The 57,671-nt window shown below is 45.4% G+C and carries 47 protein-coding genes and 1 pseudogene (2 of these 48 running past the window's edge); 15 read left to right on the forward strand and 33 right to left on the reverse strand.

The window, feature by feature from the left end:
* Positions 1-130, reverse strand: partial view of an o-succinylbenzoate synthase gene (gene menC / locus F6X55_RS12100; RefSeq protein WP_153464043.1) — the 5' portion only. Its footprint begins 947 nt before the window's first position; 130 of the gene's 1,077 nt are visible here — the first part of the coding sequence; it begins with the start codon at positions 128-130; its stop codon lies off the left edge, out of view.
* 858 nt (positions 131-988) lie between these two features.
* On the reverse strand, positions 989-1,960 hold the full coding sequence (pta, locus tag F6X55_RS12105) for a phosphate acetyltransferase (protein ID WP_026570820.1): 972 nt from the start codon (positions 1,958-1,960) through the stop codon (positions 989-991).
* Between the two features lie 295 nt (positions 1,961-2,255).
* Between pta and hemQ the strand changes: the two genes are divergently transcribed.
* From hemQ to F6X55_RS12120, 3 genes are all read left to right on the forward strand, one after another.
* Positions 2,256-3,005, forward strand: a complete 750-nt coding sequence (gene hemQ, locus F6X55_RS12110) for a hydrogen peroxide-dependent heme synthase (RefSeq protein WP_026570821.1) — start codon at positions 2,256-2,258, stop codon at positions 3,003-3,005.
* 1,625 nt (positions 3,006-4,630) lie between these two features.
* Positions 4,631-5,191 (forward strand): spore coat protein GerQ, encoded by a 561-nt coding sequence (gene gerQ / locus F6X55_RS12115; RefSeq protein WP_237648655.1) that lies wholly within the window; start codon positions 4,631-4,633, stop codon positions 5,189-5,191.
* Between the two features lie 156 nt (positions 5,192-5,347).
* The gene (locus tag F6X55_RS12120) at positions 5,348-5,602 is read left to right on the forward strand and encodes a hypothetical protein (protein WP_153463583.1); all 255 of its coding nucleotides are present in this window, start codon (positions 5,348-5,350) and stop codon (positions 5,600-5,602) included.
* Here F6X55_RS12120 and F6X55_RS12125 read toward each other — a convergent pair.
* The 3 genes from F6X55_RS12125 to F6X55_RS12135 form a co-directional block, all read right to left on the reverse strand.
* On the reverse strand, positions 5,589-5,957 hold the full coding sequence (locus tag F6X55_RS12125) for a DUF423 domain-containing protein (protein WP_026570825.1): 369 nt from the start codon (positions 5,955-5,957) through the stop codon (positions 5,589-5,591). The two genes, F6X55_RS12120 and F6X55_RS12125, sit on opposite strands and share 14 nt — an antisense overlap.
* A 14-nt stretch (positions 5,958-5,971) precedes the next feature.
* Entirely contained in the window at positions 5,972-6,259 is a 288-nt protein-coding gene (locus tag F6X55_RS12130) for a YwdI family protein (RefSeq protein ID WP_153463586.1), read from the reverse strand.
* 142 nt (positions 6,260-6,401) lie between these two features.
* Entirely contained in the window at positions 6,402-7,745 is a 1,344-nt protein-coding gene (locus F6X55_RS12135) for a sodium-dependent transporter (protein ID WP_153463589.1), read from the reverse strand.
* Between the two features lie 237 nt (positions 7,746-7,982).
* Between F6X55_RS12135 and F6X55_RS12140 the strand changes: the two genes are divergently transcribed.
* Positions 7,983-8,699 (forward strand): YwaF family protein, encoded by a 717-nt coding sequence (locus tag F6X55_RS12140; RefSeq protein WP_153463592.1) that lies wholly within the window; start codon positions 7,983-7,985, stop codon positions 8,697-8,699.
* A 189-nt stretch (positions 8,700-8,888) separates the two neighbouring features.
* On the opposite strand, the gene F6X55_RS12145 is transcribed toward F6X55_RS12140, so the two are convergent.
* The 4 genes from F6X55_RS12145 to coxB all read right to left on the reverse strand — a co-directional run bounded on the left by F6X55_RS12145 (position 8,889) and on the right by coxB (position 12,455).
* Positions 8,889-9,026, reverse strand: a complete 138-nt coding sequence (locus tag F6X55_RS12145) for a hypothetical protein (protein WP_153463595.1) — start codon at positions 9,024-9,026, stop codon at positions 8,889-8,891.
* Between the two features lie 216 nt (positions 9,027-9,242).
* Positions 9,243-9,815 (reverse strand): cytochrome c oxidase subunit 3, encoded by a 573-nt coding sequence (locus F6X55_RS12150; protein ID WP_153463598.1) that lies wholly within the window; start codon positions 9,813-9,815, stop codon positions 9,243-9,245.
* Positions 9,808-11,730, reverse strand: coding sequence for a cytochrome c oxidase subunit I (locus F6X55_RS12155; protein WP_153463600.1), 1,923 nt, complete (start codon positions 11,728-11,730; stop codon positions 9,808-9,810). Before F6X55_RS12155 ends, F6X55_RS12150 begins: the two co-directional genes overlap by 8 nt.
* Before the next feature lie 29 nt (positions 11,731-11,759).
* Positions 11,760-12,455, reverse strand: coding sequence for a cytochrome c oxidase subunit II (coxB, locus tag F6X55_RS12160; RefSeq protein ID WP_051382150.1), 696 nt, complete (start codon positions 12,453-12,455; stop codon positions 11,760-11,762).
* Between the two features lie 153 nt (positions 12,456-12,608).
* On the opposite strand from coxB, the gene F6X55_RS12165 reads away from it, so the two are divergent.
* Positions 12,609-13,448: an STAS domain-containing protein gene (locus F6X55_RS12165; protein ID WP_026570831.1), complete on the forward strand. Its 840-nt coding sequence runs from the start codon at positions 12,609-12,611 to the stop codon at positions 13,446-13,448.
* A gap of 80 nt (positions 13,449-13,528) precedes the next feature.
* On the opposite strand, the gene F6X55_RS12170 is transcribed toward F6X55_RS12165, so the two are convergent.
* On the reverse strand, positions 13,529-13,834 hold the full coding sequence (locus F6X55_RS12170; protein ID WP_153463602.1) for a phasin family protein: 306 nt from the start codon (positions 13,832-13,834) through the stop codon (positions 13,529-13,531).
* Entirely contained in the window at positions 13,835-15,484 is a 1,650-nt protein-coding gene (locus tag F6X55_RS12175; RefSeq protein ID WP_026570833.1) for an ABC1 kinase family protein, read from the reverse strand.
* A gap of 873 nt (positions 15,485-16,357) precedes the next feature.
* On the opposite strand from F6X55_RS12175, the pseudogene F6X55_RS20355 reads away from it, so the two are divergent.
* Together F6X55_RS20355 and F6X55_RS20230 are read left to right on the forward strand one after the other, a co-directional pair.
* Positions 16,358-17,560, forward strand: a pseudogene (locus tag F6X55_RS20355) (peptidase M6); the annotation flags it as partial.
* Between the two features lie 45 nt (positions 17,561-17,605).
* A complete protein-coding gene (locus tag F6X55_RS20230) occupies positions 17,606-17,890 on the forward strand; it encodes a hypothetical protein (RefSeq protein WP_237648657.1) in 285 nt (94 codons plus the stop codon).
* 584 nt (positions 17,891-18,474) lie between these two features.
* Here the strand turns inward: F6X55_RS20230 and F6X55_RS12185 are convergent.
* The 4 genes from F6X55_RS12185 to F6X55_RS12200 all read right to left on the reverse strand — a co-directional run bounded on the left by F6X55_RS12185 (position 18,475) and on the right by F6X55_RS12200 (position 24,366).
* A complete protein-coding gene (locus F6X55_RS12185) occupies positions 18,475-20,793 on the reverse strand; it encodes a glycoside hydrolase family 65 protein (protein ID WP_153463604.1) in 2,319 nt (772 codons plus the stop codon).
* A gap of 96 nt (positions 20,794-20,889) precedes the next feature.
* Positions 20,890-21,681 carry a carbohydrate ABC transporter permease gene (locus F6X55_RS12190; RefSeq protein WP_035426988.1) on the reverse strand — a complete coding sequence of 264 codons (792 nt, stop codon included), beginning with the start codon at positions 21,679-21,681 and terminating at the stop codon, positions 20,890-20,892.
* Between the two features lie 67 nt (positions 21,682-21,748).
* Positions 21,749-22,963: a carbohydrate ABC transporter permease gene (locus tag F6X55_RS12195; protein WP_153463607.1), complete on the reverse strand. Its 1,215-nt coding sequence runs from the start codon at positions 22,961-22,963 to the stop codon at positions 21,749-21,751.
* A 116-nt stretch (positions 22,964-23,079) separates the two neighbouring features.
* Entirely contained in the window at positions 23,080-24,366 is a 1,287-nt protein-coding gene (locus tag F6X55_RS12200) for an extracellular solute-binding protein (protein ID WP_153463610.1), read from the reverse strand.
* A gap of 126 nt (positions 24,367-24,492) precedes the next feature.
* Between F6X55_RS12200 and F6X55_RS12205 the strand changes: the two genes are divergently transcribed.
* The 3 genes from F6X55_RS12205 to F6X55_RS12215 all read left to right on the forward strand — a co-directional run bounded on the left by F6X55_RS12205 (position 24,493) and on the right by F6X55_RS12215 (position 27,679).
* On the forward strand, positions 24,493-25,230 hold the full coding sequence (locus F6X55_RS12205) for a helix-turn-helix domain-containing protein (RefSeq protein WP_153463613.1): 738 nt from the start codon (positions 24,493-24,495) through the stop codon (positions 25,228-25,230).
* Positions 25,231-25,312: 82 nt separating this feature from the next.
* Positions 25,313-26,182, forward strand: a complete 870-nt coding sequence (locus F6X55_RS12210) for a fructosamine kinase family protein (RefSeq protein WP_337189837.1) — start codon at positions 25,313-25,315, stop codon at positions 26,180-26,182.
* 147 nt (positions 26,183-26,329) lie between these two features.
* Positions 26,330-27,679 (forward strand): YjiH family protein, encoded by a 1,350-nt coding sequence (locus tag F6X55_RS12215; protein ID WP_153463618.1) that lies wholly within the window; start codon positions 26,330-26,332, stop codon positions 27,677-27,679.
* Between the two features lie 256 nt (positions 27,680-27,935).
* Here F6X55_RS12215 and F6X55_RS12220 read toward each other — a convergent pair whose 3' ends face one another.
* Together F6X55_RS12220 and ku are read right to left on the reverse strand one after the other, a co-directional pair.
* Positions 27,936-28,937 (reverse strand): acyltransferase family protein, encoded by a 1,002-nt coding sequence (locus F6X55_RS12220; RefSeq protein ID WP_026570841.1) that lies wholly within the window; start codon positions 28,935-28,937, stop codon positions 27,936-27,938.
* A gap of 208 nt (positions 28,938-29,145) precedes the next feature.
* Positions 29,146-30,000 (reverse strand): non-homologous end joining protein Ku, encoded by an 855-nt coding sequence (gene ku / locus F6X55_RS12225; RefSeq protein ID WP_026570842.1) that lies wholly within the window; start codon positions 29,998-30,000, stop codon positions 29,146-29,148.
* A gap of 145 nt (positions 30,001-30,145) precedes the next feature.
* Between ku and F6X55_RS12230 the strand changes: the two genes are divergently transcribed.
* Complete coding sequence (locus F6X55_RS12230; protein ID WP_153463621.1) at positions 30,146-31,969, forward strand: DNA ligase D; 1,824 nt, start codon at positions 30,146-30,148, stop codon at positions 31,967-31,969.
* 2 nt (positions 31,970-31,971) lie between these two features.
* On the opposite strand, the gene F6X55_RS12235 is transcribed toward F6X55_RS12230, so the two are convergent.
* The 5 genes from F6X55_RS12235 to F6X55_RS12255 all read right to left on the reverse strand — a co-directional run bounded on the left by F6X55_RS12235 (position 31,972) and on the right by F6X55_RS12255 (position 38,813).
* Complete coding sequence (locus F6X55_RS12235) at positions 31,972-33,213, reverse strand: aminopeptidase (protein WP_026771913.1); 1,242 nt, start codon at positions 33,211-33,213, stop codon at positions 31,972-31,974.
* Positions 33,214-33,757: 544 nt separating this feature from the next.
* Positions 33,758-34,789 carry a metal ABC transporter solute-binding protein, Zn/Mn family gene (locus tag F6X55_RS12240; RefSeq protein WP_237648658.1) on the reverse strand — a complete coding sequence of 344 codons (1,032 nt, stop codon included), beginning with the start codon at positions 34,787-34,789 and terminating at the stop codon, positions 33,758-33,760.
* A gap of 277 nt (positions 34,790-35,066) precedes the next feature.
* The gene (locus F6X55_RS12245) at positions 35,067-35,516 is read right to left on the reverse strand and encodes an OsmC family protein (protein WP_026570846.1); all 450 of its coding nucleotides are present in this window, start codon (positions 35,514-35,516) and stop codon (positions 35,067-35,069) included.
* Between the two features lie 477 nt (positions 35,517-35,993).
* Positions 35,994-36,761 (reverse strand): TerC family protein, encoded by a 768-nt coding sequence (locus F6X55_RS12250; RefSeq protein ID WP_153463627.1) that lies wholly within the window; start codon positions 36,759-36,761, stop codon positions 35,994-35,996.
* A 318-nt stretch (positions 36,762-37,079) separates the two neighbouring features.
* The gene (locus tag F6X55_RS12255) at positions 37,080-38,813 is read right to left on the reverse strand and encodes a phospho-sugar mutase (RefSeq protein WP_026570848.1); all 1,734 of its coding nucleotides are present in this window, start codon (positions 38,811-38,813) and stop codon (positions 37,080-37,082) included.
* 290 nt (positions 38,814-39,103) lie between these two features.
* Between F6X55_RS12255 and F6X55_RS12260 the strand changes: the two genes are divergently transcribed.
* The gene (locus F6X55_RS12260; RefSeq protein WP_321172285.1) at positions 39,104-40,192 is read left to right on the forward strand and encodes an AI-2E family transporter; all 1,089 of its coding nucleotides are present in this window, start codon (positions 39,104-39,106) and stop codon (positions 40,190-40,192) included.
* Positions 40,193-40,356: 164 nt separating this feature from the next.
* On the opposite strand, the gene ehuA is transcribed toward F6X55_RS12260, so the two are convergent.
* From ehuA to F6X55_RS12285, 5 genes are all read right to left on the reverse strand, one after another.
* Entirely contained in the window at positions 40,357-41,127 is a 771-nt protein-coding gene (gene ehuA, locus F6X55_RS12265) for an ectoine/hydroxyectoine ABC transporter ATP-binding protein EhuA (RefSeq protein WP_026771916.1), read from the reverse strand.
* On the reverse strand, positions 41,127-41,837 hold the full coding sequence (ehuD, locus tag F6X55_RS12270) for an ectoine/hydroxyectoine ABC transporter permease subunit EhuD (protein ID WP_026570851.1): 711 nt from the start codon (positions 41,835-41,837) through the stop codon (positions 41,127-41,129). Before ehuD ends, ehuA begins: the two co-directional genes overlap by 1 nt.
* Positions 41,834-42,463, reverse strand: a complete 630-nt coding sequence (gene ehuC, locus F6X55_RS12275) for an ectoine/hydroxyectoine ABC transporter permease subunit EhuC (RefSeq protein ID WP_035426956.1) — start codon at positions 42,461-42,463, stop codon at positions 41,834-41,836. Before ehuC ends, ehuD begins: the two co-directional genes overlap by 4 nt.
* Positions 42,464-42,576: 113 nt before the next feature.
* A complete protein-coding gene (gene ehuB / locus F6X55_RS12280; protein ID WP_026570853.1) occupies positions 42,577-43,467 on the reverse strand; it encodes an ectoine/hydroxyectoine ABC transporter substrate-binding protein EhuB in 891 nt (296 codons plus the stop codon).
* A 704-nt stretch (positions 43,468-44,171) separates the two neighbouring features.
* Positions 44,172-45,020 (reverse strand): GNAT family N-acetyltransferase, encoded by an 849-nt coding sequence (locus F6X55_RS12285; RefSeq protein ID WP_026570854.1) that lies wholly within the window; start codon positions 45,018-45,020, stop codon positions 44,172-44,174.
* Between the two features lie 130 nt (positions 45,021-45,150).
* On the opposite strand from F6X55_RS12285, the gene F6X55_RS12290 reads away from it, so the two are divergent.
* Positions 45,151-45,333 (forward strand): SE1832 family protein, encoded by a 183-nt coding sequence (locus tag F6X55_RS12290; protein WP_026570855.1) that lies wholly within the window; start codon positions 45,151-45,153, stop codon positions 45,331-45,333.
* Positions 45,334-45,565: 232 nt separating this feature from the next.
* Here F6X55_RS12290 and F6X55_RS12295 read toward each other — a convergent pair whose 3' ends face one another.
* Entirely contained in the window at positions 45,566-47,428 is a 1,863-nt protein-coding gene (locus F6X55_RS12295) for a cation:proton antiporter (protein WP_153463630.1), read from the reverse strand.
* A 287-nt stretch (positions 47,429-47,715) separates the two neighbouring features.
* Between F6X55_RS12295 and brnQ the strand changes: the two genes are divergently transcribed.
* Positions 47,716-48,999, forward strand: coding sequence for a branched-chain amino acid transport system II carrier protein (brnQ, locus tag F6X55_RS12300; RefSeq protein ID WP_153463633.1), 1,284 nt, complete (start codon positions 47,716-47,718; stop codon positions 48,997-48,999).
* 356 nt (positions 49,000-49,355) lie between these two features.
* The gene (recQ, locus tag F6X55_RS12305; RefSeq protein WP_026771920.1) at positions 49,356-51,515 is read left to right on the forward strand and encodes a DNA helicase RecQ; all 2,160 of its coding nucleotides are present in this window, start codon (positions 49,356-49,358) and stop codon (positions 51,513-51,515) included.
* 167 nt (positions 51,516-51,682) lie between these two features.
* On the opposite strand, the gene F6X55_RS20075 is transcribed toward recQ, so the two are convergent.
* The 5 genes from F6X55_RS20075 to F6X55_RS12325 form a co-directional block, all read right to left on the reverse strand.
* The gene (locus F6X55_RS20075; protein WP_162832892.1) at positions 51,683-51,850 is read right to left on the reverse strand and encodes a hypothetical protein; all 168 of its coding nucleotides are present in this window, start codon (positions 51,848-51,850) and stop codon (positions 51,683-51,685) included.
* An 87-nt stretch (positions 51,851-51,937) separates the two neighbouring features.
* Entirely contained in the window at positions 51,938-53,179 is a 1,242-nt protein-coding gene (locus F6X55_RS12310; protein WP_153463637.1) for an aminopeptidase, read from the reverse strand.
* Positions 53,180-53,530: 351 nt separating this feature from the next.
* A complete protein-coding gene (locus F6X55_RS12315; protein WP_153463639.1) occupies positions 53,531-55,414 on the reverse strand; it encodes an ABC-F family ATP-binding cassette domain-containing protein in 1,884 nt (627 codons plus the stop codon).
* Positions 55,415-55,601: 187 nt separating this feature from the next.
* Positions 55,602-57,020, reverse strand: a complete 1,419-nt coding sequence (locus tag F6X55_RS12320) for an alanine/glycine:cation symporter family protein (protein ID WP_026570860.1) — start codon at positions 57,018-57,020, stop codon at positions 55,602-55,604.
* A 184-nt stretch (positions 57,021-57,204) separates the two neighbouring features.
* Positions 57,205-57,671, reverse strand: partial view of a type 1 glutamine amidotransferase domain-containing protein gene (locus tag F6X55_RS12325; RefSeq protein ID WP_026570861.1) — the 3' portion only. The gene runs 190 nt beyond the window's last position; the window shows 467 of its 657 coding nt (coding positions 191-657); its start codon lies beyond the right edge, outside the window; its stop codon occupies positions 57,205-57,207.

Raw genomic sequence — 57,671 nt, forward strand, 5'->3', positions numbered from 1 at the left:
ACCAAGGGACCGGAAAGGCGACCGACTCGCCGAACCCGCTATTCCCATTTCCGTCGACAGCTTCCACGATAAAAAAATCTTTCGTCGAAAACGTTCCGAAACTGGTTTGGAACGGATTCTTCAAATCCATGACCAGCCGGTGCAAGATGACTTTTTCTATGTAAAAAGGTTCGTTTTCCAAGCAGAATGCCTCCTTCCCTTAGAGAGAATGTTCGTTGGTTTCCAGTTGGTTTTTATCGTAATACTTTGCACGCACTTTGTCTATCGACGTACCACTTCTTTCGGTCGCGAAAAAAGTGTGCTCGAAAAGTGAGCAGTGTGAATCCTGCGCTGCGGAAACACATTGCGCTATGTTTTCTATTCTTCTTTTGGAACAATGGGTTACTCTTGCCAGCAATAATGTTGATAGAGAACGTCTCTTTCCCTACAGTATGGAAACAGCACACATGAAAAACTTGCAGGAAGGACGAGGCCACTGAAAAAGTCCTTTCTAATCTAAAAGAGCTGTTCAAGTTTGTTGTTGATGCTCACGACGCTTATCGATGGATGCTTGCCGCGGGCACGGCCTCAGCTAACTTGGTAAAGAAAATCACTTGACCAAGTGGATCTTCGGCTCGCGCTGTTCCCGCAGGCGTCACCATCGAACGCTCCTCGTGGAATCAACAGAGGTAAACCGAAGAAGCGTGATTTTCTTTGATTTATTAAAAGAAAGTCACCCTTTTTTCTTGTACCCTGAGATGGCACCAGAAGATGACGTCCTTGAACCCAGCTTGTTAGCTTACTTCCGTCGTAGTGAAACGAATCGTTAAACGAATGAAGGAATAGAGGGCACAAATCACTTGAAATTAGATAAAAAGCGGCCGGTATGGAAATTAAATTCATACCGACCGCTTTTTTAAAATTCTACTTTTCAAAGGCCTTCAGTTTATCACTGGCTTCAAAAGAACCGAGGTTCCTCTACAAGCTCTGCCATCCTATCTGTATTCTTTTACAGGGACTGTGCAGCCGTGATGATTGCCAGTTTGTACACATCATCCGCAACACAGCCGCGTGATAAATCGTTAACCGGCTGATTCAAACCCTGCAGGATTGGACCGACAGCATCGTAATTTCCCAGACGCTGTGCAATTTTGTATCCAATGTTTCCGGCTTCTAATCCTGGAAAGATAAAGACATTGGCATCACCGTTCAGTACGGAGTCCGGTGCCTTCTTTTCGGCTACTGCCGGAACAAAAGCCGCATCGAACTGAAATTCCCCGTCCAGTGGTAAATTAGGATTTTGTTCCTTGGCGATTTTGACCGCCTCAGCGACCTTCTCTGTTTCTTCCGACTTAGCAGACCCTTTCGTGGAAAAGCTCAACATCGCGACTCGCGGATCGATGTCGAAAAGCTCGGCAGTGTCGGCGCTGGCTGCAGCAATCTCCGCCAAGTCCTGGCTGTCCGGCGCAATGTTGATAGCGCAGTCCGCGAAAATATACTTTTCTTCTTCTTTCACCATGATAAATACGCCAGAAGTTTTCTTGATTCCCGGCTTCGTTTTAATGATTTGCAAAGCAGGGCGAACAGTGTCTGCAGTTGAATGGGCCGCTCCGCTGACCAGTCCGTCAGCTTTCCCCATATATACAAGCATCGTACCGAAGTAGTTTTCATCGAGGAGCATTTCCCTCGCCTGCTCTTCCGTGTTTTTCCCTTTACGACGTTCGACGAAGCTTGCCACCATTTCATCAAATGCAGCATAACTTTGCGGGTCGATTATTTCAGAACCCGATACGTCCACTTGAAGCTCTTGTGCTTTCTGTACTACTTTTTCTTCATTTCCAATTAATACAGGTTTCAAGATACCTTCAGCTCCAAGTTGACTGGCAGCAGTCAAGATGCGTTCGTCCAAGCCTTCAGGAAATACAATCCGCTTGCTATCCGACTTCACTTTATCTTTTAAACCTACAAATAAATCACTCATTCAAAAACCTCCAACATTCATTCTGTTATACATGATACGCTTTTTCCTGTATAAATGAAAGCCTTCTGTTTCGAAAATTACCATGCAAACCTTATCATGTCCCCATTTATGTCCAAATGATGACACTTGCGCCCGATAATCTTTTCGAAGCCTTGGAATGACACCCCAAATCTTTTGCGAGACAAGGGGTTTGTCTGATTTTGCCAATGAAAGCTGTCCGGGTTTCCGTTAATGATTATCTTTCCCTAATTATGTTATATTAAAAACATACTTTACCTTGAAGGAGTGACCTACTATGCCAGAAGCAGTTGAGACAATGGACGGCTGGTATTGTTTACATGATTTACGTACTATTGACTGGACTTCGTGGAAGCTTGCCACAAGTGACGAACGACAAGCTGCCATCCACGAATTTCAGCAGCTCCTAGAAAAGTGGGAGCAAGTCGAACAAAATCGCAACGGCAGCCATGCCTTATATACAATAGTCGGCCAAAAAGCTGATTTTCTGTTAATGCTGTTACGCCCGACTTTGGAGGAATTGAATCAAATCGAAACGGAATTCAATAAAAGCAAGCTAGCTGAATTCACAAAGCCTGCTTATTCTTATGTATCAGTCGTCGAGCTTTCCAAGTACAGACCAAGCAAGGACGGCGAAGATCCCGAACAAAAGCCGGAAACCCAGGCCAGGCTGAAACCGACGCTTCCAAAATGGCAGTACATCTGCTTCTATCCAATGGACAAGCGCCGGCAGGGCGACGACAACTGGTATATGCTTCCGTTTGAAGATCGCGGCAAGCTGATGTACGAGCATAGTAAAACCGGCAGAAAGTATGCGGGGAAAATCCGGCAAATCATCACAGGATCCATGGGATTGGATGATTGGGAATGGGGCGTTACTTTATTCGCCCACGATTCACTGGAAATCAAAAAGCTCGTGTATGAAATGCGCTTTGACGAAGTAAGCGCCCGCTACGGCGAATTCGGCGCCTTCTACGTCGGCAGCATTTTGACTCCTGAACAAATACCATCTTTCCTGCAAGTGTAAAATAATCCCGAAAGCCCTAGTCAACCTATCCTTGTGATAAAAAAGACTAGCAGCCGGGATAAAAGCATAGTGCCATTACAATAACCGAACGATATTCAAAATCGTTCGGTTTTTTATTTAGAAAAAAGCAAACCGTTCTCTACCCTTCTCTTATACATTGTGAAACGCTCCACTCCGCCAAGGTGCTTCGCTTTCCGCGGGCACGGCTTCAGCTAACTTGGCAAAGAATAACGCTTTGCCAAGTGGATCTTCAGCTCGTGCTCATCCCGCTGGAGTCTACGCACCTTGCCTCCGTTGATAGAGATACTTTTTATTCTGGTGAGCTTTCCGTTTTGTCTTTGCTGTTACGAAAGCGAAGTATCTGGCCCAACAACAGTGTGACCATGCTTTTTCTCGGTCTTTTATTAAAAATGGTTAATTTCGCATGAGTTGATTCTTACTCCATCTTATCGCATAACATATATCGCTCAAAACATTGGTTAGAGCTTTTCAATTGTTGATCTCGCTATTAAATGTCTAAATTTCTTGATTCATGTTCGAAAAAAGAATGATAGACGAGTCAAGCAAATGCTTATTTCAGCGTATAAAGTCTAGTTACCCAAGGCGAGAAATTTAAAGCTATCAAATTACTTTTCTGTCGTAATATATCCATCGTCTTTAAGTCTTGTGATTTTACAATTTTCAAGGGTTTCAAATTCGTTCAGTCTTTCTTCAATTGTCTTGTTATTACTATCCTTGAATAAGTCTTCTCTGTCATAGTGCTGAAAAGTTTAGTGTTTAGTCTATCCATTTCTGGAGTGAAGAAATGCACTACCTTAATGTGAGGGCCGAGTAAAAGAGCTCCAGCGCTAACGCCTAATAAAGTCATTGTAAAAACCGTTGGATGTTAATAATAATTTCAATGCACTCAATCCTGTTCTCAATTAAATTCTTGGTACATCCTTATTTTAACAAAAAATGACGGGAGCCCTTTTTAATTTAATTATGTTTTCACCAATCTTTGAAAACTCCTTTGTTAAAACGGCATCTTTCCATTCTAAAGTCAGGACACTGTAACTAAGCGAAGGCAAGATGCGGAGACTCCTACGGGAACAGCACGAGCTGAAAATCCCGCAAGAAAGCGCCTTTTGCTTTCTGAGGAAGTTGAAGCCGTGCCCGTGGAAAGCGCAGTATCTTGCCGTAGCGTTGACAAGCACTCATTAAACAAAAGAAGGAAAGGAAGTCTAAGCTTTCTTTCGCTGTTTCTTCTATTATGTAAACAACAAATTTATTATTCCGTTTTGGAAACATTCTAACTCGTTGTTTTTTGCCCGCATTATTCTCCCCCTTCTCCTTTTCACCTTTCCTTTCTTTTTGGTCATATAGATTTTGTCCACGACATACGTATATCTATTAGAGAGCATTGGCAGTGACGAAAATTCTCTCGTTCGCATCAAGAAAGAGGTGACATCTTATAGCCATCACTGAGCATAACGAGAAAGACACGGATTTCATGCGGGAGGTATAGTTTTTATACGCTGCTCTGTCGGAGTATGGCGGGAAGTGCACGGGAACATAGAATGGTTTTCTTACAGGCCTGGGCCTGAATAAATATCGAGTGGATGATGAAGGGAGAGGTTCGCAAGATGAGTAAAGATAAAAGACAAATGCCTTCTGGAGCACAAGGAAGCAGCAGTGCCGGTTATCCATCACAAGGACAGCAAAGCTATGGATACGGGCAGACACCCGGCGGCTATTATTATCCGCAGCAAATGATGCAAGGTGCCCAACAGGGGTATTATCCGGGGATGCAGGGGATGCAGGGGATGCAGGGAATGCCGCAGCAGCAAATGCAGCCACCGCAGCAAGCGCCTCAGCAGCAGCAAACTGCAGGCGTTTCGGATATTCCCGGCATGCTGCCGACCGAGCAGTCCTATATTGAAAATATATTACGGCTCAACCGCGGCAAACGGGCTACCGTCTACATGACATTCGAAAACAATGATCGCTGGAATGCCATGATATTCAAAGGCATCATCGAAGCTGCGGGAAGGGATCATTTAATACTTAGCGATCCGGAAACGAACCGCCGGTATCTGCTTCTCATGGTTTACTTGGATTACATCACCTTTCCGGAGGAAATCAATTATACCTATCCATACGGCGGTGGTTCCGGTCAGGCAGCCACTTACCAGCCACGGCGCTGACAGTTCGATGTCACAAGTGGAACGTGACTGTTCATTCTTTATCCTCACTATAAAACCCTTGCAGGTTTTTAGCATGCAAGGGTTTCTTCTGCTGACGAAAGCCAGCAACACGTATTGTCGATATTCAATCACACGGAAAAAAGGAGGCCTTGCCTAGTGAAGCATCCCTATAAAAAATTCTTTCAATTGCAGCTGCTCATGATGGGACTTGCCTTGATTCTAGGGGTGATCGCACTTGTCAAAGCAAGCCTGTTCATGATAATCGCAGCGTTCTATTTCCTGGCTTTCAGCTTTATTTTTGAAGGACTTGCCGAGCATAAAAAACAACATACCCTTCCATTCGCTCAACAAATGGCCAGGGCTTTTTTCATCCTTGTGCTTATCAGTTATTTGGCGATCATATTAATTTAATCGCAGCATATCCGAGGACGATCCAGCCAGCCAGGAAAGCCAACCCGCCCAACGGAGTGACCATGGCAAAAAACTTGACGCTTGTCGTCGCGTAAACATATAAACTTCCCGAGAACAGGACGATGCCCACAAAGAACAACCATCCAGCCGTGGACAGACTGGCCGCTTGAAAGCGGCTGGCCAGCAGTCCGGTAACGAGCAACGCCATTGTATGGAACATTTGATAATTTACGGCCTTCTCCCATGTGGACAAAGCTTTTTCGGAAATCTTCCCTTCCAGCCCATGAGTCCCGAACGCTCCCAGGGCTACTGCCAGAAAACCATTGATAACGCCAAAAATCAGAAACAATTTCATTATTTTCACCTCTGTTAAAAGTCAAAAATCGAATTGCCGTTTGCTTCTCCATGATCTGCCGTTTGCTTTCCGGCAGATTGGATTCCTGATGACCCAGTCTTTCCAGTGTGCATACCGCCCATCATTTTCGCCAATTCCTGTTCCGGTCCGGCTTCAGCATTGCCTTCTTCCAGCATTAAGTCGCATAACATACGCACCGCACGGACATGCTCTCTCACAGCTGCAGTTTGATCGTTATTCGCCAGAGCTTCCTGCAATTCACTCATCATTTTCGTCAAAACGGACTGATTGGAAATTGCCATGGAATCCCTCCTTCTATTTCCCAAGTAGACTAGCCGTATCAACGAACTGCCGATAGCTACTTCTTTATTATTGCTTCAACCAACTAAGTATAACATGGAAGGAGGCTTCGCTTCACTTCCCCCGTCCTTCCATGACCATTCCCTACAAAACACCAAGGGCATTCAAGAAGATCAGCAAAATGATCACAGGTGCAAAGTATTTTACAATCACATACCACCAATGGCCCACCGTAGCATGCTGCAAATCCGCGGCAGTCAATGCGTCCATTTTATTGAAATACCATCCGATGAACATCGCCATCACCAGACCGCCGATCGGAAGAAAAATGTTGGAAGCTACATAATCCATGGAATCCATGATGTTAAGCTGACCGATTGGCGTGAAGCCTGACCAAGCTCCCATTCCCAGGGAAGCGCCGATTCCCAAGACAAAGATCACTATCCCGGTAATGATGGCGGCCAGTTTACGGCTCCATTTAAAGGAACGCATCAGATAGGCTACCGGCACCTCCAGCAAAGAAACAGATGAAGAGACTGCAGCAAGGGTCAACGACAAGAAAAACAGGATTCCTACAATCCCGCCAAATGGAATTTGGCTGAATATATCCGGGAGGGTGATAAACACAAGCACAGGACCAGAGTCTGGTTCAATACCAAAGGCAAATACCGCCGGGAAGATGACGACCCCGGAGATAACAGCGAAGAAGGTATCCATCAAACCGATACCGACAGTTGCTCCCGGGAGCTTGTGGTGATCTCCAAGATAGCTTCCATATGTCATCATGACTCCGACTCCTAAACTAAGGGAGAAAAACGCCTGTCCGAGGGCGGCAATATAAACAGATGGATCGCTGAGTACACTCCAATCAGGTTGAAACAAAAAACGCATCCCTTCCATCGCACCATCCAACGACAAGCTGAAGCCGGCAAGGATGATCAATAACACAGCCAATGCCGGCATGAAAATTTTGTTCGCAAGCTCGATGCCCTTTTTGATCCCCGTCAAAACAATCGCAATGGTCAGCACCATGAAAATGGCGTGCCACAACAAAGGCTGTGCAGTGGAAGAGGTGAACATCTCGAAGGCTGCACCATAACCTTGCTCTGGTACCGTAAAAAATTGACCTGTTAGATAATTCCAAAAATAATACATGGACCAGCCTGCCACCACACTGTAAAACCCTAAAATCAAAAGCGCTCCAAAGACTCCAAGAAAACCTGCCAAATACCATGGCTTTCGGGGAGCGAGTGTCCGGTAAGACCCGACCACGTCACTTTTTGCCTTGCGGCCGATACTGACTTCGGCGAGCAATAATGGTATGCCGATAATGACAATGCTCGCAAGATACAAAATCAAAAAGGCTCCGCCGCCATTTTCGCCGGCTACATAAGAGAAACGCCAAATGTTGCCCAGTCCGACAGCAGAACCCATCGCTGCAAGCATGAAACCGAGTTTCGATGCCCAGCTTTCCCTTGTGGAATTCATGGTCCAACTCCTTTCCGTATCCATCTTTTTTGTTTTATGAGCTGGCCAAAAACTCCAGCCCGTTTTTTTCTACGCCGATTCATGTGCGTTTTTTAAACATACTTTCCTATCATAATAAAAAACATTTCTTAATACAATAACGCGAGGAAAACAAGTTTTCAACAGGAATTTCCTTGGATGTCCCTGGTATATTATGCTAGTTTGGTAGAGAGCTAGATGCAGAAGGAGGAATGACGGATGGGTGCGTGGTTCGATGTGTCTTCGACTGATATGTTTCAGCCATTTTCAACCAGCCATTTGCTTATGCTGACTGCCTATGCCTGCGGAGTATTGGCCATGTTTTTTCTACGTGAACAATTGCAGACAAACTCTGTCCGGCTCATCATACGATGGCTGTTATTCCTTATGCTTTTTTCCAGCGAGCTTTCTTTTCAGGGGTGGGCCATTTACCATGGAGTTTGGCGCTTTCCGGATCACATGCCACTCCACCTGTGCGGCATAGCGTCCATCATAGCGATGCTGGCGCTGCTCTTTCAGAATAAATCGTTAATAAGGCTAACTTATTTTCTTGCCGTCGTTCCAGCCATGCTGGCATTGATCACGCCTGATTTACCTTATGGGCCGGAACACTTCCGTTTCTGGAAGTTCTTCCTACATCATCTTGCCATTTCCTGGTCGGGAATTTTTCTGGTTTTTTCCACCCCTGTACGGATCACTTTGGCATCGATGCTCCAGTCATTTTTGTTACTGACAGGTTATGCGCTTGTAGTAGGTACGCTAATCAATCCGTTGACAGGAGCTAATTACTTGTATCTGGCAAAACCTGCGGCCAATACCCTGCTCAGCCATTTCGGCAACGGGGCTAGCTATTATGTGAATCTTGTCATGGCAGCATTTATCGCCTTCGCCCTTTTGTATGGAGCGGCAAAATTCTTCACCGAGAAAAATAAATGATGTCCCCTCCATATTTCGTGGCGTTTTTTGCCACACAGAGGATGGGTTTAAGACCTCGAGGGGGTAGGCGCTGGAGCTGGATGCGGCTGTTTCAGCCAATAATTATCCATAGACAGTTAATTTCATCATTTCCTTTACAACAAGAAAGCCTTGCAGCTACAGGCTCCAAGGCTTTATCAGGCTATCTATTTAAATGACAAAATTCATTTGCTGTTGATCTTCTATATACCTTCCATACATCCATAGGACGAATTCCAATTCTTCGTTACAGAGTTCCCGTTTTAACTCCTTTTCTATATTGCTCACAAATACAGTGTAGTCAATCATTCAGAGTTTATCCTCCTCATTCGAAAAAGTTGGCATCCCCCCACAGGTGCCTGAACGTTAAGTGTTTACAGTTTATTTTACTTTTAAAATGCCAAATATTCAATGCTATTTTCAAAAAATTATAAAAAATAAAGGCAATTTTATTGAAATTTGGCGACTTTTATGCCTGTCTACTAGAAATTCAAGAAAGTATTGAACTGTCAATATTGTATACGCTTACACTATATATGGTAGGTATACGATCAATAATATGAACAACCATACTCCATCTACGAAATGCCAATAATATTGAAAGATTTTCTGCTTTTCCTGATAAAGTCCATACGGCAGCGTTCGAAAGGAGTGCAGGGTCAACACCACCATCCATAATAAACCGAACAATACATGGACGGCATGCAGGCCGGTCAGGATATAAAAGGAGGATAAAAAGTTGTTCACAGTAAAGGTATATCCTTCCGTCACGTAATGAAAATATTCGTAGATTTCCAAAAGAAAAAAGCCGGCCCCGAGGAAAAAAGTGGCCGCCATGCCCCCCCTGACTAAAGGCATACTCTTCCGGCTCAATCCCTTTTCGGCCAAAAGCAGGGTTGCACTGCTTGCGAACAAGCAGAACGATGCCAGCAAAACCGATGGAACAGAATAGACATCCCGCGGATCGGGGCCGGGATGTGAAGGTGTATAAACGATATACGTGGCAAATAAAACGGCAAACATGATCCCTTCAACGAATAGATAAATGAAAAATCCCATCCTTTTATCCAAAAACAACGCTTGCGCCTGTTTACTCATCGGCAGTCCCCTCCTTTCCGATTGTATTTATCCGTTCATCACGCCACGTCCGCAGCAAGAACATCACCAACACCAGAACGCCGCTCAAGACTGCCAGTATCCACCATTGATAAATCATGGAAAGCGATAACAGCCAGAGTATCGCACCTATGCATAGCGGCTGGATGGTTTTGCCCGCAATTGGAGCAGGCCGGCTATCTGTTCCGGCAGCCATCCGCCTTCCTGCTTGCTTGGCATACCAAAACGCATCCCGCTGATCTACGACCGGCTGCTTTGTAAATGGGTGTTCCGGAGCCGGAGAAGAAACAAGCCATTCCAGCGTCCGCCCTTGCCATGGATCCGCCCCTGCATGGTCCCCTGATTGCCGAGTGCGGATAATGTTCCAGATGAACACAGCCATTCCCGCCCCCATAAGAAATGCCCCGATCGTGCTGATAAAGTTAAATGCAAATAAGTTCTCGCCCCACTGATAGGTGTACGTCCGTCTTGGCATTCCATTCAACCCAGTGATGTGCATGAGGAAAAACGTTAAATGAAAACCAGTGATGAATAAACCCAAATGCCAGATGCCGAGACGACGGTCCAACAATTTGCCCGTTATTTTTGGATACCAGTAATAAATTCCTGCAAAAACCCCCAGTATCGTGGAGCCGATAATCGTATAGTGAAAGTGGGCGACGACAAAGTGTGTATCGTGAAACTGCATGTCCGCTGCCGCGACGGACAGCATCACTCCGGTGACTCCGCCCATCACAAAAGTTGGAATAAAAGCGAGTGCAAACAGCATGGGCACAGTAAAACGGACCACGCCATTCCTCATGGTAAACAACCAGTTGAACACTTTGATACCGGTGGGAATGGCTATCAACATGGTAGTGATCGCAAAAAAGGTATTTGCCATCGGTCCAAGACCTACGGTGAACATATGGTGCGCCCAAACCATAAATCCAAGAAAACCAATCAGGCAAAGCGACAGCACCATCGCAGTATAACCGAACACCTTTTTTCGTGAAAAAGTTGAAATGACATCAGAAAAGATGCCGAATGCCGGCAAAGCCAAAATGTACACCTCTGGATGGCCGAAAATCCAAAACAAATGCTGCCAATATACTGGATTACCTGCTTCACCTGAGAAAAAGGAGGTATCAAACAACCTTTCAAACATCAATAAAAACAAGGCAATCGTCAATACCGGGAAAGCGACCAGAATCAAAAGGGACGTGACGAGCGTGGCCCAAGGAAACAACGGCATCCGGTTCCATTTCATTCCGGGGGCGCGATGTCGCAAAATCGTGACGATCATATTGACAGCCGTCAACGTAGTCCCCAGCCCGGAAACCTGCAGAGCAAATAAATAGTAGTCATTGCCTTCTGTCTGTGTATATGTATCGGTGGATAAAGGAGTGTAGGCAGTCCAGCCCGCATTTGGGGAACTGTCCAGGAAAAAGGCCATATTGAACAGCATGCCTCCGGCCAAGAACATCCAAAAGCTCACTGCATTCAGAAATGGAAACGCCATATCCCTGGCGCCGATTTGCAAAGGAACCGCGATATTCATCAACCCGATCAGCAGCGGCATCGCTGCGAAAAAAATCATCATGGTTCCATGCGTCGAAAAAACTTCATTGTATTTGTCTCCTTGAAACACCCAGAAGTTGTTTTCCGGGACCGCCAATTGAGTACGCATCAACAAAGCGTCGATCCCACCCCGCAGAAAAAACAGAAAACCGAACAACACGTACATGGAGCCGATTTTCCGGTGATTCGTCGTCCGCATATACTCCCAAACCAACGGCCATTTCTTTGTTTTACTCAACCATAGCAAGAGTATCGGCCCCACCAACAACATCATGATCCAGGCAGCTATTACATCTCCAGGCATGTATAATACGTTGTCCCAAATAGGCAATGTCATGTTTTCCACCCTTTATTAAATGAATTCTCTCATTCTTCCTGCAGCCAGTTACGGTAAGCTTTTTCTTGCAATACATCGGTGTCGAACCTCATCAGGGCATGGTTCACGCCACAAAATTCTGCGCATTTTCCCAGGAACGTTCCGGTTTTATCCGGGGTCACTTCAAACAAAATTTCTTTTCCAGGTATGACATCCTGCTTGCCGCCAAGTTCCGGTACCCAAAAGGAATGAATGACATCCTCCGATTGCAGATGGAGGATAGCTTGTTCACCGACTGGTAAAACCAATCGATTCGACTGTTTGCCATTTTCATAGGTGAATGTCCAATCATAGCGTTCCGCTGTCACCTGAATATGAATTGCCGCCTCATTGGCGGCTGCATTGTCTGTTCCGTTTCTCGATTCAGGTGAAACATGGTAGGTGACGACAACCGTCGGAACTGCAAGGATGGCCAACAGCAGAACCGGGAACAGTGTCCACATGATTTCAAGCCGTTTATTACTATTAATTTCCTCCGGGACGTCATCTTTGTTTTTCGCAGTCTGTTTGTATTTCCAGGCGAATCGAATCAAAAGTACAAACACTACCGCCATCACGACAATCATGATGGCAAAGCTCAAATAAATTAACATGGCCTGGTCTCCAGCGACCTGGCTGTGCGGGTTCAGTGTCCTGATTTGGCAACCATTCAATAATAAAAGCAATACAATCCAAGCTTTTTTCATCCTATCCACCTTTTCTTTCCTTTAAGGTACTTACGTTACACCGTCATGAAGGTCCCGCATGCCAACCTCCGTCAGAAGAAGAGTTCCCAATGGCATAAACAAGACATACCAGTTATAATGTATTCAAGCAAACTTACAAGGGGAGGTGAAGAATTGGAACAAATCCAACAGCTCGCTTACTTTCAAAAGCAACTGCAGGAAAACGTCCAGCAGCTGTCCGATTCACTGCTCCAAAAGTTGTTTGAAAGTTTTCCGGAAACTTTCCAGGACCATACAGAAATCGACCACGAGTTGTCCTATCAATTTTTGCATGACTTGATCACGACGATTGCCGACTTGCTGCCTGATAATGAAGTTTCCAATCAAGAAGCTGTTAAATGGGGGCAGAAAACCGGCCAATTGCTGGTCGAACGGAAAAACAGTTTATCCGACTCGCTGGCCAAATTGAGTGTACATAAGCGTGTCCTCTGGTCATTCATAGAAGAAATAGCTGCCGAGAATCAATATCACGAAGCTTTGGAAACGATGACAAGAATCGATCAGTTGTATAATCATATCATCCATGGGGTAAGCATTACCCTGAAGGAAGAAGATGAACGAAAATTAAGCAGTTTTGAAGAAAAGTATTTGAAAGCATCAACGCCGATCGTCCCGATTATGGATCAGGTAGCCATACTGCCGGTGATCGGGGAAATAGATGAAAAACGGGCGGAAATCCTTCTCGAGGAAACCACCCAAAAAGCCAGCAAGCTGGCGATTGACTGGTTGGTTATCGACCTTTCCGGCGTTGTTACGGTAAACGATTTATTTGTCAGTTATTTATATAAGCTGCTGGATTTATTAAAGCTGCTTGGAATTTCGCCAATTCTTACCGGCATTAAGCCGGAAATGAGCATAAGGGCAATGAAACTAGGCTTGTTCAAAGACAAAGGCGTCATTACAAAATCGCATTTGAAGCAGGCAGTGGAAATGCTCCGCCAGCAGCAAAGCTGATTGGCGTCTGCTCGTCTTATCGACCATGATGGCTTTCCCGTTTGAAGCTTGAAAGTTTAACGGGAAAGCCGGCAAGACTATCACTCGTTTTCTTTGTAATGAAAGTTTTCCAGTTTTTGAAGTCTTATCTCCAATTCTTGCAGTTCCTCTTTCGTAGCGATTCCCAGTTCATCAATGATTTTATTTTTTTGATCAGTCTGCTGTTCACTCCATTCCGCCGCTTTCGACTCTCCTCTTTCGGTGAATTTCCGCAGCATTTCTCTCGCTTGTTTCACTGTCAATTCATCGTTCGCCACCATTTCGTCCAACTTCTTTTTCAAGCTTTCCTTTCCAAGTACTGCAGCTCCCAATCCAAGCAGAAATCCTCTTTTCAGCAAATCACTCATTTACCAAAACCTCCTTTTATGTTTTAAAGAGTGAATCATCTTGTGGTGCTTCCTTGCCAGTGCACCCAACAAAATGAGAAACATTCCACTCGCAAACGCGCCACCCTTTATGAGTTCGCGGGAGTCTATGAACCAACCAGCGGAAAACACGGCAGCAGCGACAGTTAATAAGAAAAAACAGATGGCTGCGTAAAATAAGTAGTATTGATGCATGAATTTATAGCGCTGTTTGTTTTTTGCCCATTCACGATCCCTTTCCCCATCGTTCATCCAGTCAATCAGTTCTCGTGGCAGCGACAGCAGCGGACGGGCCGATTCTTTAAACACCTCTGTATAAATGGATCCTTTGCCATTCTCACCGGAGGCCCACTGTTTCACGACAGGACGTGCCCATTTCACCATGTCTACTTCCGGATAAATCGATAACAGTACACCAAGCAAGATAGATGCCGCCCTGCCCAGGAATGCATAATCGGCCGGAAGCTGGATCGGTTGTTCTTTCACAAACACTTGAAGATCCTCCATGACCTGTTCCAGCAATTCACCCTGCATCCGCTGTCCTGCTTGCTCCTGATAGATATCGAGTGTTTTCTTCAATAGTTTTTTTATTTTTTCTGTATCATAGTTTTCCAGAAGGAAATCCATTTCAAGCAGCGCATGTATCACACGGTCATAATCATCCAGGATGACTCCTTGCACAACACTCCGCAACTGCTTTGTATCTTCTTTCCGGATTTCCCCTGCCATGCCGAAGTCAAGAACGGCGATCGTTCCGTCTTGTTGAATAAGAAGGTTCCCGACATGGGGGTCCGCATGGAAGACCCCGGGATTGATGAATTGATCGATGTAAAAATCAAATAACGCCTTGGCTATTTGTTTTCGATCGATGCCGTGTTCTTGCATAAAAGAAAGATTATCGATTCTTTCCCCATCGACCCATTCCATTACCAGTACCCTGTCTGTACACAACTCATCATAGTATTCCGGAATGTGGATATTCTCATTTTCTTTGAACCGCTTTTTGAAATAGTTGGCATATTGCAATTCCTGTTCAAAGTCCAGCTCCTGACTCATCACCGAGACAATTTCCTTATATAACTTCTGCAAATCTGCTTTTTTTCCATAAATCGTGAACCGGGATAATAGCCAAAACACGATACGCAGCGCCCGGAAGTCCTTGTGAAAAACTTCTTCGACACGGTGTCTTCTTACCTTCACTGCAACAGGCGCCCCGTTATGCAGCTTTGCCTTGTACACTTCTCCAATAGACGCGGACGCAACTGGATAGCGGTCGAAATCGGCAAGATGTGTTTCCAGATTTGTCTCCCACTCTTCCTCGAGTGTTTGCCGGGAATACTTAAACGGAACCGATTTGACTTTGTCCGTCAGTCCTTCTAACTCTTTTATAAAGGCAGCTGGCAGTAAATCCCTTCGCGTACTTAAAAATTGACCGAATTTTATCATCAAGCCACCGAGTTCCAAAGCATTTTTGCGATACTCTCTGGCTTGCCCGGCCAGCATCCGTTCCCATTTTTTATTGGTTTCCTTGTCCCAGACACGGTGTATGAACTGGAAGCTGTAAATTTGCAGGAGAAATTTCATTGTCATGAAAACGATGCTGTATATTCGGTACAGTGTATTGTATTTCACTAAAACCACCATCCACTATGCACACTCTTATCCAAGGCCGTGCCTGATTATTAGTAATAGATACCCGTATCGGGAGCAGAAAAAACGAGCACCTTTTCACAAAGCTTGTCGTCGGCTATCGAATGAGCCGTTAAAGAAGTCCATAAGCCTAGTCGGGCAGCGGATGCTGTCGTAGAAATGCTACCAAATAACTATTCCAAATATTGCGAAAAAATAACTATAATGATAAATGGCGGAGCACACCTATTGATCTATATTTCGGGGAGGGAATGTTATTTGAAGAAAAAACTAACCGCAATCATTTCTACTAGTGTATTATCTTTTTCTTTGTTTGCACCTGTTGCTTCCAACCAGACAGCGGCAGCAGAAAGCACGGAAAGATGGAACATCGAGCGGTATGGGGACGAGTTGGACATCAGTGCAGAGTTGAACGAGAAGTCGAAAGATGAGGAGTTTCAAAAAGAAGCAAGAAAGCTGATTAAACAATCAGCAGCAAAAGTGAATTTCAACGAAGCCGAGACGGCAAGCAGTACAACAACCGATGAAGGATTCACATATGATGGCGGAACCAAACTGTTTCTCGATCGCGACTTGAGCTTTAAAGAATTCACCTTGCGCAGCGTAGGCGACAACGTGGAAATTTGGGTGGCAGAGGATCTTAGTTTCCCGGAGGGGGATCCTAGAGATCCACAGGTCGTAACTCAGGAACAGGTAGACAAGCTTGCTGATGAGTTTGACGAAAATATTTTCCCGAAAACAACTGCATTCTTTGGAACTCCTGATTCTCTCGACGGAAGCAATTCTCCGCTTCCGGATTTGGTTGGGCTTCCAGAAGGATACTACCAGTCGGAAGATGGCAATGACAAAACAATCATGCTGGTTGATAACATCAAAGACGATAACTACCATGATCCGGATTACCCGTTCTTTGTCGCTGGTTTTTTCTGGAGTACATTGGAGAGCTATATCGACCGAAACATTGTTACAATAGATGCAAATAACTGGGAAGAACGCCTGGAAAGTACTTTCTTCGCCACTACAATGCACGAATTCCAGCATTTGATCCACAATGATAACGACAGTACAGAAACTACTTGGCTTAATGAAGGAATGTCGACATTCTCTGAATATCTAGGGGGGTATGGGCACGATTATGGTTCCATCAACTTCCTGCTCGATCATCCGGAAAATTCCCTGGTGAATTGGGATGAACATGTCGGAGCCGATACAGGTCCGGAAACGATTGCTGATTATGGCCTTGTCTATTTGTTCACTTTGTACAATTACGAGCAATTCGGACAGGAATTCATACGTGATGTTGCTACCAGTCCGCTGCATGGCATTGAAAGCTATAACCAGGCGTACAAGGACTTCGGTATCAAAGAGGATTTCCAAAGCGTCTTCGAAAAGTTCGTCACTGCCTTGTTGATCGATGAAAACCAGAAAGTGAAAGGCAAAAAAGGCATTTATGGTTTTGATTCAATCGACTTACGCGAAATACCGGTAGAAGACGGTGAAACTAGAGGAAATACGGTTAACTTTGAAGAAGCTTCCTTGTACGAAAAAGATGGCGTTCCTGCATGGGGGGCCGATTACAAGCTGCTGGATTTTGAAGGAAAAATCGAAAACATTACCTTTGACGGCGTTGACTTCCTGCCAAGCCTTTGGCAGACTGTCACAAATCCGCTGGGTTCCAGCAACCAGGTTTATTGGGGAAATGATGGAGATGAAGCAGACAATAGTCTGATCTTTGAAGCGGATTTATCGGATGTTTCGGAAGCTTCCCTTCAATTCGACCATTACATTGATATCGAAGAACAATGGGATTTCGGTGTTGTCCAAGTTTCAACGGACGAAGGGAAATCATGGACCAGTCTCGAAAATGAACATACTAGATCAGATGTAGTCGAGGAAGGTTATCCGAAGATCAAAGAGAATGTACCTGGATTCACCGGTTATGTTGATGACTAGCAACAAGAAACGTTTGATTTATCTGATTATGCTGGGCAAAAAGTATATATATCTTTCCGTTATTTGACGGACTGGGGAACGACTGATTCCGGTTGGTTTGTCGATAATATCGCCATTCCAGAAATCGATTTGGTGTATGATGGGTCCTCGATGGATGGATTACAATCAAAAGAGGAGCTGCTTGAACAATACGTCAATTATTCAGTTACTTTCGTCAATGAAGATAAACATGGCAAGTTCAAAGTCTATCATGTGGATCCATTTAATATAACGGAAGCCGACGCTTTGAATTTGCGTAATTTATTTAAAAAAGGAACAAATTATATGACTACCTGGTATGCCGCTCCACAGGGAAGTATTGATTCCGTGCCGTTTGAATACAATATTGAATTAAAAGATAGTAAGGGACCAAAAAAGAAGAAAAAGCAGAAATAAGAACCTGGTTCACTGTACGTCGTGTGCTCCCCTCTTTTTACCCATAAAGCAGAACCGCTCTTGCCTTAGCCCGAGCGGTTCTGCTTTTCTTTTCCCTCTATTTAGGAGATATAAATCTAGCATTCTCTTGGAACTTAACTAGATAAAAGTGAAAGATAGAGGATTTCCCTTCACTGTTGACCAAAAGCTTGCTGAAATCCGACGCTGCGGAAAGCGTAGTGTATTCGGGCTGCGGACTACATAAAAATATATCCAGCAATTTTGTTTCACTTTGTCCGTTCACTTTGTTAGCAGAACGTTATAGAGCAGACTAACACCGCCGCTTTGCGCGGCAACGCCGAACCACCCCCGTTGCGGGGGCGCACTTTTTTCGTCGCTATTCGGTCGCTTCCGCTTTTGTTTCATCCAGCTCCAGCTCCCAGCGACTCGTAAAACTTCCCTCGCCTCCGTACGATAAGTCAACATCGTCGCTTACGCTCCGTGTTTCCTTTATCTCCTGCGGAAAACCGGAAGTTCGACTAATACCGCCGCTTTGCGCGGCAACGCTGAACCACCCCCGTTGCGGGGGCGCACTTTTTTCGTCGCTATTCGGTCGCTTCCGCTTTTGTTTCCGGATTGATGACTAGGTCTTTTTCGGCTCTTAGGGTGTATTTTTCACCATTTACACATATCGGTAGATCTGGTCCTTCGAGCAAGTGGAGGACTAGTTTGTTCACTTCTCTGTCCACTTTGATGACTTGATGGTTGTATTGTACGTGGAAGGAGTAGCTATCCCATTCATCCGGCAGCTGCGGAGCCATATGCAGTCCGTCTTCTTTGATGCGCAAACCAGCAAAACCGAAGACGATCGCCATCCACGTACCGCCCATGTTGGCCATATGCAATCCATCCTTCGTATTGCCTTTGGTATTATCCAAATCAAGCCGGGCCGTTTCAATGAAATAATCATATGCCTTTTTCATATATCCCAGCTTGGACGCCATGATACTGAACACACATGACGACAGCGACGAATCATGGGTAGTGATTTTTTCATAGTAATCATACGTGTTCTCCAATGTGCTATACTGCTGTTCATCCTCCAATAAAAAGTGTGCCAAAATCGTATCTGCTTGTTTGCATACTTGGTATCTATACAAGGTCAACGGATGATAATGAAGCAGCAGCGGTTTTTCTTCATCAGGTGTCTCCGAGAGGTCCCACCTCTTTTTATGAAGAAACGAATCATCCTGGGGATTGATATCCAACTCAGGATCATAAGGCAGATACATATTCTCCGCCGCCCGCTTCCAAGCTTCGATTTCCTTTTCCTCAAAACCAATCTGATCAAATAACTGTTCCGCTATCCGTTCATCCCATTTAGGCAAACGTTCCACAATCTTGGCTGCCCACAGCAGATTATGCTTGGCCATTACATTGGTATAATAGTTATTGTTCACCAGACATGTATATTCGTCTGGACCCGTCACCTCGTCAATCGCAAAACTTCCATCTCGTCTGAAGTGTCCGGTATCCATCCATAATCTTGCCGTTTCAATCAATAACTCTGCTCCATAATCAAGCATGAACTGCTCGTCATGGGTGGCAAAATAATACTGGATATAACTATAAGCTATATCCGCGCTGATATGATACTGGGCAGACCCCGACGGAAAATAGGAAGAGCATTCCTCGCCTGTTATCGTCCGCCACGGAAACAAAGCTCCCTGCCTATGTCCAAGTGTCCGTGCCCATTGCCTTGCCTGTTCAAGGATCGAGTAACGGTAGATGAGCAGCTGCTTGGCCAATTCTGGATTGGTCATCAGAAAGACAGGAAATAAATAGATTTCCGTATCCCAGAAATAATGGCCTTCATAACCTTCTCCGGACAGTCCCTTGGCGGAAATGTTACTGAATTTATCTCGTCCTGACGATTGCAGCAGATGGTACAAGTTAAAACGGATGCCTTCCTGCAGCTTCGCTTCGCCTTGAATCTCTACATCGCTTCGCTCCCAGAAAAGCTTTAAATAGTCTTCCTGTGACCGGAGGAGGGTTTCGAATTCGACATCCCGCAGACGATAGTAAATGCTTTTCGCCCGGTCTTTCAAATCATCTCCATGCCTCAACGTATCGACATAGATATTTTGCTTAATGATCTCCACTGCATCTGTCTTCTTTTTATCAAATGTGTACGAAAAGTATATCTTTTGTTCATCCTGTTCAATGTCCGGCTCAATATCGTTATTGTTCGGAAGGTAATGGCTCGTGTGGCAGCCGACTTGCAACCCGGAAGTTTCCGTTTCGCACATGATATACCCCGTATCATTATGAACCTCTATATCCTTTACAGCCAGGCTCTTGGAATGGCCGGCAGCGAGGCGCGGGTCATCCATGCTGATGTAATTGGAAATATCCCCGTCCACCGTAGACATTACGGTGACTTTGTCATTGAAATTGATCGGGTCGATAATTACTTTGCTAATAAATAACTCGCGATGGATAAAGGATACCATGCGCTGAAAAGTGAGCTTCACTTCCTTGCCGCTAGGGGACAGCCAGTGGATGCTTCTTTCCGTATATCCTTTGTCCATGTGAAGGGTCCGCGTATAATCAAGGATTTCCCCTTCTGTGATGGCGAACTTTTCTTTGTCGTCCCCAATGTATATATCGATGGTCTGAGCATCGATGACATTGAGCATTTTTTGCTGGGTCGCGGGAAAACCGTAAAGCTTCTCTCCATACGAAATATTGATGGTATCATGAAAAGCATTTAAATATGTTCCGCGAATGGACTCAAATGAAGGACCGTAGCCTTCTTCAAAACTCCCTCTCACACCGAGATAGCCATTTCCCAAAAAGAACAGGCTTTCTTCGTTTAAAAGATCGGTATCACGCAAGGAGTGGCTATATATTTTCCAAGTCATGTGCCTCAACCTCCTATGCAATAATAGTGTTTGTTTTGATTACCATATAATAATTCGTCTGTGGTTACAAATCTCCTACTTGAGCAGGGAGTGATGTCATTCTTTGACCCCGCCTTGCGTGAGTCCATTGACAATCTGTCGCTGGAATAGCAATACAATCACCAGTGTCGGAATAGTCACGAGTATCGTAGCTGCAGCAACCTGTCCCCAAAGAATCTCGAATTGGGTGCGCAAAAAGGAAATAGCGACAGGAACCGTATGGTATTCGGAATTGGAATTGATCGTGATTGCCAGCACAAATTCATTCCATGCCGTGATGAACGTGATGATCGCAACCGTGAATACACCGGGTGCCGCCAACGGAAACACGATTTTATAGAGCGTCTGGAAAGCCGATGCACCATCGATCCGGGCAGACTCCTCCAATGCCAGCGGGATTTGGTTGAAGTGAGTGACCAGTATCCAGACAGCCATCGGCAAAGTGATCGATGAATACGGAAGCGTGATCCAGTAACTATTCGTCCAACCCAAATCGATAAACAAATTATAAATAGGTCCGATTACGATCATTTGCGGAAACATAGAAACAGCCAATACAATGCCTAAAAGTATATTTTTTCCGCGAAAATCAAAGCGGGATATCGCATAGGCGGCAAAGGTCGCCACTATCACGATGTAGACAGTCGTCACACCCGATACAATCAGACTGTTGCCGATCGCCCGCAAAATCCCTTTTTCCATGATTACATCAGCATAGTGCTGCATCGTCGGATTTTCCGGGATGATGGAAAACGGATTGTTGCCGTAAATCTCGCCTGTCTGTTTAAAGGAAGTGATCAAAATCCAGATAAACGGGAAAACGATGATTACTAAGTAAAAAATAAGCATTATCCAAAACGGCCAGCCAAAGCCTTTTTTCTCTGCACCTGCATTATTTGCCATCATGCTTCCCTCCTTAATTTCTATCCATGATGTTCGTTCCAAGGAATTTGACATAAATAGTGGAAATGATCGCGACGCACACAAACATGATCATGACGACGACAGATCCGTATCCAAAATTCGTCTGGCCGAACATCACTTTATACGAGTAAACCGACAAGGTTTCGGTCGAGCCTCCCGGACCGCCTCCGGTCAACACGTAAATCAAATCGAAAATCCGGAATGCATCCAGTGTCCGGAACAATAAAGCGACGAGAATCGATGGCTTCAATAACGGCAAGGTGATACGGAAGAAATTCTGGACTCTGCCCGCTCCGTCAATCGACGAGGCTTCATATAAGGAGCCTGGAATATTTTGCAGGCCGGCCAACAGCAAAATGGCCATATAAGGAGTGGTTTTCCATACGTCAGCCAGGATTGCCGCGGTCATTGCCCCTGCTCCTGTCTGCATTAAATCGGTCGGTTCATCCAGCAGCCCAATATTGGAAAAAATTTCGGCCACGACACCCGCACTGCCATCGTACAGATAGCTCCACATCAAGGCAGCCACCGCGGTAGGAATCGCCCAAGGAATCAAAGAGGTAGTCCGGATAAACCCTTTTCCACGAATCCCCTGGTTCATGACCATGGCCATGCCGAGGCCGAGAACCAACTCCAATGCGACACTGGCAAACGTAAATACAAGAGTATGCTTAAGTGCATCAAGCACAAAATGATCCTGTAATGCCTTTTTATAACCTTGGAAGCCAATGAAATTGGACTCTATCAAACTGTTTTTGATATCTTCCACTAGCAGCGGCAGGTTTTCTTCTTGCTGTAATTCATAGTTATCAGCCAATGTCTGGACCGTCGAATCGGCATTTTCATAAGCAGCTTCTATCTGTTTCTTTTGCTCACTGCTGATCGTGATGACTCCTTCTTCATTATCGAATTCCTCATCCAGGCTGTTCAATTGGTCGATAACTTCCTCGGCATTGGCTTTGTCTTCTTCACCTGTAATTGTCTCCATGTCCTGGGAGATAAAGCGATCGACATACAAGGATGTTTCCTTGTATAAATCGACATTAAACCGTTCATTAAGGTAAAGTCCTGATTTTGTACGGTCATTCAACTGAAAGTCGAAGAAGCTGTACGTAAAGGACTGAAGAACCGGCCACAGGGAAAAGATGCCGATTAGCAACAGAATAGGAACAATAAATAAAAATTCACGAAAACCCATTTTTCTCATAAGGCTATGTCCCTCCCGACTCTTGATATAATGCGGTTCTTCCTTTTCATAACAATGAAAGTGGAAAAGGGCCCTTGTGAAAGAGCCCTTTTATTCCACCTGTATTTTTCTGCTCCTTATTCTTCTTCGCTGGTGGCATCCTCGATCGTTTGGACTGCATCGTCCAGGCCTTCCCCGGAGCTCAAGTATTTATGGACAGCAACCTGGATTTCGTTTGAGATTTCCGAGTAATCTGCTGATACCGGACGGGCAATGGTGCTTTGAAGCGCATTTTGGAATCCTTCCATCGTCAGCAGTTCATTGGAATCAAGCACTTCCTGGTCTTCAAGCAATGGATTGTATCCTGGCAGATAGCTTCCTTCTGTAGAAAGAATTTTCTGTCCTTCCGGGCCTGACAAGAATTGAATGAACTCCCAGGCGCCCTCTTTCACATCGGAGTTCGCGTTGATTCCCAACAGCCAGCCGCCGACAGACCCGCCATTCGGAAGCGGTGCTGCTTCCACATTCTCTACGTCGACTGTCGCCCCGCTTTCTTCCGGATTTTTAAGCCGGCCATAGATATACGGCCAGTTCCGCTCAAAAACGGCATTCCCGTTTTCAAAGGCAGTGGATGCCTCTCCTTCTGCATAATTCAAGATATCGTCGGGTGTCCAATCAGCAGTAGTGAAATCATACATCGTTTGCAAGCCTGATTCCACATCTTCGAATTGGTTGGTAAATTTGTTGGCATTCACTGTCAGGCCTTCATATTGCTTGGATTGATAAACAAACCCGTTACTGATGTCATTTTCCGAGGCATAACGCCCGGCCATTTCTCCAAGTTCTTCATAGGTATAGTCGCCGGAAATCAACTTTTCTGCATCTTCATCCGAGACAATATCATTGCGGAAGAACAACAGACCCACATCCGGGAAGTATGGAAGGGTATATTGTTTCCCTTTGTAGTTTCCGGATGTCATCGATCCGGCATTGAAGTCATCGATATTCAAACCTGCATCATCCATCATCATATCGATCGGCTCCAAGTATCCAGCCCCGGCGAATTCTCCAGCCCAGACCACATCGAGAGACAGAACATCATATTCTCCCGCTTCGCTGGATAAAGAAGTAAGTAATTGATCATGCATTTGTGCAGAGTCGTTGGTCATCTGTGTCCATTCCACTTTATATTGATCCTGACTATTGTTAAATTCTTCAATTGCAGCCTTGGTTGCAGGTGTATCATCACTTTGTGCAGCAAATGTGACGGTGGTTACTTCCCCGCTTGATTCGCTATCGGAACCTCCGGTTTCACCGGACGTTTCCTCTCCGCTTTCCTGGCTGGATTCTTCGTCTCCCCCGCATGCAGCCAGCACAAGCGCCATTAGTGCAATAGCAAATAAAAATGACAGCCATTTTTTCATGTTGATTGACCTCCTTGTTATTTATATATATTTAACTATAATTAATTGTATAACGATAGCGCTTTCAATGAATACTAAATTTTTTAGATTGTTATTAAATTTTTAGATAGAAATGGAGAGAAGGCCATGGATCATTCGACCCAGATCCCGGTGGTTACCAGTTACCTGACAATGAAACTGGAAAACAGGAACAATGAGTACTATCACCCTTCCTTTCTGCTGGAAAGTCAGCTGCTTGCAGCAGTAGCCCGGGGAGACATCGAAAAAGCCACCCACATCATGCAAAGCATCAATAAGGATAGACGCCCTAAGCTTGCCCACACCCCGCATCGTTCCATGAAAAACTCACTGATTTGCTCCTGTACGCTGTTAACCAGGGCGATCATCAACGGTGGAGTTGATCCGGAGACAGCTTTCACGCTCAGCGATGCCTATATACTGGAAATAGAACGCCTGGATAATTTACAAGCACTCGACCAGATGGAATATGTAATGCTGTCCCATTTCGTCCAAACCGTCAACACAGAAAAAAAACTTCCATATGGGAAAGTGGTAAATCGGGCTATTACGTATATCCAATACCACATTCTTCAGGATTTAAACTTGGATTCTATCAGTAAATTCTGCTTTGTCCATCCAAGCTATTTGTCCCATCTTTTCAAAAAAGAAGTCGGCATTTCTATCGTTAAATACATCAATAAGAAACGGATTACGGAGGCAAAGTATTACTTGCTCCATACCACGAGTTCCATCTCGGAAATTGCCCTGCTGTTCAAATTCTGCAACCAAAGCTACTTTTCTTCCCAGTTCAAGCTTTATGAAGGCATGACACCCCGGGAATTCCGCAATCTTCACATGAAATAAATCCGAGGTTATACAACGGTTTATTTAGGATATAAATTAGCATAAACCGTTTTCCCTGCATTGAATTGGAAAGGAGATTTATGTGGAACAACTGATTAGAGAAAAGTTGACTGCGATCGGTGACTTTTCATCCGTAAACACAATACGTCAGGTAGGCGGAGGTGATATCAACCAGGCATACTATGTACGCACACAGGAACGGGAGTACTTTATTAAAGGGAACAACAATATCCCCCCTCACTTTTTCCGCGTTGAAGCAAAGGGCCTTCGTTCCATTGCAGAAACGAGAACTGTAGCTGTGCCGGAGGTGCTTGATTACGATGAACCCGAAAACGGGAAGACCGGTCTGCTTGTGATCGACTGGATTGAAGGAATTCCTGCCAGCACTACGACAGAACAGCTTGGCAGAAAGGTTGCGGAAATGCACCAGCACCAAAACAGCCAGCATGGCTTTTGCGAAGACACGTTTATCGGGACGCTTCCACAGCCCAATGGATTGTTTGACAGCTGGCTCACTTACTACCGTGAACAGCGCCTTGAATCACAGTTGCATACCGCTGTCTCGCAAGGCAATATGCCGGAAAAACGCCGAAAGCGGATGGCCGTCCTTCTCGACAGGCTGGATGACTGGATTCCTGCATCCGTTCCCCCGTCCCTGCTGCATGGTGACTTATGGGGTGGGAATTGGCTGCCGGGTCCTGATGGCGAGCCTTTTTTAGTCGATCCTTCTGTACTTTATGGCGACCGACTGTTTGAACTCGCTTTTACCGAAGTATTCGGAGGGTTCCCGGATGATTTTTACAAAGCTTATCGGGAAGCATATCCTATACCGGACTATTACTCCGATGTAAAACCTTTATACCAGCTTTATTATTTATTGGTTCATCTGAATATGTTCGGGGAAGTGTACGGACCATCAGTCGACCGTGTTTTGAGTGAATATATCGGATAATGTAAAAAGTTGCATATGAAAAATTTGCACAAAACGGTTGGCTAATTCATGTTTATGCATTAAAATGAATATTGCTGTATTTTTATACTTACTTATCATTATTTTTTATTGAAGAGATATGTTGTCATCTCTTCAAGGGAGGACCTTATGGAAAACAAAAAGTACACACTGGCTGACCATCTTAAATTTATCATTCCTTCATTGATTGGTATATTCCTTTTTATGACTCCTATCGCTGTCGATGGAGAGGTGACGATACCGATTGCCATCCTGTCCAACTGGCTCCAGGATTTATTGGCTGATCAGCTTTCCGCCATCATGACGGTTATCATTGCCATTACAGCGATTGCAAGTCTGATAGTGAAGCTAGCCGGAAAGCAAGTGCTGGATCGTTATCCCTTTTTCCAGCAGCTTTTCCATGTCAGCTGGTTTTGGCTGATAACCCGGATTGCCGCAATGGTATTTGCCATTATGGTTTATTTCGAATTAGGCCATGAAGCAATATATTCGGCTGACACCGGCGCTTTTATTCTCGGGGACTTGCTGCATGTATTATTTAGCGTATTTTTATTTGCCGGCTTGTTCTTGCCGCTTTTATTGAATTATGGACTGCTGGAACTATTCGGTACGCTTCTTTCCAAAGTAATGCGCCCTTTGTTCAAACTTCCCGGCCGGGCATCCATCGACTCGCTTGCCTCCTGGCTCGGAGACGGGACAATCGGTGTTTTGCTCACGAGCAAGCAATATGAAGAAGGGTACTATACCAAAAGGGAAGCTGCAGTTATCGGGACAACTTTCTCGATTGTCTCCATTACCTTTACTCTTGTAGTGATATCCGAAGTGGGTCTGATGGACATGTTCCTTCCTTTCTATGCCACTGTACTGTTGGCAGGGTTTGTGGCAGCCCTGATTATGCCCAGGATTCCGCCGCTTTCACGCAAAGCGGATACGTATGTGGACAATAGCGACCAAGTGAAAGACGAAGGGATTCCAGAAGGACAGAACATCTTTACCTGGGGATACCGCCAGGCGGTTGACCGTGGCGGGCAAGAAACAAGCGTGTTGAAATTTTTCAAACAGGGTGCCCAAAACACGCTGGATATGTGGATGGGTGTCGCACCAGTGGTCATGGCATTCGGTCTTGTCGCCCTGATTCTTGCAGAATATACACCGTTTTTCCAATGGCTTGGTGTTCCGTTTATTCCATTATTGGAAGTAATGCAGATACCAAATGCAACGGAGGCTTCGCAAACGATATTGGTCGGCTTTGCCGATATGTTCCTGCCCGCGATTATCGGCAGCTCGATCGAAAGTGAGCTTACCCGGTTTGTGATTGCAGCACTTTCTGTCACTCAGTTGGTTTATATGTCCGAAGTCGGGGGACTGCTGCTTGGATCCAAGGTACCGGTGAAGTTTTATGAATTGGTGATTATCTTTCTTGAGCGGACCATCATCACCTTGCCGATCATCGCTCTGGTAGCCCATCTCATTTTTTGATTCGTCACTCTCGGAGCTGTTTGGCAAAGCGGAACCCCTCTGGATCGCTTAGAAGGCTCTACCAGAGTGTGAAGGTGCCCTAACCAAGTCTCTTCTTCTAAAAAAGGAGTTGCCCTTCGCAAGATTTGGCGGAAAAACATCAAGCAACAGCCATGGATGTTTTTATAAAAAACAAAAACCGAACGGATTTGGAATGCATAGGCATTTCGAACCTCGTTCGGTTTTTGCTTTTGTACCGGCTGTATCATCTATGTCATCACCGCTGCTTGCGATGGGAGAAGAGTTTTTCCTTCAACAAGGAAGCATTTCCTTCAATAAACGGCTGCCAGATGGTAAGCATCGTTTTGTTGGAGAGTACGAGTACGATCGCCATGGAAACAGCAGCAAAACCGATGATATCCACTGGATGGTTGTAGAAAAGCAAATCTTCCTGGCGGATATACTGGATGAAAAAGCCATGAAGCAAGTAGACATACAGCGTACGCTTCCCGAATTCGGTCCATATTCCATGCTTCCGCGGAACCCAGGCGAATATGCTGAACGTCATAACCAGTGCAGAGCCGTAAACGGCAAGCCGCGACAATCCGCCGGAAGTGGACGCATCCATCGCTGCGTACGACTTGGAACCGAGCAGCCAGTCTGTTGAAAAATCAGGGTAAATACTTATAACCAAAACGGCTGCTGTCATGATGATCAGCGAAGCCGATTTAACCAGTTTGGTTTTGACCAGCATCACTTGTTCCTTGGTCAGCCAATAACCAAGCAGGAAAAACGGAAAAAACACAAACGTCCTGGATAAACTGAACGAATGGCCGATATTATCGAAGTATCCTACTACTATTCCCAAAAGGACTGCCACTGTCAGGCCTTTGAACATCGACAGCTTGCTGAACACGATCAGTAGCAGGTGCCAGCAGAACAAGCTGAATAAAAACCAAAGGGACCAGTGTGGATAAAAAGGAGCTGCCATCCAGTCCCCTTTCCCGATAAAAAAGTAATAGATTGTATAGAACAATTGGAAAATCATATACGGCAAAAGCAGTTTTTTCGATAACTTCGCTATATAGCCCTTACTTCCCGAGCCTTTTGCAAAGAATCCCGACAGTAAGATAAACGCCGGCATATGAAATATATAAATCCAATGATATAAGACATTGATTACTGCTGAATCGGTTTTTAACGGTTGAATCAAGTGACCGAAAACTACCAGAAAGATCAGCAGGAACTTGGCATTGTCAAAAAATGCATCCCTCTTCATGTTCCTCATTCCTCCGCGAAAATAATCATCGTACTTTTTGTTCCTGTATAATTAATACCCATTCTAATCATATTTTCGCATTCTGATGAGCAATTTAAAGAGGTTGTTATGGAATTGTCATGTAACTTAAACAGCTTGTAAAAAAATGCAAAGCCTTGCAAAAAACTTTACCCTGTTACCATGGTAACAGGGTGGGGGACTGACCCTCCTATGCATTTCTTTTCATTTTCTTTTTTGGTTTTTTCGGGCTGGTCGTTTTTTTCTTTGCGGCCGGTTTTTCTGGTTTATCGTTTTTCGCTCTATCCAATGAAGCTTCGAGCGCTTCCATCAAGTTATGCACATTGTCAGGAACTGGCTTATCTTGAGCGGTCGCTGTTTCGTCGGCGTTCTTCTTCTCTTCGATTAAATCAAGTAGAGCCGTCCGGTAATTGTCTTTGTACTTTTCCGGATCGAATTCACTGGTCAGCTGATCAATCAACATTTTGGCCGTATCCAGTTCTTTCGGATCTGCTTTGGCATCTTCAGGGACATTCGGTACTTCTTTCACGTCTCTTACTTCGTCCGGGTAATGAATGGTTTCCACGACCAGTGTATTTTCGTATACTCTGATGGCTGCCAACTGTTCTTTCGAGCGGATCACCATCTTGGCCACACCTATTTTCCCGCTGTCCGCCAAGGCTTGTCTTAGAAGGGTGTACGCTTTTCCCCCACCTTCATTCGGCGATAAATAATAGCTTTTTTCAAAGTAAATCGGATCGATTTCTTCCAGCTGTACAAAATCGACGATCTCTACTGCTTTATCCGTGTGCTCCTCCTGCAATTCTGCCATCTCCTCGTCAGTCAGCACGACGAATTTGTTTTTTGCATATTCGAAAGCTTTGACAATTTCCTCCGACTCCACTTCCCTTTCGCAAACTGGACAAACCTTTTGATACTTGATCGGTGACTGACATTCTTTATGCAGTTGACGCAATTTAACGTCTTTGTTTTCTGTTGCGGCATGCAGCTTCACCGGAATGTTGACCAGTCCGAAGCTGATTGTCCCTTTCCACATCGTATGCATGTTTATCCTCCTTTCTTGCCCCTACTTTCTTGAGCTATAAGACTTAAGCTTATTTTGTCGAAAAAAACACGTTTTATGACTAGCACCCATGGAAAAGGAAAAGACTATTTACCATAACGATCACTGCATAAAGGAAGTTAAAATGATGAAGCTCATGCAGCCAATTGCCAATGAAGCGATACCAAAAGGGAAAGAATGGGTGTTTGAAACGAAATACGATGGATTCAGAGCGGTGCTTGATTGGAAAAAAGACAGCATCGATGTGATCAGCCGCAATGGAAAGAATTTAAGCAGCAACTTCCCGGAAATTCTTGCATTTTGCCGAGAGGAGCAGTCGCGGGTGGCTGCATTGCTGCCGTTGAAGCTGGATGGAGAAATTGTCATACTCAACACTCCCTACCAGGCGAATTTTCCGCTGATCCAGCAGCGGGGACGCTTTAAAACAAAAGAAACCATCGAAAAAGCGGCCAAAGCACGTCCTGCCCATTTCCTTTGTTTTGATTTACTGACACTGGCTGACAAGGATTTAAGCCCGCTCCAGTATCAGGAACGAAAAGGAAAACTAGCCGATTTACTTAACCAGCTGCAAATAAGTCGGCCGGTTGATTGGGTCAAACGGCTAGGATACATAGAAAGTTTCGATGACTGGGAAGTCCTGTGGGAAAAAGTTAAAGAACACCGTGGTGAAGGCATGGTGGTGAAACGGCGTGAAAGCCGATATGTTTCCGGAAAAAATCACCGTGACTGGCTGAAGGTGAAAAATTGGCGGGTCATTAGCTGTATCATTACCGGCTACACTCCTTCCAATGGATATTTTGACGCCGCTGTATATCATGAGGATGCCCTTGTCTCAATCGGGAAATTCAAGCATGGACTGGAGGGGGAATCTCTGGCGATGCTGAAAAAATTGGCCAATTCCAAAGGAGAAAAGACAGTTGATGTGATCAAACTGCCCCCTGCGATTTGTGTGGATATCAACTGCCTTGATATTCAGGACGGAGAACTGCGCGAACCGGTTTTTCGCCGGTTCCGTCTTGATCTGCAGCCCGAACAATGTACATGGCAGCAGGCAAGACAAGGACTGGCCATGCTACCTGCTTCAATCGACTTGAGCAATCAGGAAAAGACCTTTTATCCGAAGAAAAAGCTTGTAAAAGGGGATTTGGTTCAGTATCTACGGGAAATTTCCCCATATATGCTGCCATTCTTGAAAAACAAAGCACTGACCGTCATCCGCTGCCCCGAAGGAGTCGATGGGGAATCCTTCTTTCAAAAGCATTTACCAGATTATGCGCCGGCATTTCTGGCAGGAGACAAAAGCGGTGAAGAGACTCTGCTTCATTGCGGTACAGCAGAATCGCTAGTCTGGCTTGGCAATCATGGCGCCATGGAGTATCACGTCCCCTTTCAATATATGGGAGGGACTGACCCCATTGAAATTGTCTTTGACTTAGATCCGCCATCGATTGGAGAATTCCGCCTTGCTGTTTATGCTGCACAGTTGTTGAAAAAAATGCTTGACCAGCTTTTGCTGCAATCCTTTGTAAAAACATCGGGAAATAAAGGGATGCAAGTTTACATCCCCATTCCTGCAAAAAGTCTTACTTACAACGAGACTGCCACTTTCACGCAGGCATTGGCCATGCTTTTAGTCAAGCAGCATGATGATTTATTCACAATCGAACGGCTGAAGAAAAATCGGGGAAACAAACTTTATGTCGACTATGTACAGCACGGAAGAGACAAAACCTTGATCGCTCCTTATTCACCGAGAAGAAACGAAAACGCCACTGTGTCCGCCCCTTTATTTTGGGAAGAAGTCAACGAACGATTGTCCCCTGAGCAATTCACACTGGAAAATGCTGTCCGTCGGGTACAAGAAAAAGGCTGTCCCTTTGTCGGTTATAACCAGACAAGAGACAGCCAGGATTTAACACACTTAAAACAATTCATCAGCGACAGCAGTTAAGTTCAGGAGAAAGAAATAGCCCAGCTCCCGTTACGGAATACCGGTTCTTTGGTACCATCCTTCGCTACACCGTCAATGTCCAGCTGAGCAGAACCCATCATGAAATCTTCGTGGTTCAGACTGTCATTGACTCCGTGCTCGTCCATTTGTTGCTTGTCCATTCCAGGACCATTCTCAATATTGGTAGGATATGCTTTACCTAACGCCAAATGGCAGGATGCATTCTCATCAAACAAGGTATTGAAAAAGATGATTTTGGATTGGGATATCGGCGATTCGTCAGGAACCAAGGCGACTTCTCCCAATCGGCGTGAGCCTTCATCCGTATCAAGCAGGTGCTGCAACGTTTCTTCTCCTTTTTCCGCGGAAAACGAGACAACTTTTCCCTCTTCAAAGGTCAACGAAAAGTTTTCAATCAAATTTCCGCCGTAGCTCAAAGGCTTGGTGCTCTTCACTGTTCCGTTCACCCCGTACTTGTGCGGCATGGTGAACACTTCCTCCGTAGGCATATTGGGATTGAACTCGACCCCTCCCTCCGATTCAGCCGATCCGCCATGCCAAATGTGGTTTTCCGGAAGATCGATGGTCAAATCCGTACCTTCTGCCCGATAGATGAGCTGCTTGTATTGTTTTTCATTCAAATACTCACGTGCTTTGCGCAGCGTTTCGTTGTGGTCCGCCCAGGCTTTTACAGGATCTTCCTGATCTACGCGGGTGATACTGAAGATTTTTTCCCATAACTTCTCCTGGGCCTCTTCTATAGGAAGATCCGGAAACACTTTCTTCGACCATGCGGCCGTCGGATACCCGACAATCGACCAGCACACCTTGTCATTCATGATATAGTCGCGATATTCGCTCAGTGCTTCACCGCCCGCCTTATTGGCTGCCGCGATTCGCTTGCCGTCGATATCTTTCAGTAAGTCGGGGTTTTCTCCATAAATGGTAAGTAGCGCGTAACCATCCTTGACCATTTCCTCCAAACCTCGAGCTTTCCATTTCGGATAATTTTCTAAAACTTCCATCGGAGCGTTTTTCATTTTTAAATAAGTAAGTGTTTCATCGTTCCATTCCAAATGGACATTTTTAGCCCCTGCCTGGTATGCTTCTTTTACTACCATTCTTGTGAATTCGGCAGCTTCCACAGGAGCATTGATGATCAGTCCTTGTCCTTTCTGCAGATTGACGCCCGTCTGAATCGCCAATCTGGCATACTTTTTCAATGCATCTGCATGATTACCCATCCTAAAACTTCCCTTCACTTTTTCTTCCATTATTCCACAAATCTCGAAGCAAAGATAGTAGACAATTTGAAAAATTCGATCGTTTTTTTCACCTCTTTAAAAGATAACTTATAAGCAACCACAAAAAATTCTACGCTTTTTGCGGGCTGCTGGCGAATCTTCTCCCTTGCTTTCCAAGGGCATATCTTACAATCGTCATGTTACAGTGCCCTCCATAATCGTCTCTTCAAGCAAGTTCGTCATAAACCGAGGAAAAGTCTACCAGCTCATTGGTTTCCGTAAAAGATTGCCCTCAGGGACCACCCTATCGTATAGCCCTTCGTACTGACTTACATTCATGGATAATGGACGGACTAGCATCGAGCCCCTCCGTTTCATCGATTCATTTCCTTGTACAAAAAAAGAGTGATTTTCATTGATTTACTCAAGAAAATCACTCTTTTGGGGTTGATCTCTGTTGCTCCCGCGATGAGCGATCGGTGGCGACGCCTGCGGGAACAACGCGAGCCGAAGACCGATGGAGCGAATGGAATCTTCGTGGTATTTATTGGATCGCCGTTTTTATCGTGTCCAGATTTTTTTCCATCAAACTGAAATAGTCTTCTTGATTTTCAACGTCTTCTTCGGTGAGCACGGCCAAATTATGAACACGGAGTGTTTCAGCACCAATTTCTTTTTGCACTACCTCTGCGACTCGCGGGGTCACATTCTGCTCAAAGAGAATATATTGCAAATCATGCTCCTCAGACTCTTCGATAATCGATTCCAATTGTTTTTGGGACGGCTCCTGCGCAGTCGATAAACCAGATACAGCAATTTGCTCAAGACCATAAGCATCTTCCCAGTATCCAAAAGCGGCATGTGAAACGATAATCTCCCGTTTCTTCCCTTTTTCCACCGTCTGATGGAAAGATTGGTCTAACTCGCGGAGTTTCTTTTCCAAATCTGCATAGTTGTCTTCGAATGCTTGTCGGTGATCCGGCATCAAGTCAACCAGACTGTCTTTAATGTTTTCAGCCAGGTCTATTGAACGGACAGGATCAAGCCATACATGGGGATCATAATCCCCGTGGTCGTGCTCCGTTTCCCCAGCTTCTGCGGTTTCTCCCTCCTGTTCCCCGGCTTCTTCTCCCTCGTGCTCATGGTCGTGTGTTTCTTCCCCGTCATGGTCATGGCCTGCCTCCTCTCCATGGTCATGTTCATGAGTAGAAGCAAGCAAAGAAACACCGTCAGTGGCTTCAACCAAAGAGACATCCTCCGATTCAACCGCTTCGGAAATCGTGTCCGCATAGGATTCCATTCCGGCGCCTATGTAAATGAAAGCATCGGACTCGGCAATGTCGACCAACGTGTTCGAGGTCGGTTCAAAAGTATGGGCATCTGCTCCTGCAGGAAGAATCGATTCTACTTCCACATAATCCCCGCCGATTTTCTCAGCGAAGTCTTGTAAAGGAAACACGGTTGTGTATATTGTCAACTTTTCCTTTCCATCATCTTTCTGTTGGACGGATGATGTTCCACATCCAGCCAGAAGCAGAATGAAAAACAGCATACCGAATAGTATCTTTTTAATCATCATCTTCCTCCCCGATCATATAAATTGAGTATAGCACCTAAAGAATTATATCGTAATGATTACGCTTTGTAAATAGTAATGGTTTCGTTTTATGATTGTTTTTTATTTGATGGTTGTTCATGAAACAACCAAACCGCTCCCGGGGAAGCATGTAAAAGCTTTTCGTTGTAGATTTATTTGCGCACCTGCTTAAAAGGAATCCGTTTTGTCCAGGAAAAAAGCCCAGGCAAAAGCTGCCTGAGCATTCCACGGAAACACTGTTTTCACTTTTCTTGCGTCAAGGAGCAATGGACACATCCGGTTCCAACTGTAATTCTACATTTCCCATTACTGCCCGGGAAATCATACAAGACTGCTCCGCCTTCTCGACTAGTTGTTTGGTTTTGGATAATTCCGTTTCCGAGCTTCCTTGTTTCAGAACAACGGACGGACGATGGATGATTTTCTTATAAGTGAAAACCCCTTTCGTCACATCCACAATACCCTCTGAGTTTAGATCCATATGCTCAAGGGGAAGACCTGCTCGCTCAATCATAGCGCCGAGTGTAATGATATAACAAGTCGCTGCAGCTCCCAATAACATCTCGTCCGGATTGGTCCCCACCCCCGGACCATCCATTTCCGGGGGAATGGATATCTCGGTTTTCAGGTTGCCTGCTTCTATGCGGCCGACCGTGTTCCTTCCCCCCGGCCAGTCTGCCTTCAAATGAAAAGAGTGCGTTGCCATCACAAACTTCCTTTCTATTGCGGAGTCTGTCCTTATTGTAAGGCGCCTCCTACATAATGTGGAAATAAAATGCCTATTCGCTCTTCTAAAAGACATTGAGCAACTTATCATTCTACTGATAAACCGAACACCAACAGACTAGAAGCATATTTCATTCATTGCCGAAAGGACAGCGAGTGAAAGTGACTCTTTCTTATTAGGTAGATTTCCTTTCATCCTATTGTGTATGAGTGCTCTTATCACTGCGGCAAGATACTGTGCTTTCGAAGCCATGCCCGCTTAAAGCGAAGGGCTTTACCGAATTCGATACTAGCCCCATCGTTGGGATAGGCAAGGACGGTTTATGATTTACCCAGTTTAATTCGATAGAAAAATCCGGAAAAGAAAAACCGAACGAGTCCGAATGTTTATGGTAATCGAATCATCGCTCGGTTTTTGCATTGAGCCCTATGCTTTTGTCCAAGCTTTATCTGACGTTTATGCTTGTTTTTCGGTTTCCTTGTTGCTGGATAAAAACCAGCCGGCGACAGCAATGGCAACAAGTACACCGTAGAAAATCAATTTCCAGATGGTAGAGTGGGCAAAGTCATGCGGCAACACATGAATGGCATCATGAGCAAGTACAGTAATCAGAAGCTTGACGCCTACCCAGCCGACAATGATAAAGGCGGCAATCTCCAAACCAGGACGATCATGCAACAGTTTCACAAACAAATTTGCGGCAAACCGCATGATAATCAATCCAATCATACCACCAGCGAATACGACACCGAACTGAGCACCATCCAGACTTCCGACATTCGGGAGATCGGTAGGAGGCAGTGCCACCGCTAGTGCTACTGCGGCAAGAATCGAGTCCACAGCGAAAGCGAGGTCGGCAATTTCCACTTTAAGGACCGTCGTCCAGAATCCACTTCCTTTTGCCTCTGCTGCAACTTCCTCCTCTTCGTTTCCACGTTTTGAAAGCTTATCATATAAGTGCTTGATAGCTATGAACAATAAGTAGGCAGCCCCAATTGCTTGTACTTGCCATACGTCGACCAGAAACGAAATGATGAACAACGAACCAAAACGAAGGACGAATGCACCTGCCAAACCATAGAACAATGCTTTTTTTCGTTTTTCGTCTGGTAAATGCTTGACCATGATTGCCAGTACGAGCGCATTATCTGCAGCCAAAATACCTTCCAGTCCTACTAAAACAATAAGTACCCAACCATATTCAATCAGTAATTGAAGATCCAATGTTAAAACAACTCCTCCTGTGTTTGCTTTTTTGGCCCAAATAAAAACGGCCTCCACCGTGACCCGGTAAAGACCATAAAAAGAGACCTTTACCCTGGTGGTAAAGGTCTCGCTAACAACGATGGTTGCCAATTAAGCCGGAGATTGACTCTCGAAATGACGACTTAAATTGTACAGCTACTCCCCTTTAGATGGTTATATCATAACATTCCCATCAGCAAAGTCAACAAATTTATCAGAAACTGGCCAACTTTGGCGGGAATGCCCTCCAGGACACAATTTTATCGTTGCCTGGAATAGTCTGCCTTATACATGACTTTACGCTTGGATCACCGCGTCGATTCGTTCTTTCATTTGCTGTTTCAGCTGTTCCAATAGCTGCTGGCTATCTTGCCTGCTTGAACTGGACACACCAAAGTAGCACTTGATTTTCGGCTCTGTACCAGAAGGACGGAGACATACCCAGCCGTCTTTATCCAGCAGGTACTTCACGACATTCTCTGCCGGAAGATCGATTTGCTCTGTCTTACCCGTTTGTATATACCGGCGTTCCGATGTTTGATAGTCTTCGGTTGCAATGACTCCCAGACCTCCGATTTCTGTAAGAGGGTTTTCTCTGATGTCCTCCATAATGGCGGCGATTTGCTCGGCTCCATCTTTCCCTTTCAATGTCAGGGAGGACATATCCTCGAAATAGAAACCGTGCTGCTCATAGAGCCCTTCCAATGCCTCCAGCAATGTTTTGCCTTTCTGCTTCCAATAGCTGGCCATTTCGCAAGCGATCATAGTGGATTGAACCGCATCTTTGTCCCGGACGAAATCGCCGATCAAGTAGCCATAACTTTCTTCATAGCCAAATAAAAACGATTCATCTGTCGATTCAAATCCTTTGATTTTTTCACCAATATATTTGAAGCCTGTCAATGTATCGATTGTTTCCACACCATAATGACTGGCTACTGTCCTGCCTAACTCCGTGGTGACAATCGTTTTGATCATTTTGCCATTCTGTCTGTCAGCTTCGCTTGTATGCGAAAGCAAGTAATCGAGCATCAATGTACCGAGTTGATTTCCAGTCAGCACTTGATAAGAACCGCTGCCATCTTTGACGGCCACACCCAGCCTGTCTGCATCGGGGTCGGTTCCGACAAGGATATCGGCATCCCGCTGCTTTCCCTGCTGAATTGCCAGCGTGAACGCTTGATGCTCTTCCGGATTTGGAGAATCGACGGTGGAAAATTCAGGATCTGGTTTCGCTTGCTCTTCCACGACGTGGACGTGTTCAAAGCCTAGTTGCTGCAGTCCATTCAGCACCATATCATGTGCGGTGCCGTGCAGCGGTGTAAATACAATTTGCAGAGAATTGTCGTTATCCTGCTCCTCCGGACTCATACGGGAGATAGTTTTCAGTTGCTCTAAATAGGCAGCATCTACTTCCTTCCCGATCCAGTTAAGCAATCCTTGCTCCTCTATTTCCTGCTGGCCGGCTACCGGGATTTCGAGTTCATTGTCGACATTCTGAACATTGGCAATCACTTCTGCCGCTTCGGCAGGAGGCATCTGGCCGCCATCTTCGTTATATACTTTAAAGCCATTGTACTCCGGCGGGTTGTGACTGGCCGTTATCATGATACCGGCAGCCGCCTGTAAATGCCGTACGGCAAAAGATAGCACCGGTGTCGGACGGAGCGATTCATACACGTATGCTTTAATGCCGTGCGCTCCGAGAACTCTGGCAGATTCAACAGCAAATTCCTGGGACTTATACCGTGAGTCATAGGCAATAGCCACACCGCGATCAGCATAGTCCGCGACATTTTCTTTTATATAGTTGGCAAGACCTTCCACCGCCTTGCGAATCGTATAAATATTCATCCGGTTTGTACCTGGACCCAGCATGCCGCGCATGCCGCCGGTGCCGAAAGTCAGCTCTTTATAAAAAGCATCCTCCAGCTCTTTCTCTGAACCCTGTATTTCTTCTAATTGTTTTTTTAAAGCGGGGTCGAGTTCGGGAAAAGTCGACCATTTATTATATGTAGTTCTCCAAGACATAAATATCCTCCTTCAGATAAATACCCATTACTAAAAAAAGCTTACCATAAAATATAGATTTCCTCTATTTATCCATAAAGAACATACCCGGTATCCGAAAGGTTTATTCATTCTTTTTCGGGACATCCTGAAAGATAGGACAAGAGACTGTCATGAGAAAATCAATTTTCTATTTTTACGGATTGTAACGATTCTGAACAAATCTAGTAAATTTTATTCAGTTCTCTCTTTTCTTTCTACAATTTATTATATAATGGAAAAAAACACTATTTATAAGGTTGTGGTCCCACTTGTCAATTTTCCAGAAAAAATGGGTTCAGGGTTTGATTGTAGCTATCCTGATCTTCATGCTTGTTTACTTGATTTCGATTACCAAGTTCATCTTTGCGCCCGTAGGGGCTTATCTACTTTCCATTGCTGTCCCGATTATCGGAGCTGGACTACTTTATTACATTACGATGCCTGTGGTACGCAGACTGGAGCAAATGCGAATACATAGAATTCTGGCAATCATCATCGTATTCCTGCTCATCATCGGCGTCATTTACTTAACATCCAACTTTATTGCGCCGATTGTGCAAGAGCAATTTACCAGACTTACTGACAACATACCGAAAATGGTGGAGAGCGGCGAAAAATTGATAGATAACTGGCGGGACAATCAAGATATGATTCCGAGTCAAATAGACTCCACGATCGAAAACATAACCAACAATTTAAATGATTATGCACAAAATTTCGTCGGTTTTTTGATTGATTTTCTCGGACAGTTGTTCGGGTTCTTGTTCGCCTTTGTACTGATACCGTTCTTCCTGTTTTTCATGCTGAAAGATGGGCACAAGTTTGTACCATTCATTTCCCAATTCTTAAGCACAAAGAAAGCAGACAGCTTCAGGCGTTTGGCCGACAGTATCAACCATACACTTGCTTCTTTCATCCAAGGACAGTTCATTGTCAGTGTGTGTGTCGGCTTCATGCTTTATATCGGTTATTTGATCATCCATCTTCCATATTCACTCACCTTGGCGTTGTTTGGATTGATCATGAATTTCATCCCGTTCGTCGGTCCCTTTTTATCGGCCATCCCCGCTGTATTGGTCGCCTTCTTCCAGGACCCGATGATGGCTGTCTGGGCGATACTGGTGATGGTGATTGCCCAGCAAATTGAAAGCAACTTGATTTCACCGAACGTCATGGGAAAAGTTTTGTCGCTTCACCCCCTGACGATTATTACATTGATTTTGGCTGCCGGCAGCATCGCGGGCTTTATCGGACTGTTGTTCATCATTCCTGCATATGCGGTGGTAAAGACAATCATCTCCCATTTCTATCATGAGTGGCAGAAAAAACAACCGCAGGATGACCAAAAAATCTTCTAATCGGGGTTTGATTTATAAGTAAGCATTCTTTTTAACTACTAAACTGCCAGGACAAACAGGCGTCAATCCGATGTTCCGCCTATAAGTTCGCAAAGGTGGCAAAAAGAACTGCAAAACAAAAAACGGCATGGTTCCGGTGCTTGACCGGAACCATGCCGTTTTTATCAGGAACGGAAACGACTGAGAAATGAATTCAATCGTTCGCTCTCCGAGTTTTCTAGTACTTGCTCTGGAGTACCCTGCTCAGCAATCCTGCCCTCGTCGAGGAATACGACCCGGTCGGCAATATCACGTGCAAAGTCCATCTCATGCGTAACAAGCACCATGGCCATTTCGCCTTCTCTGGCGATATCACGAATGACTTCCAATACTTCACCGACCAGCTCCGGATCGAGAGCAGAAGTCACCTCGTCGAACAACATGATTTTCGGACGCATTACCAACGCTCTTGCCATGGCCACCCGCTGTTTCTGACCGCCGGAAAGCTGGCTCGGATAATCGTCAAGCTTATCTCCCAGCCCTACCTTTTCCAACATTTCCACAGATCGCTGCCTGGCTTCCTTTTTAGGCACCCCTTTTACATTTATCGGAGCGACCATGCAGTTTTCCAGGATACTCATGTGCGGAAACAGATTGAAATGCTGAAATACCATGCCGATATCACCGCGGACCTGCCGCAAATGCTTTTCATTGGCAGGGACGAGCTCCCCGTTCTTTTCCATGTGCCATAAGTATTGGCCATCGACGACGATGGTGCCGGAGGTCGGCTGCTCCAAGGTCATCAGCATGCGGATGATGGTGGTTTTTCCGGATCCACTTGGTCCGATTAACGCGACTTTTTCTGCCGGAGCGATTTCCAAATCAATTCCTTTTAACACTTCCACCTCACCAAATGATTTGTGGACATCATTATATACTGCAATTGGTTTTGCCATCACGTGACAACTCCTTTATCTATTTTGCCTGTCGGGTTATTTTTGTCGAACCGGCGATTCATTCTTTGTTCAAGTTTGCGGAAAAGTACGGCTGTCGGATAACTCATCACAAGGAAGAATACTGCCACTAGCGTCAATGGCTCTAAATAGGCAAAGTTTTTCGAACCAAAGTTGTTTGCCATATGAAGCATTCCGGCAACACCGATCGTGGAAGTCAACGGCACTTCCTTGAACATGATGATCAAATAGTTGCCGAGCATCGGGATTGTCGGCGGGATTGCTTGCGGCAAAATGATTTTTGTCCATTTATCTTTTAACGAAAGGTTTAATGCAGTAGCCGCTTCCCATTGCCCTTTATCGATCGACTCAATGCCTGAGCGATAAATTTCAGCTATATACGTACTAAAGTGGACACCGAGACCGATGATTGCCACCGTGATTGGATCCAATGTCAAACCGACATACGGAACCATCGGCCATGCGTAATAAAGAAAAAACAATTGAACCAATGGAGGTGTCGAACGGATGAACTCCATGATGAACGCAATAATCATTTGCAAGGGCCTCCAAGGAATCCGGCGGACAAATGTCCAGACAAAACCGAACAACATGGCAAACAGATAACAGGCTATGGTGAGTCCTAGAGTAATCCACATCCCTTGAAAAATAGCGGGTAACGATTCAACTACATAATTCCAATTCCAAGTCATTCACTAGCCACTCCCTTCGATGATTGTTTTTCTGCCCAACGAGTAAGCCAAATCAACGGAAGCGCTAAAATAAAGTAAAAAATCAGAATCAGAATATACACAGTCGGCGCCAGTGACAGGTGCGTACTTCTGAAGACATCGCCATGATAAAGGATATCTGTCAGTCCCACCAGGGAAACCAGAGATGTAGCTTTCAGCATCTGAATCAGGTAGTTACCGAATTCCGGAAGCATCATCCGGACCGCCTGCGGCAAAATGACTAGCCGCATTCGTTGGAACCGTGACATATTCAGGGCTGTAGCAGCTTCTCTCTGCCCTTTGGCAACGGAAAGAATCGAACCGCGGACAATCTCGGACATATAAGCGCCATAGTTCATTGCTATAGCGATTACAGCAGCCCAGAAATCGGTGGCCAAATGGATATCGAAGAGTCCCGGAAGTGCATAATAAAACCAGAATAACTGGACAATCAAGGATGTTCCCCGGAACACTTCTACGTAAAAACCGGTGAATTTCCTTATGAAAATATTATTCGATAGTCTGCCGAACCCTGCGATAAAGGCAATTAAGTATGATAGAACCGCCGAAGCGATCAGTACCGTAACGGTTATGTTGATCCCTTGCATTAACTTGGAGAAGATTTCCGTAAGATCACTGATAAGGATTCACCCTTTCTTTACCGGGAAAAGCAGGCCCCCTGACACGAGGGGGCCTGCTTCACATTATTTTTTCTCCCCTATTATCCTTGACAAAGCTCTTCTGTCGTAATGTCTTCGGTAATGACATTGCTTTCTTCAGAAAAACCGAATGGTTCAATCAAACCGGCAATTTCGCCGTTATCTTTTAATTTTTGTAATTCTTCGTTGTAAGCTTCTCTTAAATCATCATTATCGGGATGGAATACTGCTGCTCCATAGCTTGGCACCCCTTCGATATCCGGCTGTTCAAAGCCTTCTACGAATTCCAGTGCATCTGTGTCGGCAGATTCCAGTGCCATTTTGATTGTCATTTCTGTACCCGTTGTTGCCTGGGCACGTCCGGATTCAACAGCGGAGAATGTAGCCGGGATATCCGGAGCTTCGGAAATTTGATCCTCGCTTACACCTTCCTGCTGAAGAAAATCGATCTCCGTTGCACCTGACATAACCGAAACAGTGATATCCTCGTTTTCAGCTATGTCCGAGTAACTGGTAATATTGTGCGGATTGCCTTTTTCCACGATGAGGCCTTCCCCATATTTAATTTCAGGTTCGCCGAAGTCTGCATTTTCACAACGTTCCGGGGTGATGGCCATACCTGCTGTAGCTACATCGAACTTACCTGCCTGCAAGCCTGGAATCAACTGGCTGAAATCGGCAAGCTGTCCTTCCACTTCATCGATACCGAGGTTTTTAAATACCTCTTTAGCGATTGCTACAGCTTCCCCTTTCAATTCTCCATCTTCCTCATAAGCGTAAGGCTTTTCGTTGGCAAAACCGATGGTCACTTTACCTGCATCCTGAAGTTCGGCCAGCTTGCCGCCTTCCCCTTCTCCACTGGCTTCACCGCCACTGCTGTCGTCAGAGCCACATGCCGCCAGTGCAAAAATCAACACTAAACCGAGTACTAAACCTGATAAGTATTTTTTCATTAACTAATTAAACCTCCCTGAGTTTCTTAAGTAAAAAAGCATTTGCTGTGCACTTGAGCAGACGCTTATTAAGTAAGTAAAAAACTTGTTATCCGTATGGATTTAACCTTCAGCTGAATGTCACGCGAGCAGAAACACCTCCACCACGGATAAAAGAAATGAAGCACAATTCGGAGAAATGCTTGGAGTGCCTATAGGCATATATATAACTTTATACCTAATATTTACATTCATCAATCTATGAATATTCTGATTAAATCGAGTCATACAGCATATAACCAGCTGATTCTGTTATAGCTCCAAGATGTTTATATTTGCTTGGATAAGATAGTAAATGCTTTAAAATTCTAATTAAACAGAAAATTGAATCCGGTTACGAACAGGGGCAACTAAACCAAAAAAAACAGGATTTTATCCGTTTCACCAGGACTCCGGCCATGCACTCAACGGGAAAAGGAATACTGCTTTTGAGTGAAGGTACATGCGGAACGCGAAGTACTTTGCCGGATAGGAGCGTTGCACGATTCACAAGAGAAGAGTAGAACGGTTTGCTTTTTTTCAATTGAAAAACCGAACAATTGTAAAATCGTTCGGTTTTATTTTGGTCACGTTGCTTTTATTCCAGGTTCTCCTTTTGGAGGGACGACCTGCTTTCCGCTTCAGTAACCTGCGCTGCTACTCATTCTGATACAGTGCAATCCCGTTTATCGGAAACTGTACATGACCGACTCGCCGACAGCTTGGTAGCCGATTTTTTGATAGATGCCATTGGAGGTAGGGTTCGCCTGATCTGTGTACAAACTGCAAAAATGATTTCCTTCATGAAGCAGTTTTTGAGAAAGGGCTGCGACAAGTGCCGTGGCATAACCATTCCGCTTGTAAGTGTCTGGTGTATAAACAGCGTTGATCGTCACGCCGTTTTTCGATTTTCTTGATTGATTGGCCATCGATACGGGCTGGCCGTCCACCACCCATAGATAGACGGAACGGGATGCAATAAAATCCTTGGCCATTTCTTCTGCCCGTTCCTCATCCATTGATACGTTTGCCTCTGTCCCAAACCCGATCAACCAGGCTTTAATCAACCCAACATCTTTTTCATCTGCAGACTGGAGGCGCCCGCTTCCTTTTTCTATCGAATTCACCTCATCCAGTCTGTAAATAAGCTGTTCCATTTCCATTTCTGCTTTTTTCCCTGTTAGCTGCCCCCATTCATTCACAAACGGCCGGACTGCTTCAGCAGGTCCCACTACACCGGGAATGTCAATGCCCTGTTGATGAAGTAGGCCGGCAATGAGCGTGAACATTTCTGGATGGACCGCTTCCATATCGGGAAGTATCAAATTGTGCGGCGGTGTTTGAAGAAAAACATATACCGGTTCATCTGACTCTTTAACCATCCCAAAATATGGGGCTGGGCTTTGTGCGCTTTCGTTTTCCTTCAGCCTGTTCAGAATCCCCAATCCCAGATTGTTGCAGGCTTCTCTAGCCAACAACAAGGGCTCTGCCTGTTCAAGAAAAGTGGTAATATCATCCACTTGCAAGACTTCCATCCCTGTTCCCCCTCTCATTCTTTCTAGTAGTTTAACCTATCTTCCAGGCTCTGCCCACTACTTTTTAGAAATCCTGTTGGTTGACGGAGACCACCTGCTGACATACAGTTTTATTAAAGGAGTGGTAATCATGACAAAAAAAGAAATCGAAAACCGGATCAGTGAATTAAAATCTGATTATATGCGTATTCAAGCCGACTTGGAGAAACTTGACTCGGTCGGAGGAAATACTGCCAATGCAGAGAGACAACTGGGTGATATGGAACAAGAACTGGCAAGTTTGAACAAGCAACTCGATGAATTGGATCAGTGAGGGGTTGTAAAGAACCGGGCGCAAAACTCAACCCATGGGTAAAACAACTTTAGGGTGAACAAAGCGAGATTCACTGACGATAAACGAACGAAATTCCCGAGGGTTTCTTTCAAGTCTCGCAAATTTAGTATACCGTTCTTCCATTAAAACAGAGCCTCTCGCCATGAAAAGCAGCAGCCCGATTGGACTGCTGCTTGATGTATGGTCAGTGTGTAATACTTTAAGATTTCATTTATTGATTGCCTTGTTCTTGATGTTGTTGATGTTGTTGATCGAGTTTTGCTTTTATTTTATTCACTTCTTTGCTGGGCGGTGTCAGACTGACCACTACATCTCCGGGCTCTGCCTTTAATTTAATTTCATCGGTATAATACTCGACATTTCCGGAGACGCGCAGGACAAACAATAATATGGTACCGTGGGCCCGGTCATCAAGATAATCTGGATATGTGTACTGATCGGTAATGTTCGTCTTTCTCATTACATAACCGTCATCGATCTTGCCACATAGCCCCTCCAATGAAATTTCCTCGGAAAACAAGACCCGGCCTGCGATCGTTGGGTCCAAGTCCTCCACCTGGTCTCCCCTTTCGGTTTGAATGCTCAGTTTGAACACATTGTTGCGGCCGAACGCCGGGACAAATGCCGTGGCAACCAAAGCATTGTAAGAATCGAATTCAGTAGCCGAAATCAAATAATCATATGGTGTCATATCAACACGGTAATCCGTCTGCTCCGACAATATCTCCCCGTGATGAAAGTTGACTCCGGCATTGCGTGCTTTGGAAAGGCGCTGCCAGGAGGAATCAGACACAATGGCCGGGATGTCCATATCCTTAAGGATTTTGGCCAACGCCACAGTAAAGCTGTTGCTTCCTATAATCATGGTCCCAGGGCGACCTTCTGCAGAAAGGTTCAGCTTTCCGGCCAGCCAACTGATAGAAAACCCATGGGCGACCACTGTGAAAAACACTAACGCAAAAGTGATCGAGGTCACCAGCGCCGCATCTTCATAACCCTCATCATATAAAATGGACGCAAAGTAGCCCGAAACAGTCAGCGCTACAATCCCCCTCGGTGCAATCCAGCCGACAAGCAGCTTTTCTGACTTGGACAAGTCGGTCCGAATCGTCGACAGGAAAATCGACAACGGCCGGACAATGAACAACATCAACAGTACATACCCGATGATTTCCGGCCTGAATATCTGGAGAAGCGTTCCTCTCGTCAGGGATGCTGTCAGCATGATAAAAATCGTTGAAATCAGCAAAATCGAAATATTTTCTTTGAAGTGCCGCATATCCTGAATGGACGAGATGCGGATGTTGGCCAGGGTCATCCCCATGGCAGTCACTGCCAGCAAACCTGTTTCATGTGTGATCTCATCGGCTATCGTAAAACAAGCGATTACCGCTGCAAAAACGAGTGGAGATTTTAAATACTCCGGAACATGACCGGTTTCGAACATCCATCCGATTCCTCTGCCAAACGCCCAGCCGAATATGACGGCAAACAGCGATGCCAGGAGGAAAAACAGCAAAGACAACAAGCTGTGGCCGGTATTGGTGAGAACCAGAATGATTTCCAGAGCAAAAATCGCAAGGAGCGGACCGATCGGATCGACAATGATTCCTTCCCATTTCAAGATTTTGGCGGGTCTTGGTTTCAGCTTCGACTGTCGCAATAACGGCAAAATCACGGTGGGACCCGTCACGATGAACACTCCGCCGATCACAAACGATACAGCCCAGGATAACCCGCCAACATAATGCGCTGTCAAGGAACCCAGTATCCAGGATAAGAATGCCCCAAAGGTGACAATCCGGAAAACAGGCCTTCCCAATCCCTTAATATCTTGTAGACGGAGATTCAGACTGCCTTCAAAAAGGATGATTGCCACAGCCACAGATATAATCGGCCGGTAAAGGTCTCCAAAATCCTCGTTCGGATTGATGATACCTAGCGCAGGCCCCACTAATAATCCGGCTACCGACATGACCACAATGGCGGGAAGACGGTAGCGCCAGGACAACCATTGAGAACCGACACCCAGCGCACCTATCAACATTATTTCTAATAAAAGGGAATCGCTCATGTAACTTCCACCCCTTTCTGCATTTAAATCGTACGATGGAAAAAGATATACCATAGTGTAATGCGGCTGGATTTCCATGTAAAACGGTTTGTTTCACGGCAGCAGGATTTTTGCATGAAAATCGCTTACGGCCACATCCCTCTTCTTTGTTCATTCAGGTATCATTGACAAATGGCTATCTCGTTGGTAGTATAGTTCTGCTTTTTCATATTTCAAAAAAATGCAACGTTTTTATTGATGATACAGCTCGTTCATTTGGTAAGAGCCTGCGTACGGAGGAATGCAGCTTGGTAAAACAGACATTTTTAATCGGTTTTATGCTATTTGCCCTATTTTTCGGGGCAGGAAACTTAATTTATCCCCCCACCTTAGGGTTGGAGGCAGGTACTTCCTTTTGGCCGGCCATGGTTGGTTTTATCTTAACCGGGGTCGGGCTGCCTATCCTTGCAATTGTTGCTATAGCCCTTATCAGTGATCGAACATCAGAATTGGGAAGCAAGGTCCATCCGTCTTTCGGCCTGTTGTTTACATCGATCATTTATTTGGCCATCGGGCCGTTTTTCGGCATCCCAAGAGCTGCCAATGTAGCTTTCGAGATGGGTGTATTTCCATCTGTCCAGGCCGGTGTAAGTCATACCTCGATATTGGTCCTGTTCACGGTTGTTTTTTTTAGTTTGGTCTATTGGTTCAGTCTCAATCCTTCCAAACTGGTCGATCGGATTGGTCAATGGTTGACTCCTGCCTTGTTGATGGCCGTGGCAGCGCTTTGTATCGGCAGTTTTTTCATGCTGCGTTCTCCTTCCAGCATACCAGGCGAAAAATATCATACAGCCCCTTTTTTCAGCGGGTTTGTGGAAGGATATTTAACCATGGATGCCATTGCCGCCCTTGCATTTGGGATTATTGTCGTAACAGCCTATAAGGACAGCGGGGTACAGGACAAAAAAACATTGGTGACCTCCACTTTAAAAGCAGGAATGATATCGGGGGCCGCCCTGACACTTGTCTACGGTTCGCTTGGATGGATAGGTGCCAAAATGGCTGCACAAGGCAGTTTCGATAATGGCGGCCAGATCCTGTCCAGCGCCACCCAGCTGGTTTATGGCAATTTCGGCCTATTGCTGCTCGGGCTTATTGTCGCGTTGGCTTGTTTCACGACTTCCATCGGATTGACAGTTGCCTGCGCTCAGTATTTTGCAAGAACTACCCGGTTTTCCTACAAGCAAATAGCAGCGATTGTCAGCATCGCCAGTTTTTTGATTGCCAACCTCGGCCTAAATCAAATTATCGCCATCTCTGTACCAGTACTTGTCGCCATTTATCCAATTGCCATCGTTTTAGTCCTGCTCACTTTTCTGGACAAGTGGTTTGAAGGATCGACGTCCGTTTATCGAGGTGCAATCCTGCTGACTGCTATAGTCAGTATCTACCAGGGGCTGACCGAATTCGGTTTGGAAATGAGCGCCGTACAACCGTGGATCGAACAGCTCCCGCTTTTCTCCGTGGGTCTCGGCTGGCTTCTCCCCGCCGTAATCGGCGCATCCATCGGCGGTTTTCTCGATCATCGTTGAGATATATTGTGTGCTTAAACATAGCTTGAAATATCGAACAGGGCTGCCCGCTGCAGGGCAGCCCTGTTTTCGTTGTCACGCTTTCCCGGCCGTTCCAGAAAAGACCCTCTCTCCTTTTGCCGCTCATACAGCAGGAGGTCATCATCCACTTATCCTGTATGTTGAAGTTTTTTGGAAACTTGTCAATAAATGCTCATTTTTCTAAGCATGTTGATAACTTCTCCCCTGATAATGGCAATATTAAACATCCTGGATACGAAATATTTAAAGATAGGCAATTCTCGTCTGTACAGAATCATGATAGGATAGTAGTATTGATTTTTTCAATTTGGAACTTAAAGAAAAGGATGAACACCATGATAATGGAAAAAGCCCAACACATACTTGAAGAATACTTTGGTTTTCCAAGCTTCCGGCCTGGCCAGCAAGCTGTGATCGAATACGTGACCAGTCAAAAAAACGCTCTGGCCATCATGCCGACAGGCGGCGGAAAATCACTTTGTTATCAAATTCCCGGGCTTGCCCTTGAAGGAACCGCCATTGTCGTTTCACCATTGATTTCACTGATGAAAGACCAGGTGGACGCCTTGTCCTCACTCGGCATTCCCGCCACCTATATAAACAGCACGTTAAGCACGGAAGAATTCCAGGAACGGATGCAGCAGCTGCGGGCCGGCAGCTACAAATTCGTTTATGCAGCACCTGAGCGATTTGAATCACCAACATTTATCGAGTCAATCAGATCAATCAACCTGTCCTTGATTGCGTTCGATGAAGCCCACTGTATTTCTCAATGGGGACACGACTTCCGCCCCAGCTACCGATCAATCGTGCCCACTTTAGCCAAACTGCCCAACCTTCCGGTAACCGTTGCCTTGACGGCCACCGCTACCGATGAAGTGAACTATGATATCCGCAGGCTTCTTGACATTGAAGACGATCATGTCATCAATACGGGCTTTGCCAGAGACAACCTTTCTTTTCATATCGTCAAAGGAAGCAATAAACGCGATTTTCTGCTTGATTATCTGAAGGAACGCCAGACAGAGTCAGGGATTATCTACACCTCAACAAGAAAACAAACCGATACGGTCCACCAGCTGCTCGAGAGCAAAGGATATGCGGCTGCTAAATATCACGCCGGTCTTTCCGAGCAGGACCGGAAGCAGGCACAGAATGCATTCATTCAAGATGAGAAAACGATTATTGTAGCCACCAATGCTTTTGGCATGGGAATCGACAAATCGAACGTACGTTATGTGATCCACTATGCTCTGCCGATGAATATCGAATCCTACTATCAGGAAGCAGGCAGAGCCGGCAGGGATGGAGAGCCCAGCGATTGCATTCTGCTCTTTTCCGGGCAGGATATCCAATTGCAAAAGTTTCTAATCGAGCAGTCCTTGATGGACGAAGAAAAAAAATCGAAAGAATATAAAAAGCTGCAGGCAATGGTCAATTACTGCCACACCCACAGTTGTCTGCAGACCTATATCCTGCATTATTTCAATGATTATTCTGCGATGGAAGACTGCGGTAAATGCAGCAACTGTCTCAACAGTGACAATCGGGAAGATATGACAAGAGAAGCCCAAATGGTCCTGTCCTGCATCAAGCGTATGGACGAAAGGTTCGGTGCCGGTTTAACGGCCAAAGTGCTGAAAGGATCAAGGGATAAAAAAGTAAAAGACTTTCAGTTTGATCAGCTGTCTACCTACGGACTGATGTCCCAATATACCGAAAAGGAATTGACCAATTTCATTCACTTCCTTGTGGCGGAAAATATTCTTACGACAGGGGACGACCGTTATCCGATACTTAAACTGACCAAACAGGCAAAAGAAGTACTGCAAGGCCGTAAGCAAGTATGGGTTCAAACTGGTTTTGCCAGAAGCACTTCCGCAGCCGATTATCATGAAGCTTTGTTCGAGGAGCTCCGACAGTTGCGCAAGCAGACAGCGATAGAAGAGAAAGTGCCACCTTATGTGTTGTTTTCTGACGCGACGTTAAAGGAGATGGCCCGTCATTTCCCTCAAACAAAAGAAGAGATGCTCCGTATAAAAGGGGTGGGGGAGAAAAAATTCGAACAGTATGGCGAACCCTTTCTTCAAGCAATTTTGCCATGGGCCGATAAAGTGGAGAAAAAACAAACAGAGAGAACATCTGTTGTTTCGAGCAAGGGGATGCTGGAAAAACGGGATAAAGATGATGACAGACCTAGTCACCTTATAAGCTATCAATCATTTGTGGACGGCTCTTCCCTTGCAGAGATTGCGGCCACCCGGGGAATTACCGAGCAGACGGCCGCCAATCATTTATTCAAAGCCTATGGGGAGGCTTATCCGCTAGACTGGGACAGGCTGTTTACAAAGTCGGAGGAAGAGGAAGTGCTTGCCGCCCGTCAGGAGCTGGATGAACCGAAACTGAAGCCGATCAAAGAAAGGATAGAGGCAGATATAAGCTACACGGCAATCAAGGCGGTGTTAATCAAACATGGCATTATGCTGAATCGCTAGCCATGTCTTTTTGTGAAGGATAAGCGCAAACGCCTGTTAAGAGAGGCTAAGTTCGTCACATCGTGTGGATCTCCTACAAGCTTAAACAATACCTCGAAGTGCAAACCAAATAGAAAAAGCACGCGGAGAAGCAGCACTTCCGCGTGCTTTTTCATCATGAAGTATTTTCAAATCCCTGTTGTTGTATCTTGGTTATGCCGTTCCTGGCAATCTTTGCAAAGCTTGATTTTCTCCTCTTGTCTTGTCGACAAGAGCTTTCCGCAGCTCGAGCACTTATGGAACTCATTAGCGTTCGACTGAAAGCCGGCCATCTCGCCTTCATTTCGTCTTACCATGGGGTACTCTCCTTTCGGCTGTTATAGAAAAACACCGAATCTTAACTAGATATTACCCCGGTATGACGACTATCAAACCCTAACTGCTTAAGCGTCGAAGTCCAATGCCCAGCTCCCTTTGCGGAATACTGGTTCTGTGCTGCCATCTGCAGTCACTCCGTCGATGTCAAGTTCAGCCGAGCCAATCATGAAATCCACATGTGTCAAACTGTCATTGACCCCATGCTTGTCAAGCTGCTCATCATCCATTTGTGAACCGCCCTCCAGACTGGTCGGATAGGCCTTGCCCAAAGCAATATGACAAGATGCGTTTTCGTCATAGAGCGTATTATAAAAGATGAGACCTGATTGGGAAATCGGAGATTCATGCGGAACAAGCGCAATTTCACCGAGACGACGTGCTCCCTCATCTGTATCCAGCAAATGCTTCAATGTTTCATAGCCCTGTTCCGCTTGAAAATCGACAACCTTTCCTTTTTCAAAGGTCAAGCTGAAACCATCAATCAAGTTACCTCCATAGTTCAATGGCTTGGTACTGGAAACCGTTCCGTTCACCCCATACTTATCCGGCAATGTGAAGACTTCCTCTGTCGGCATATTCGGATTGAAATCCGTACCTTTTTCCGTCTTAGCGGAACCGCCTTTCCAAATGTGCCCTTCCGGAAGCTCAAGCTCAAAATCGGTACCTGGTGCTTTATAAACCAATTTCTTGTATTGTTTTCTATTCAAAAATTCGCGTGCTTTACGCAAGGTCGCATTGTGTTCATCCCAAGCAGCGACAGGATTTTCTTTGTCGACGCGGACGATTTTGAATATTTGCTGCCACAAGCTTTCCATTGCTTCCTCTTTCGATTGATCCGGAAAGATTTTTTGTGCCCAATCGCCAGTTGGAATCGAAATGATCGACCAAGGAATCCTGTCGTTCATCGTGTACTGGCGAAACTCTTTCATCGCTTCTGCATTGGCTTTGGAAGCCCTCGCCACTTTGCCGGCATCGATGTCCTTTAGTAAATCAGGGTTTGTGGAACGGATGGATAAGACGGCCGCGCCTTCTTTTGCGAAGGATACAAGCTTGTCCACGTGCCACTGAGGGACATCCGTCAATACTTCTTCCGGTGCATTCTCGTATTTAAGCAATGAAATTTCGTCATCCGCCCAATTGATATGTACGTTCCTGGCTCCTAGTTCATAGGCTTTCCGGACGACGATCCGGGTAAAATCGGCACCCTCGATCGGCGCATTGATCATCAATGTTTGGTCTTTTTGCAGGTTGACACCAGTTTTCAGGGCCAACTCTGCATATTTTTCTAATTGTTTTAATTCTGCCATTGTTTTTCCCTCCAAAAAAATCGACCTGTCAGTCTGTTTTCTTTACCTCTCTATTATTTCACAAAAAACGGAAACTAACAAAATTTTCTTATTATTCACGTTGCAATTCATTCAGCGAAATAGCGTCGCGGTGGGATAGCGGTCTACATGACGTTTGGCGTGGGTGCAAATGAACCTTCCTGAACCTCACCACAATATTCTCCTCCTGATAGTCTCCAAACGAATTCTTGGAGGAGCATGAGGTTCCTATGCTACCGAAGCGGTGGTTAGCACGCTTTTTGAATAGGACATTACAGTTACTGCGCATTTTCTATCTACTATATCTGTGGAAAGGGCAAACCCTCTGATTTTTTATTGATTATCCAATTCCTCGACAAGCAGCGAAAGTTCCTCCCAGCGTTCCATTGCCTGTTCCAAGTCAGCTTCCAGCTGCTCCTGCTGGTTATAGAAGTCCTGAACTTTGCCGAGATCGCTTCCTGCCTGTTCGATTTCCTGTTTCACTTTCTCCAGTTCTTCTTCCAGTCCGGTGATTTTGTCTTCTATCCCTTCCCATTCCCTTTGTTCATGATAAGAGAGTTTCTTCTTCTTTTTACACGGGGAAGCCGTTTGTTTGGCAATTTCTTCTTTTGGCTGCCGGCGTGATTTTGCATCCTCCAAGTAATCACTATAATTTCCGTAAAAGAAATGGATGTCATTCCGCCCTTCAAAAGCGATCAAACGATGGACAACCCTGTCCAGGAAGTAACGGTCGTGGGATACGGTTATCACAACACCGGGAAATTGATCCAAATAATCTTCGAGCACGCCGAGTGTCTCTGTATCCAGATCATTGGTCGGTTCGTCGAGCAACAGGACATTCGGTTCACCCATCAGAACCCGAAGCAAATACAACCGTCGCCGCTCCCCGCCTGACAGCCGGCTGACATGGGTCCACTGCTGTGAGCGGGGGAACAGGAACCGTTCCAGCATTTGTTCCGCAGTTATCACTTCACCGTCTGCAGTGTGGACGACTTCGGCAGTCTCCTTGATATATTCGACAACACGCAGGGAATCATCCATTTCTGTATGATCCTGCGTGTAATAACCGATTTTCACAGTAGGACCTGTCTCCACCTTTCCAGAATCAGGTTCCATTCTTCCAGCCATGATGTTCAAAAGCGTTGTTTTTCCACTTCCGTTCGGTCCGATAATGCCGATTCGGTCTCCCGGAATCACGAGGTAGTCCAGCTCGGCAATATAAGGGGTATCTGCAAAAGATTTTCCAATTCGCTCCAGCTCAATCACTTTTTTGCCGAGGCGTTGAGAGCCGACCTGAAAATCCAGTTCCTTACCGCCTGTATCGAACGTGACTTGCTTCATTTCCTCGGCACGCTGCTTTCTGGCCTTCTGCTTGGTAGAGCGCGCCTTGGCTCCGCGGCGCAGCCATTCCAGCTCACGGCGTAAGGTGTTTTTATGCTTCTGTTCATTCTGCTGCTCCAATGATTCCCGTTCTGCTTTCTTTTCCAAAAACGTTTCGTAATTGCCCTCGTACGTATAGAGGTTCCCTTTATCCAATTCATAAATCCGGTTGGTGATCCGGTTAAGAAAGTACCGGTCATGCGTCACGAGAATCAAGGCGCCTTCATATTGCGGCAAGTACCCTTCCAGCCATTCGATCGTTTCATTATCCAGATGGTTGGTAGGCTCGTCGAGAATCAACAAGTCTGCCGGCTGGATCAATGCACGGGCAATGGCCGTCCGCTTTTTTTGCCCGCCCGACAGGTCAGCGGTTTTTTTCGCATAATCTGTAATCCCCAATTTTGTCAGGATTGTTTTCGCTGCTGTATTGGCGTCCCATGCTTCCTGTTCATCCATGGATTGCTGTGCCTTCAACAGCTTCTCCTGAAGCGACGTATTTTGTGGCTGTTCTTCGAGCTGTTGAAGTGTCTCCTCGTACTGCCTCATGGTACGCATGATTGCCGATTCGCCCTGATAAACCTGTTCCAGGACGGTCAAACCACCATCTAAATCAGGCTCCTGATTGAGATATTCGATACGGAAATCATTGGCATGTTTGATTGTCCCTCCCTCATTGGGCTCGATTCCGGCTATCACCTTCAGCAATGTCGATTTGCCGGTCCCGTTCACGCCGATCAAACCGATACGTTCCTTTGGTTCGATGGTAAATCCGATATGGTCGAACAATACCTTGTCACCGAAAGATTTATACAACTGTTCCACAGATAGGATACTCATTCGTTTACTCATCCTTTTGATTATTTAAACTATATCCTTTCAATTATAAAGGATATTCAAAAAAGTTAACAATACGGCAGTTCCCTTATCACCCTCGTGTTGAAGCTCGAATGGAAACCGATAAAGAAAAAGGCCGCCGGATTTGTTTCCAGCAGCCTGATTTAACATACACCCGCCATTTTGGCGATTATTTTTCGTTCTCTGAAGTCTGGTCTTTCCCCCAGTATTCCATCCCGGAAACACCATCGAGTGTTTCCCGATAAAAGACTGGGTCCTTGCCCTGCTTCCTCTGGCTTAGGTAGTCCGTCAGTGTCCGGTAAGCAACTTTCGAAAGCATGGCGATCGCATACAAGTTGATCAAGGCCATGATTGCCATCGAGAGATCGGCCATGCTCCAAACAAGATCGAATTCCTGCAGGGCGCCGAACGTAACCATGAGCAATACAGCCACCCGGTAAACAGTCAGAGCTGTCTTGCTTGTCTTGATAAATTCGATATTCGTTTCTCCATAATAGTAGTTACCAAGGATGGAGGAATAAGCGAAAAGGAAAATAGCGATGGCTACAAACACTGCCGCCCAAGAACCCAACTGTGATTCAAAAGCACTCTGGGTGATCTGGATGCCCTGAAGCGTACTTCCGGCATAGCCTTCTGTTGTTAAAATGATCAATGCTGTCGCACTGCAAATGACCAAGGTATCGAGAAAAACACCCAATGTTTGGATGAGACCCTGTTTGACTGGATGGGTCACCTCTGCTGTTGCAGCTGCGTTCGGCGCACTACCCATACCTGCTTCGTTGGAAAACAAGCCACGCTTGATCCCCATCATGATGGCCGCTCCAAAGCCGCCACCGGCAATTTCCCTGATACCGAAAGCATTGGCGAATATCAGCTGGAACATTTCCGGAATGGCGGTCACATTCGCCAAAAGAATATATATGGCAAGCAATACATACATGATAGCCATGAACGGAATGATGAACTGGGTCACTCTGGCGATACTGCGCAGCCCGCCAAATATGACAACCGCTGTCAGGATAACCAAGATGGCCGCCATCCACTCCGGACTGATTCCAAACGATTCCTCAAAAGCAAGCCGGATTGTATTGGATTGAACGGAATTAAATACAAGTCCATATGTAAACGTAATGATGATGGCGAATACAATTCCGAGCCAGCGCTTATTCAATCCTTTTTCCATGTAATATGCGGGACCGCCGCGGTATTGGTTCTTGTCAGGCACTTTGTACACTTGTGCCAAGGTACTTTCCACAAAGCTAGTGGCGCCGCCGATCAAGGCGATGAGCCACATCCAGAATACAGCGCCAGGTCCGCCTGCGGCAATTGCAGAGGCAACTCCTGCCAAGTTTCCGGTTCCGACCCGTGAAGCAGTACTGATTGTAAACGCCTGAAAAGCCGATGTGCCTTTTTTTCCTTCCGCACTTATCGTCCGCTTATCAAACAATACCCGGAACATTTCAGGAAACAGCCTGAACTGCACGAATTTCGTGCGAATGGTGAAAAACACGCCCAGTCCGATCAGGACCGCAATCAACACATAACCCCACAGAAAGTCATTCAGCGTGGATAATATATCAGCAAACATACCGTTCCTCCCACTCCTTCTCTTCATCTGTCATCCTATGTAAAACAACCCGACAACATTCATTTATTACCCGTCCTGCCAGCCTGGAAAACCAGCATGCGGGCTCATTCAATCTTATGAGAAACACGAGCGGGAATATTCCCGCTCGTGCAATTTGCCTCTATATTATCCTATCTGAGATAGGTTATTTTAGCAAATCGACGAATGCGTTGGCGGTCGACACACTCGATTGAGGGTTTTGTCCTGTTACAAGATTGTCGTCAACAACCGTATAATCGGAAAATGGTTGTCCCTGTGTAAACGCCGCTCCTTCATTTCTCAAGCTGCTCTCAAGTTTGAATGGAAGCTTATCCATCAATTTCATCTGCTGTTCCTCTTCATTGGTGAAAGCTGTCATTCGACGGCCATCCGCCAGCTTACGCCCATTGTCAAGCGTTACATTGACCAAACCAGCAGGCCCGTGGCACACAGCTCCGATTACTTTATTTTTCGCGGCAAAGTCACTTATTATTTCTTGCAGGGCACTGTTATTCGGAAAATCTTCCATTGTGCCATGACCTCCGGGAAGAAAAATCCCATCAAAGTCATCCGGATTTTGAGCAGCAAGGTTTTCTGTGTTCTCTAGTAATTTGACCGGTTTTTCCCATTCAT

This window comes from Sediminibacillus terrae, assembly GCF_009602435.1.
In the GTDB taxonomy this organism is placed as follows: Bacteria; Bacillota; Bacilli; order Bacillales; family Amphibacillaceae; genus Sediminibacillus; species Sediminibacillus terrae.

Bases quoted from the DNA above. Each gene is read 5' to 3' on its own strand.
- pta (WP_026570820.1), bottom strand. From the start codon at position 1,960: ATGAGTGATTTATTTGTAGGTTTAAAAGATAAAGTGAAGTCGGATAGC.
- F6X55_RS12125 (WP_026570825.1), bottom strand. From the start codon at position 5,957: ATGAAATTGTTTCTGATTTTTGGCGTTATCAATGGTTTTCTGGCAGTA.
- F6X55_RS12195 (WP_153463607.1), bottom strand. From the start codon at position 22,963: ATGAGAAAAATGGGTTTTCGTGAATTTTTATTTATTGTTCCTATTCTG.
- ehuC (WP_035426956.1), bottom strand. From the start codon at position 42,463: ATGCAAGGGATCAACATAACCGTTACGGTACTGATCGCTTCGGCGGTT.
- F6X55_RS12285 (WP_026570854.1), bottom strand. From the start codon at position 45,020: ATGGAAGTCTTGCAAGTGGATGATATTACCACTTTTCTTGAACAGGCA.
- F6X55_RS12140 (WP_153463592.1), top strand. From the start codon at position 7,983: ATGGGTGCGTGGTTCGATGTGTCTTCGACTGATATGTTTCAGCCATTT.
- F6X55_RS12240 (WP_237648658.1), bottom strand. From the start codon at position 34,789: ATGATTAAAAAGATACTATTCGGTATGCTGTTTTTCATTCTGCTTCTG.
- F6X55_RS12205 (WP_153463613.1), top strand. From the start codon at position 24,493: ATGGATCATTCGACCCAGATCCCGGTGGTTACCAGTTACCTGACAATG.
- F6X55_RS12185 (WP_153463604.1), bottom strand. From the start codon at position 20,793: ATGACTTGGAAAATATATAGCCACTCCTTGCGTGATACCGATCTTTTA.
- recQ (WP_026771920.1), top strand. From the start codon at position 49,356: ATGATAATGGAAAAAGCCCAACACATACTTGAAGAATACTTTGGTTTT.
- hemQ (WP_026570821.1), top strand. From the start codon at position 2,256: ATGCCAGAAGCAGTTGAGACAATGGACGGCTGGTATTGTTTACATGAT.
- F6X55_RS12230 (WP_153463621.1), top strand. From the start codon at position 30,146: ATGAAGCTCATGCAGCCAATTGCCAATGAAGCGATACCAAAAGGGAAA.
- F6X55_RS20230 (WP_237648657.1), top strand. From the start codon at position 17,606: ATGGATGGATTACAATCAAAAGAGGAGCTGCTTGAACAATACGTCAAT.
- F6X55_RS12315 (WP_153463639.1), bottom strand. From the start codon at position 55,414: ATGAGTATCCTATCTGTGGAACAGTTGTATAAATCTTTCGGTGACAAG.
- ehuA (WP_026771916.1), bottom strand. From the start codon at position 41,127: ATGGCAAAACCAATTGCAGTATATAATGATGTCCACAAATCATTTGGT.
- ehuB (WP_026570853.1), bottom strand. From the start codon at position 43,467: ATGAAAAAATACTTATCAGGTTTAGTACTCGGTTTAGTGTTGATTTTT.
- F6X55_RS12145 (WP_153463595.1), bottom strand. From the start codon at position 9,026: ATGATTGACTACACTGTATTTGTGAGCAATATAGAAAAGGAGTTAAAA.
- F6X55_RS12245 (WP_026570846.1), bottom strand. From the start codon at position 35,516: ATGGCAACGCACTCTTTTCATTTGAAGGCAGACTGGCCGGGGGGAAGG.
- F6X55_RS12150 (WP_153463598.1), bottom strand. From the start codon at position 9,815: ATGAGTAAACAGGCGCAAGCGTTGTTTTTGGATAAAAGGATGGGATTT.
- F6X55_RS12215 (WP_153463618.1), top strand. From the start codon at position 26,330: ATGGAAAACAAAAAGTACACACTGGCTGACCATCTTAAATTTATCATT.
- F6X55_RS12155 (WP_153463600.1), bottom strand. From the start codon at position 11,730: ATGACATTGCCTATTTGGGACAACGTATTATACATGCCTGGAGATGTA.
- coxB (WP_051382150.1), bottom strand. From the start codon at position 12,455: ATGAAAAAAGCTTGGATTGTATTGCTTTTATTATTGAATGGTTGCCAA.
- F6X55_RS12255 (WP_026570848.1), bottom strand. From the start codon at position 38,813: ATGTCTTGGAGAACTACATATAATAAATGGTCGACTTTTCCCGAACTC.
- F6X55_RS12295 (WP_153463630.1), bottom strand. From the start codon at position 47,428: ATGAGCGATTCCCTTTTATTAGAAATAATGTTGATAGGTGCGCTGGGT.
- ku (WP_026570842.1), bottom strand. From the start codon at position 30,000: ATGCATACGATGTGGAAAGGGACAATCAGCTTCGGACTGGTCAACATT.
- F6X55_RS20075 (WP_162832892.1), bottom strand. From the start codon at position 51,850: ATGGTAAGACGAAATGAAGGCGAGATGGCCGGCTTTCAGTCGAACGCT.
- F6X55_RS12135 (WP_153463589.1), bottom strand. From the start codon at position 7,745: ATGAATTCCACAAGGGAAAGCTGGGCATCGAAACTCGGTTTCATGCTT.
- ehuD (WP_026570851.1), bottom strand. From the start codon at position 41,837: ATGACTTGGAATTGGAATTATGTAGTTGAATCGTTACCCGCTATTTTT.
- F6X55_RS12290 (WP_026570855.1), top strand. From the start codon at position 45,151: ATGACAAAAAAAGAAATCGAAAACCGGATCAGTGAATTAAAATCTGAT.
- F6X55_RS12200 (WP_153463610.1), bottom strand. From the start codon at position 24,366: ATGAAAAAATGGCTGTCATTTTTATTTGCTATTGCACTAATGGCGCTT.
- F6X55_RS12310 (WP_153463637.1), bottom strand. From the start codon at position 53,179: ATGGCAGAATTAAAACAATTAGAAAAATATGCAGAGTTGGCCCTGAAA.
- F6X55_RS12130 (WP_153463586.1), bottom strand. From the start codon at position 6,259: ATGGCAATTTCCAATCAGTCCGTTTTGACGAAAATGATGAGTGAATTG.
- F6X55_RS12235 (WP_026771913.1), bottom strand. From the start codon at position 33,213: ATGGGTAATCATGCAGATGCATTGAAAAAGTATGCCAGATTGGCGATT.
- F6X55_RS12320 (WP_026570860.1), bottom strand. From the start codon at position 57,020: ATGTTTGCTGATATATTATCCACGCTGAATGACTTTCTGTGGGGTTAT.
- gerQ (WP_237648655.1), top strand. From the start codon at position 4,631: ATGAGTAAAGATAAAAGACAAATGCCTTCTGGAGCACAAGGAAGCAGC.
- F6X55_RS12190 (WP_035426988.1), bottom strand. From the start codon at position 21,681: ATGCTTATTTTTTACTTAGTAATCATCGTTTTCCCGTTTATCTGGATT.
- F6X55_RS12170 (WP_153463602.1), bottom strand. From the start codon at position 13,834: ATGAGTGATTTGCTGAAAAGAGGATTTCTGCTTGGATTGGGAGCTGCA.
- F6X55_RS12220 (WP_026570841.1), bottom strand. From the start codon at position 28,937: ATGAAGAGGGATGCATTTTTTGACAATGCCAAGTTCCTGCTGATCTTT.